The organism is Ancylobacter sp. IITR112 (assembly GCF_041415945.1).
Taxonomy (GTDB): domain Bacteria; phylum Pseudomonadota; class Alphaproteobacteria; order Rhizobiales; family Xanthobacteraceae; genus Ancylobacter.
This window is the reverse complement of record NZ_JBGCUS010000001.1, coordinates 3,698,722-3,745,000: the sequence shown is the minus strand read 5'-3', so window position 1 is coordinate 3,745,000 and position 46,279 is coordinate 3,698,722. Positions and strand designations below refer to the sequence as shown.

The 46,279-nt window shown below is 69.2% G+C and carries 37 protein-coding genes, 1 tRNA gene and 1 pseudogene (2 of these 39 running past the window's edge); 27 read left to right on the top strand and 12 right to left on the bottom strand.

Annotated features, from left to right (window positions below):
- Together AAC979_RS17795 and AAC979_RS17790 are read right to left on the bottom strand one after the other, a co-directional pair.
- Window positions 1-165, bottom strand: a protein-coding gene (locus AAC979_RS17795; RefSeq protein ID WP_371346076.1) for an IS3 family transposase; it reaches 947 nt to the left of the window's first position. Within the gene, window positions 1-165 belong to an annotated coding region that runs on past the window's edge; the region does not span the whole gene.
- A 58-nt stretch (window positions 166-223) separates the two neighbouring features.
- Complete coding sequence (locus AAC979_RS17790; protein WP_371348228.1) at window positions 224-1,456, bottom strand: transporter substrate-binding protein; 1,233 nt, start codon at window positions 1,454-1,456, stop codon at window positions 224-226.
- A 403-nt stretch (window positions 1,457-1,859) separates the two neighbouring features.
- On the opposite strand from AAC979_RS17790, the gene AAC979_RS17785 reads away from it, so the two are divergent.
- The 5 genes from AAC979_RS17785 to AAC979_RS17765 all read left to right on the top strand — a co-directional run bounded on the left by AAC979_RS17785 (window position 1,860) and on the right by AAC979_RS17765 (window position 6,220).
- Window positions 1,860-2,255, top strand: a complete 396-nt coding sequence (locus AAC979_RS17785) for a transposase (RefSeq protein ID WP_371348227.1) — start codon at window positions 1,860-1,862, stop codon at window positions 2,253-2,255.
- A 273-nt stretch (window positions 2,256-2,528) separates the two neighbouring features.
- On the top strand, window positions 2,529-3,551 hold the full coding sequence (locus tag AAC979_RS17780) for an ABC transporter substrate-binding protein (RefSeq protein ID WP_371348226.1): 1,023 nt from the start codon (window positions 2,529-2,531) through the stop codon (window positions 3,549-3,551).
- Window positions 3,548-4,375, top strand: coding sequence for an ABC transporter ATP-binding protein (locus AAC979_RS17775; RefSeq protein WP_371348225.1), 828 nt, complete (start codon window positions 3,548-3,550; stop codon window positions 4,373-4,375). The genes AAC979_RS17780 and AAC979_RS17775 overlap by 4 nt, the downstream gene beginning before the upstream one ends.
- Window positions 4,376-4,385: 10 nt before the next feature.
- Window positions 4,386-5,255: an ABC transporter permease gene (locus AAC979_RS17770; RefSeq protein ID WP_371348224.1), complete on the top strand. Its 870-nt coding sequence runs from the start codon at window positions 4,386-4,388 to the stop codon at window positions 5,253-5,255.
- A gap of 41 nt (window positions 5,256-5,296) precedes the next feature.
- Entirely contained in the window at window positions 5,297-6,220 is a 924-nt protein-coding gene (locus AAC979_RS17765) for an acetamidase/formamidase family protein (protein WP_371348223.1), read from the top strand.
- A gap of 33 nt (window positions 6,221-6,253) precedes the next feature.
- On the opposite strand, the gene AAC979_RS17760 is transcribed toward AAC979_RS17765, so the two are convergent.
- Window positions 6,254-8,608, bottom strand: a complete 2,355-nt coding sequence (locus AAC979_RS17760; protein WP_371348222.1) for an acetamidase/formamidase family protein — start codon at window positions 8,606-8,608, stop codon at window positions 6,254-6,256.
- A 307-nt stretch (window positions 8,609-8,915) separates the two neighbouring features.
- Here AAC979_RS17760 and AAC979_RS17755 point away from each other — a divergent pair, with 307 nt between their 5' ends.
- The 4 genes from AAC979_RS17755 to AAC979_RS17740 are packed head-to-tail and all read left to right on the top strand — an operon-like array spanning window position 8,916 to window position 13,481.
- Window positions 8,916-10,010 carry a TRAP transporter substrate-binding protein gene (locus AAC979_RS17755; protein ID WP_371348221.1) on the top strand — a complete coding sequence of 365 codons (1,095 nt, stop codon included), beginning with the start codon at window positions 8,916-8,918 and terminating at the stop codon, window positions 10,008-10,010.
- Window positions 10,007-10,561, top strand: a complete 555-nt coding sequence (locus AAC979_RS17750) for a TRAP transporter small permease subunit (RefSeq protein WP_371348220.1) — start codon at window positions 10,007-10,009, stop codon at window positions 10,559-10,561. Before AAC979_RS17755 ends, AAC979_RS17750 begins: the two co-directional genes overlap by 4 nt.
- Window positions 10,551-11,876 carry a TRAP transporter large permease subunit gene (locus tag AAC979_RS17745; RefSeq protein WP_371348219.1) on the top strand — a complete coding sequence of 442 codons (1,326 nt, stop codon included), beginning with the start codon at window positions 10,551-10,553 and terminating at the stop codon, window positions 11,874-11,876. Before AAC979_RS17750 ends, AAC979_RS17745 begins: the two co-directional genes overlap by 11 nt.
- Before the next feature lie 15 nt (window positions 11,877-11,891).
- Window positions 11,892-13,481 carry a gamma-glutamyltransferase family protein gene (locus AAC979_RS17740; protein ID WP_371348218.1) on the top strand — a complete coding sequence of 530 codons (1,590 nt, stop codon included), beginning with the start codon at window positions 11,892-11,894 and terminating at the stop codon, window positions 13,479-13,481.
- Between the two features lie 18 nt (window positions 13,482-13,499).
- Here AAC979_RS17740 and AAC979_RS17735 read toward each other — a convergent pair whose 3' ends face one another.
- Window positions 13,500-14,312: an ATP-binding cassette domain-containing protein gene (locus AAC979_RS17735; RefSeq protein WP_371348217.1), complete on the bottom strand. Its 813-nt coding sequence runs from the start codon at window positions 14,310-14,312 to the stop codon at window positions 13,500-13,502.
- Window positions 14,313-14,530: 218 nt separating this feature from the next.
- Here AAC979_RS17735 and AAC979_RS17730 point away from each other — a divergent pair, with 218 nt between their 5' ends.
- From AAC979_RS17730 to fhuF, 6 genes are all read left to right on the top strand, one after another.
- Complete coding sequence (locus tag AAC979_RS17730; protein WP_371348216.1) at window positions 14,531-15,025, top strand: RNA polymerase sigma factor; 495 nt, start codon at window positions 14,531-14,533, stop codon at window positions 15,023-15,025.
- Between the two features lie 68 nt (window positions 15,026-15,093).
- Window positions 15,094-16,011: a FecR domain-containing protein gene (locus AAC979_RS17725; protein ID WP_371348215.1), complete on the top strand. Its 918-nt coding sequence runs from the start codon at window positions 15,094-15,096 to the stop codon at window positions 16,009-16,011.
- Between the two features lie 174 nt (window positions 16,012-16,185).
- Window positions 16,186-18,594 carry a TonB-dependent siderophore receptor gene (locus tag AAC979_RS17720; RefSeq protein WP_371348214.1) on the top strand — a complete coding sequence of 803 codons (2,409 nt, stop codon included), beginning with the start codon at window positions 16,186-16,188 and terminating at the stop codon, window positions 18,592-18,594.
- Window positions 18,588-19,514, top strand: coding sequence for an ABC transporter substrate-binding protein (locus AAC979_RS17715; protein WP_371348213.1), 927 nt, complete (start codon window positions 18,588-18,590; stop codon window positions 19,512-19,514). The genes AAC979_RS17720 and AAC979_RS17715 overlap by 7 nt, the downstream gene beginning before the upstream one ends.
- The gene (gene fhuB, locus AAC979_RS17710) at window positions 19,507-21,507 is read left to right on the top strand and encodes a Fe(3+)-hydroxamate ABC transporter permease FhuB (protein ID WP_371348212.1); all 2,001 of its coding nucleotides are present in this window, start codon (window positions 19,507-19,509) and stop codon (window positions 21,505-21,507) included. Before AAC979_RS17715 ends, fhuB begins: the two co-directional genes overlap by 8 nt.
- Window positions 21,504-22,229 (top strand): siderophore-iron reductase FhuF, encoded by a 726-nt coding sequence (gene fhuF / locus AAC979_RS17705; protein WP_371348211.1) that lies wholly within the window; start codon window positions 21,504-21,506, stop codon window positions 22,227-22,229. Before fhuB ends, fhuF begins: the two co-directional genes overlap by 4 nt.
- Here the strand turns inward: fhuF and AAC979_RS17700 are convergent.
- On the bottom strand, window positions 22,175-23,107 hold the full coding sequence (locus AAC979_RS17700) for a glycosyltransferase (protein ID WP_371348210.1): 933 nt from the start codon (window positions 23,105-23,107) through the stop codon (window positions 22,175-22,177). The genes fhuF and AAC979_RS17700 overlap by 55 nt on opposite strands.
- A gap of 19 nt (window positions 23,108-23,126) precedes the next feature.
- Between AAC979_RS17700 and AAC979_RS17695 the strand changes: the two are divergent.
- A pseudogene (locus AAC979_RS17695) lies at window positions 23,127-23,717 on the top strand (integrase core domain-containing protein); the annotation flags it as partial.
- Between the two features lie 703 nt (window positions 23,718-24,420).
- Here AAC979_RS17695 and AAC979_RS17690 read toward each other — a convergent pair.
- Both AAC979_RS17690 and AAC979_RS17685 read right to left on the bottom strand, forming a co-directional pair.
- Window positions 24,421-24,885 carry a hypothetical protein gene (locus AAC979_RS17690; protein WP_371348209.1) on the bottom strand — a complete coding sequence of 155 codons (465 nt, stop codon included), beginning with the start codon at window positions 24,883-24,885 and terminating at the stop codon, window positions 24,421-24,423.
- 268 nt (window positions 24,886-25,153) lie between these two features.
- Window positions 25,154-25,243, bottom strand: a tRNA-Ser gene (locus AAC979_RS17685).
- Window positions 25,244-25,549: 306 nt separating this feature from the next.
- Between AAC979_RS17685 and AAC979_RS17680 the strand changes: the two genes are divergently transcribed.
- The 5 genes from AAC979_RS17680 to AAC979_RS17660 all read left to right on the top strand — a co-directional run bounded on the left by AAC979_RS17680 (window position 25,550) and on the right by AAC979_RS17660 (window position 29,096).
- Entirely contained in the window at window positions 25,550-27,517 is a 1,968-nt protein-coding gene (locus AAC979_RS17680; RefSeq protein WP_371348208.1) for an asparagine synthetase B, read from the top strand.
- A 190-nt stretch (window positions 27,518-27,707) separates the two neighbouring features.
- Window positions 27,708-27,890 carry a hypothetical protein gene (locus AAC979_RS17675; RefSeq protein ID WP_371348207.1) on the top strand — a complete coding sequence of 61 codons (183 nt, stop codon included), beginning with the start codon at window positions 27,708-27,710 and terminating at the stop codon, window positions 27,888-27,890.
- A gap of 27 nt (window positions 27,891-27,917) precedes the next feature.
- Window positions 27,918-28,091, top strand: coding sequence for a hypothetical protein (locus AAC979_RS17670; RefSeq protein ID WP_371348206.1), 174 nt, complete (start codon window positions 27,918-27,920; stop codon window positions 28,089-28,091).
- Window positions 28,092-28,582: 491 nt separating this feature from the next.
- Window positions 28,583-28,771, top strand: a complete 189-nt coding sequence (locus tag AAC979_RS17665; protein ID WP_371348205.1) for a hypothetical protein — start codon at window positions 28,583-28,585, stop codon at window positions 28,769-28,771.
- Between the two features lie 133 nt (window positions 28,772-28,904).
- On the top strand, window positions 28,905-29,096 hold the full coding sequence (locus tag AAC979_RS17660; protein WP_371348204.1) for a hypothetical protein: 192 nt from the start codon (window positions 28,905-28,907) through the stop codon (window positions 29,094-29,096).
- A gap of 47 nt (window positions 29,097-29,143) precedes the next feature.
- Here AAC979_RS17660 and AAC979_RS17655 read toward each other — a convergent pair whose 3' ends face one another.
- Complete coding sequence (locus tag AAC979_RS17655) at window positions 29,144-30,049, bottom strand: hypothetical protein (RefSeq protein ID WP_371348203.1); 906 nt, start codon at window positions 30,047-30,049, stop codon at window positions 29,144-29,146.
- Window positions 30,050-30,209: 160 nt separating this feature from the next.
- Between AAC979_RS17655 and AAC979_RS17650 the strand changes: the two genes are divergently transcribed.
- From AAC979_RS17650 to AAC979_RS17640, 3 genes are all read left to right on the top strand, one after another.
- Window positions 30,210-30,485: a PqqD family peptide modification chaperone gene (locus AAC979_RS17650; RefSeq protein WP_371348202.1), complete on the top strand. Its 276-nt coding sequence runs from the start codon at window positions 30,210-30,212 to the stop codon at window positions 30,483-30,485.
- Window positions 30,486-30,806: 321 nt separating this feature from the next.
- Window positions 30,807-31,511, top strand: a complete 705-nt coding sequence (locus AAC979_RS17645; protein ID WP_371348201.1) for a L,D-transpeptidase — start codon at window positions 30,807-30,809, stop codon at window positions 31,509-31,511.
- Window positions 31,512-31,848: 337 nt separating this feature from the next.
- On the top strand, window positions 31,849-33,903 hold the full coding sequence (locus AAC979_RS17640; RefSeq protein ID WP_371348200.1) for a glycosyltransferase family 39 protein: 2,055 nt from the start codon (window positions 31,849-31,851) through the stop codon (window positions 33,901-33,903).
- Between the two features lie 24 nt (window positions 33,904-33,927).
- On the opposite strand, the gene fghA is transcribed toward AAC979_RS17640, so the two are convergent.
- From fghA to AAC979_RS17625, 3 genes are read right to left on the bottom strand one after another with little or no spacing between them, the layout of a single operon-like run.
- A complete protein-coding gene (gene fghA / locus AAC979_RS17635; RefSeq protein WP_371348199.1) occupies window positions 33,928-34,761 on the bottom strand; it encodes an S-formylglutathione hydrolase in 834 nt (277 codons plus the stop codon).
- A gap of 10 nt (window positions 34,762-34,771) precedes the next feature.
- Complete coding sequence (locus AAC979_RS17630; RefSeq protein ID WP_371348198.1) at window positions 34,772-35,899, bottom strand: S-(hydroxymethyl)glutathione dehydrogenase/class III alcohol dehydrogenase; 1,128 nt, start codon at window positions 35,897-35,899, stop codon at window positions 34,772-34,774.
- A 27-nt stretch (window positions 35,900-35,926) separates the two neighbouring features.
- Window positions 35,927-36,208 (bottom strand): metal/formaldehyde-sensitive transcriptional repressor, encoded by a 282-nt coding sequence (locus AAC979_RS17625; protein ID WP_371348197.1) that lies wholly within the window; start codon window positions 36,206-36,208, stop codon window positions 35,927-35,929.
- A gap of 176 nt (window positions 36,209-36,384) precedes the next feature.
- Here AAC979_RS17625 and AAC979_RS17620 point away from each other — a divergent pair, with 176 nt between their 5' ends.
- The 3 genes from AAC979_RS17620 (at window position 36,385) to AAC979_RS17610 (ending at window position 45,957) form a co-directional block, all read left to right on the top strand.
- Window positions 36,385-36,852, top strand: coding sequence for a MarR family winged helix-turn-helix transcriptional regulator (locus AAC979_RS17620; RefSeq protein ID WP_371348196.1), 468 nt, complete (start codon window positions 36,385-36,387; stop codon window positions 36,850-36,852).
- A 136-nt stretch (window positions 36,853-36,988) separates the two neighbouring features.
- The gene (locus AAC979_RS17615) at window positions 36,989-37,207 is read left to right on the top strand and encodes a hypothetical protein (protein WP_371348195.1); all 219 of its coding nucleotides are present in this window, start codon (window positions 36,989-36,991) and stop codon (window positions 37,205-37,207) included.
- 38 nt (window positions 37,208-37,245) lie between these two features.
- Window positions 37,246-45,957, top strand: a complete 8,712-nt coding sequence (locus tag AAC979_RS17610; RefSeq protein ID WP_371348194.1) for an aminotransferase class III-fold pyridoxal phosphate-dependent enzyme — start codon at window positions 37,246-37,248, stop codon at window positions 45,955-45,957.
- Here AAC979_RS17610 and AAC979_RS17605 read toward each other — a convergent pair.
- Window positions 45,950-46,279 carry the 3' portion of a DoxX family protein gene (locus AAC979_RS17605; protein ID WP_371348193.1) on the bottom strand. 198 nt of this gene lie beyond the right edge of the window, so 330 of the gene's 528 nt are visible here — the last part of the coding sequence; the start codon falls outside the window, past its right edge; the stop codon is at window positions 45,950-45,952. The genes AAC979_RS17610 and AAC979_RS17605 overlap by 8 nt on opposite strands.

Genomic DNA, 46,279 nt, shown 5'->3' with positions numbered 1-46,279 from the left:
GTTGCGGGCGTCGGACACCTCCATCCCGCCGTACTTCGTGCGCCACGTGTAGAAGGTCGCGTCGCTGATCCCGTGCTTCCGGCAGAGGTCCACGACCGGGATTCCGGCCTGGTGCTCCTTCAGGATCCCGATGATCTGTTCCTCGCTGAACCGGCTCTTGCGCATCGTCCGTCTCCTCTCGACGGATCCTAGCTTCTGAGCGGGGTCATTTCAGGGGGCAACGTCACACCGGCTTCGGCGTGTCCTTGGACTGCCAGAGAATGTCGAAGCCCTGCTTGTCGTTGACCGAGCCGATGAACACGCCGCGGGCGACATAGTTGTTCTCAGCCGTCATCGAGATCTTGTAGCCCGACGGGCAGTCGAAGGTCAGGCCGGCGAAGGCCTTGGAGACTTCCGGCACGTCGAAGGAACCGGCCTTCGCCGCCGCCATCGCCCACAGATGCACGGAGTCATAGGCCGACACCATCGGGTCGATGGAAACGTCGCCGCTGAAGGGCACGTTCTTGGCCTTCACATAGGACGCCCAGTTCTTCAGGAATGCCTCATTGGCCGGTCCCTTGGCGTTCTGCAGATAGGCCCAGCAATTGAGGTGGCCGACCAGCTTGGAGGTGTCGAGCCCTTCGAGATCGGCCTCCACCATGTCGAGGCCGAGCACCGGAATATCGGTGGCGAGAATGCCCTGATTGGCGAATTCGCGCATGAAATCCGGGATCGAATTGCCGACCACGGTGAGGATCACCACCGGCTGGCCGCCGCCCTGATCGGCGAAGGCGCGGATCTGGTTCACCAGCGTCTGGAAGTTGGAGAAGCCGAAGGGGACATATTCCTCCTTCCACGCGCTCTCCTTGATGCCCTTGGACGCGAAGTAGCCCTTGAGCTGCTTGTTGATGGTGCGCGGCCATACATAGTCCGAGCCCAGCATGAAGAAGCGCTTGGCGGAGACGCCCTCATCGCCCATCAGATAATCCACCGCCGGCAGCACCGAACTGGCCGGGGGCGAATTGACATAGACGACGTTCTTGGAATTCTCGTCGCCCTCGAAATGCAGGGGGTAATAGAGCAGCCCGTTCTCCTGCTCGACCACCGGCAGAACGCTCTTGCGCGACACCGAGGTCCAGCAGCCGAACAGGGCGGAAACCTTTTCCTGCTGCAGCATCTGCTTGGCGGTCTGGGCATAGAGCGGCCAGTCGGAGGCGGGGTCGGAGACCAGCACCTCGATGGTCGAGCCGTTCACGCCGCCCTTGGCGTTGATCTCGTCGGCCGCCATCTTCACCACATAGTTCAGCCGGCCTTCCAGATTGGCCATGGTGCCGGAGGAGGAGAACAGGCAGCCGAGCTTGACCGGCCCGGCGGCGCGGGCACTGCGCAGATAGGCCGGCATGGCGAGGGGAGAAGCGAGGCCGGCGGCCGCAACGCCACTCGCCTGCAGGAACGAACGCCGCGAGAACTTGACCATGGGACGGACACCTCGATGTTCGCAAGATGCCGCGAATTCTGTGGAACCCCCGCCGGGGCGCAACTTCATATAATGGTCAGCCCTGCCCAAGGGCGCGGCACCAGCCGTGCTGGCGCGTCGTTTCTGGCAGGATTGCCACTTGCCGGCGCACGCCTCTGCCCGCCCGCCACCATGCGGGCCGGGGCGAGGACCGCCCGCGCCCTCCCGCGCCGCCAAGCAACCGGGCCCGGCTGTGACGCGGCGCAGGATTTCGGTCGCGGCGCGGGGCGAGACGCGGTACTGTGCTCATATTAAGCGCATGCTTATCTGTTGTGCGGCTGACGGCCGCCGCGCCAGATGACCGGCTTGGGGTGTGGGGACAGGTTCGACCGTTCGATCCGTCAACATTCATGAGGACGATCCGATGCGACGTTCGCAGTTCACCGAAAGCGAGATCATCCACCTGATCGCGGAGGCCGATGCCGGCGTGCCGGTGGATGAGATCTGCCGCACCGCCCAGGTCTCGCTGCGCACCTTCTACCGCTGGCGCCGCCGTTTCGGCGGGCTGAGCGCGCCGGCGGTGATGCAGATGAAGGAACTGGAGGCCGAGAACCGCCGGCTGCGGGCGCTGGTGTCAAACCTGTCGCAGCAGTTGCACGCGCCCGAGCGCGCCGGCCCGCCCGGCGAGCGGCCGCACCGGCCCGGGCGCCTCCCTTTGCCGGCGGGCGCGATGCCGCCGCACCGCGCCTCGATGCTGGCGGCGGAGCGCTGCGGCGGCGCCGTGGTCGGCCGCTTTGCCTCGGTTCGCGTCACGCGCTGAGGCGCTGCCGCTTGTTTAGGCGCGCCAAATGGCAAAACTGACAGAATGATCCGGGCGGCGCGGCGGAAATAATCATTCCGCCAACCGCGTGTGCGGAGCGCGCCCGCGAATGCTGCGACAGTATCTCCCATCCGCCCCTCGCGGTGGCGCAGCGAAAACATGCCGCCCCTCGCGGCAGATTACTGCGCTCTATTTGCGCTTGCGCCAGGCTGCACCCGGTCTTTTCCTTCCCGCCGAGGCTCATGCGGCATTCAGCACGGTGGAGAGCAACCCATGTCCCGGATCACAACCGACGGCTTCAATCGTCGCGGCTTCCTCAAGACCTCGGCGCTGATCGGCGGCGGCCTCATGGCCGCGCCCTATATCGGCGGGCGCGCCAGCGCCGCGGCGCTGAAGACGGTGAATTTCAGCGAGGCGGTGCATAATCTCGGCTACATCAATCTCTATGTCGGCATGCATTCCGGCATCTTCGAGAAGAATGGCCTCGACATGAAGGTCTCCGCCGCCGGCGGCGACACCCAGACCTTCGCCGCCGTGCTCGGCGGCTCGGCCGATTTCGCCATTGGCGACGCCACCATGGCGCAGATCTCGCGCGAGAATGGCGGCCCCGGCGTGGTGGTCGGCACGGTGGTGCAGCGGGCGCATTATTTCGGCGTGTCGAAGACCATGGAGCCCTTCACCGACCCGATGGCGCTGAAGGGCAAGAAAGTCGTCACCTCGCCCGAGCCCAACACCAATTATTCCGTCACCAAGCGCATGGTGGAAAAGGCCGGCATGAAGCTGGGCACCGATGTCATCATCGTGCCGGTCAATCCCGGCACCGAGATCGGCGCCATGCTGGCGGGCCAGGCCGACATGGCGGTGGCCTACCAGCCGAGCGTCGCCGCCGCCGAGGCGCAGGGCTCCAAGGTGGTGTTCGACTTCTCCAACTATATCGGCCCGTTCTGCAACACCGGCATCATGGTGCTCCCCTCCACCATCGCCAAGGATCCGGCCATGGTGCAGGCGCTGGTGACGGCGTTCGAGGAATCCTCGCGCAAGACTTATGCCGACCCGGATTTCGCCAAGAAGGTGGCGCGGCTGGAATTCCCCGATTTGCCGGGTGAGGTGGTCGACAAGGCGATCGACGCCGAGCTGAAATACCTCATCCCGGCGCAGTCGGTGATCACCAAGCCGGACCAGTGGGCCAATCTGATGGACATGCAGCTCTATCTCGGCAACATCAAGGGCACGGTGAGCTTCGACCAGATCATCGACAATTCCTTTGCCGAAAAGGCGATCAAGCAGCTCGGGTGAGCGCGGTGGTTCCCCCCGCCACCGCCGCAGGGGCGCGCGCGCCGGCCGGTGCCGGCGTGCCGCCCCTCGTGGTCACGCAGGTCGCCAAGAGCTTCGATGCCGGCGGGCGCGTCGTGCCCGTGATCGGCGACCTGTCGCTGACGCTGAACGAGGGCGAGATCGTCGCCATTGTCGGCCCCTCCGGCTGCGGCAAGACCACGTTGCTCAACACGCTGTGCGGGCTGATCACCCCCGATTCCGGGCGGGTGAGCTGGTTCGGGCGCGACAGTGCTGGCCAGCCCGCCGGCGTCGGCTACATGCTGCAGAAGGATTTGCTGCTGCCCTGGCGCACCGCGCTGCGCAATGTGATGCTGGGGCTGGAGATACGCGGCGTGCCGTTCTCGGAGGCCGAGGAGCGGGCCCATGTGGCGCTCGACCAGCTCGGCCTGCACGGCTTTGCCGAACACTACCCGACCACCCTGTCCGGCGGCATGCGCCAGCGGGTGGCGCTGGCCCGCACGCTGGTGAATGAGCCGGACGTGCTGCTGCTCGACGAGCCCTTCGCGGCGCTCGACTTCCAGACCAAGCTCCTGATCGAGAGCGACACCGCCCGGCTGGTGCGCGAGAGCCGGCGCTCGGTGCTGCTGATCACCCATGACATCGAGGAGGCGGTGTCCATCGCCGACCGCGTCATCGTCCTGTCCAAGCGCCCGACCCGGGTGAAGGCGGTGTACGACATCGCCCTCGGCACGGAACGCACCGACATGATCGCCGCCCGCGAGAGCGCGGGATTTGTCGATTATGTCCGGCGCATCTGGGCCGATCTCGACGTGACGCGGAATTAGGAGGAACGGCATGAACGGTTCCCCGATCCCGCCCCGCCCCATGGCCGCCGCGGCCGGCGCCTCCGACCTCGCGGCGCCGGAGGCCGCCCGGCGACTCGCCGCCCACCGGCGGGCGCGCTGGCGGTCGAGCCTGCTGGTGCTGGCGAGCCAGATCGCCCTGCTCGCCGCCTTTCTCGCCTTCTGGGAATACATGACCGCCTTCGACCGGCAGGCGGCCTTCATGTTCGGCTCGCCCTCGGCCATTGCCGGCTTTCTCCTCACCATGGCGCAGGATGGCAGCCTGTGGCGCGACACCTATGTGACCGGGCTGGAGACGCTGCTCGGCTTCCTCGTCGGCAATGTGGTGGGGACGCTGATCGGCCTGTCGCTCTGGTATTCGCGCTTCGTGTCGCGGGTGATCGAGCCCTTCGTCATCGCGCTCGGCTCGATCCCGATCATCGCGCTGGCGCCGATCATCATCATCTGGTTCGGCACCGGGCTGACCTCGAAGATCGCCATGTCGACGCTCTCGGTGGTGATCGTGGCGCTGGTCACCTCCTACAAGGGCGCCATCGGCGTCGACGAAGACCAGATCAACCTGATGCGCACGCTCGGCGCGTCAAAATTCCAGATCTTCCGCAAGCTGGTGGTGCCGGCCTCGCTCACCGATATCTTCGCCGGCTTCAAGCTTACCGTCGGCTTCGCGCTGATCGGCGCCATTGTCGGCGAGTTCATGTCCTCCTCGGAAGGGCTCGGCCACGCCATCTTCAAGGCCGGCTCGCTCTACATCATCCCGAAAGTGTTCGCCGCGCTGGTCGCCACCATCGCCCTCGCCCTTCTGCTCACCTTCATCGTCGGCAAGATCGAGAAGCGGCTGATGCCCTGGCGCCGCCTCGGCTGACACGCCCCTCCCTCGCCCGCCGCAGTGCCCAGGAAACCACCATGACCCAGCGCGTCAGCAAGTCCGGCAACATCAAATATGCTTTGTCGGCACATGATGCCTTCATCGCCTCGGTATCGCCCGGCGAGACCTTCGTGGTGGAGTGCGCGATCAATGCCAATGACGGCACCATCCGCCATCTCGGCCAGCAACTGACCGAGGCGGATGTGACGCTGCCCTTCGTCAATGGCGCCACTGGCCCGATCGAGGTCAAGGGCGCCAGGCCGGGCGACATGCTGAAGCTGGAAATTCTCGGCATGGAGCTCGACACGCTGGGCTTCACTGCGCTGTGGCCCGGCATCGGCATGTTCCCGGACTGGGTGCGGCAGAAGGAGTTCGGGCTGCGCACCCATGTCGTCGAGGTGAAGGACGGCCTCGTCCACTGGAGCGACAAGGTGAAGCTGCCGGTGCGGCCGATGATCGGCGTCGCCGGCGTTGCCCCGGTGCATGGCGCGGTGCTCACCGTGGACAACGGCACCCATGGCGGCAATCTCGACGTGCAGGAAATCACCCCCGGCAACACGGTGATGTTCCGCGTCAACCATGATGGCGCGCATCTCTTCCTCGGCGACTGCCATGCGCTGCAGGGCGATGGCGAGGCCAATGGCATGGGCGCGATCGAGATCGCCGCCACGCTGACCGTGCGGGTGACGCTGGAGACGGCACCCGCGCGGCTCGCCCATCCCCGCATCGAGACGCCGACGCATATCTGCACGCTCGGCTGCGCGCGGCCGCTGGAGGACGCGATGCGCATCGCCTTCCAGGAAATGATCTACTGGCTGGAGGATGACTACGGCATCCCGGCGCCGGAGGGCTATATGCTGCTCGGCCAGATCGCCGAGGCCCGCTGCACCCAGGTGGTGAATCCGAAATACACCTATATCTGCAAGGTCGACAAAGCGATCCTCGCCCAGTTCGCGGCGTGATCCGTCGCCGGTGCCCAGTGTCTGGCTTCGGCATCAGCGCCCGGCGAAGATCGCCTTGCTGATCCTGGCATGGACGCCCCAATTGCCGTCGGCCACCTGGGTGACGCCGAAATCCACCGCCACCGACATCAGCGAGATGGCCTCGTCCTCGTCGAGGCCGTAGCGCTCCATCAGGAATTTGCGCGCGGCGCGGAAGGCGCTGCGCAGGGCGCGGCTCAGCGAGGAGCGCTTGAACACCTCGGACTGCGCGTTGCGGCCGAGTTCGCGCAGATAATTAGTGTAGCTGAAACCATGCAGCAGCCAGGCGTCGGGCGTCTCGATCAGCGGGGCGCCGAGCCCGTTGAGAAACGGCTTGTCGGTCTCGCCGCGCTTGTGCAGCACCAGCCGGATCTCGCCGGTGAGCGAGCATTCCAGCGCCGTGCCGCTGATTTCGCCATCGCCCTGCGCCAGATGCGGATCACCGATGGACAGAAGGGCGCCGGGCACCGCCACCGGCAGATAGACGGAGGAACCTTTGCCGGCGCGCCAATTGTCGATATTGCCGCCGAAATAGCCGGGCGGCACCGAATCCACCATGTCGCTCTCGCGCGGGGCCACGGCGATGAAGCCGAAATGCGGGCGCACCGGGATGCGGGCCCCCACCAGCACGCCCTCGCGCTTCTCGATCAGCCGGTGGTCGACGGGCACGCCGGGGTAGTCGATGGTTTCGTGCACGACGCCGAACGGGTCGGTCTGCGGCGCCCAGCGGAAGGAATAGACCGCCTCGGCATAGCCGCTCTCGCCGGCGGCATCGGTGCGGTAGATGGTGATGACCTCGCGCTTGCGCGGCTCGTCCAGAATGTCGTCATGGTGAAAGCCCCAGGCCGAGGCGGCGTTGGAGCCGAAGGCGGCGCCGGCATGCGCCGGGTTGGCGCAGGGGCGCGGCTTGAGATCGAGGATTTCCACTTCCAGCACGTCGCCGGGCTCGGCGCCATGGACGAAGATCGGCCCGGTGCAGATATGCACGCCGAAGCCCTCGCCCGCGCCGCGCCCGAAAATGGAGGCGTTGACCGGCCCGGCGCCGCGCCGGTCCACGGCCTTGTAGTCGGCGGTCCAGCGGAACACGCTCTCGGCCCCGGGATCGCCGGCGATCATCCGCTCATGATCGTCATAGGCGTGCTGGGTCAGGGTCTCGATCGTCACCCGCGCGCCGGAGCGCACCCGCAGGGCGGGGGCGATGCTGCGCGAGAGATAGCCCCAATGCACCGTCTCCCGCGAGACCGGCAGATGGTGATGGCCGGGCGCGACCACCTCGCGCGGGCGCACCGGCGCCGGCACATCGGGTGCCTCGGTGGCAGCTGCGGCCGCGGGCGCCGGACGGGCGGGCCGGGCGCCCGAATGCATGGGGCGGCCTCGCGTCCACCGCGTCTCCACGGTTGCGCCGGAGGATTTGCGGTAGTCGCGCGGCGAGATGCCATAGGCGGCGCTGAACACACGGCTGAAATGCGCCTGATCGGCAAAGCCCCAGCGAAAGCCGATCTCGGCGATGGAACGGTCGGCGTGCTGCGGGTTGACCAGATCGAGCCGGCACTGTTCCAGCCGGCGGTGGCGCACATAATCGGAGAAGGAGCGGTCCTGCCCCTCGAACAGCCGCTGGATGTAGCGGGCGGACAGGCCCTCGGCGTCGGCAATGTCGTTCACCGACAAATCAGGCTCGCGCAGCCGTGCCTCGATCTGGGCGCAGACGCGGGCGAGATGGGCCGCCTGCACCTGGGTGGCGTTGTCCTCCTCCGGCCGGGCCTCGGCCAGCAGCGCCGACAGCACGAGTTCGGTGATCGCCGGCTCCGCCGCCATGACATCGCCATCCTCCATCACGGCGAAATGCGAGGCAAGCGCCCGCATCAGCGGCCGGGCGGCGGCGGCGGAGACGGTTTCGCCGAGCACCAGCGTCGGCACGGTGGCGGCGCGGCCGAAGCGGCCCACCAGCCGCTCGCGCGGCAGGCAGAGCAGCAGCAGCTCGAAATCGTTGCGGAACTGCACCGAGAAGGGGTTGGCGGGGTCGCACACCCACAGATCGCCATCGGCGAATTCGGCGGCGCGGCGGCCGGAATCGGTGAGATGCCCGCGCCCATAGGTGACGAAGCCGATGAGCACCGGCGCGTCGCTCCTCGCCGGCTCCCGGGCGTTCCGGGCGGCCCGATCCAAGGCGGTGAGTTTCTGTGCCGCCGAGCGGAGCAGGGCGAAGGTCGCCTGCGTCGGCGAACGCTTGATCGAGACCTCGCCGAAATGAAACGCCTCCGTGGCGGCAAGCTGCGCCGCCAGACCGAGCGAGGCCAGCGTCTCGCGCCATGCCGCCTCCTGCTTGGAGGCGGGAAAGGCATTAATGGAGATGGGAACGGCTCGGTTCATGGACGATCCCTCGGGCTGGCGGACGGATGACGCAGGCGGCGCCTCGGCGCCAGTGAAGCACTTTGACGAATGGCGCACAAAAACTTGTCGTGGCGATCAGGGCCGGCGCTGCACAATTCCTCGTCATCTCCGCTTAACGCGCTGTAATAAAACAGTTTTAGCCAGGAGGAAGACCCGCGGCGCCATTGTGCCCCCGACAGGTTTGCCTCTTTAGGGGCATTGCTCCGGCCGCGTCGCGGCGGCTTAAGTGGCGCCGATCAATCACGGGGCGCCGCGCCTGGCGCCATCGGGACAAAGGGGAACAGCAATGGATCGTCGTGGATTCCTGGGCGCCGGTCTGGCGGGTACGGCCGCCGTCGCCACCCTCGCCGCGCCGCATGTCGCGCGCGCCCAGCAGAGCTTCAACTGGAAGATGACCAACGCCTATGGGCCCGGCGCGCCCTTCTATGTCGCCGGCCCGGGCAGCCCGACCTATTTCTGCGATCTCGTCGGCAAGATGTCGGGCGGGCGGCTCACCATCCAGCACTTCGCCGCCGGCGAGCTGATCCCGGCGCTGGAAGGCTTCGACGCCGTCTCCGCCGGCACGGTCGAGATGAACGCCGCCAATTCCTATTTCTGGGCCGGCAAGGTGCCGGCGGCGCAGTTCTTCACCTGCGTGCCGTTCGGGCTCAACTTCCAGGGCCAGAATGCCTGGATCTACCATGGCGGCGGCCTCAAGCTGTGGGAAGAGCTCTATGAGCCCTTCAACCTCGTGCCGATGCCGCTCGGCAATACCGGCGTGCAGATGTCCGGCTGGTTCCGCAAGCCGATCGAGAAGGTCGAGGATTTCAAGGGCCTGAAGATGCGCATCCCGGGCCTGGCCGGTAAGGTCTATGCGCAGCTTGGCGTCGATGTGAAGCTGCTGCCGGGCGGCGAGATTTTCCCGGCACTGGAGCGCGGCGTGATCGACGCGGCCGAGTTCGTCGGCCCCTATCAGGATCGCCGCCTCGGCCTGCAGAAGGCGGCCAAATATTACTACACCACCGGCTGGCACGAGCCGAACAACGTCACCGAACTGATCGTCAACAAGACCGCCTGGGAAAGCCTGCCGGACGACCTCAAGGAAATCGTTCGTGCCGCCGCCATGGCCTGCAACGTGCTCAGCCACACCTGGTGCGAGGCGACCAATGGCGAGGCGATGACCGACCTGGTGAAGAACCAGGGCGTGATCGCCGCGCCCTACCCGACCGCGGTGGTCGACAAGCTGCGCGAGGTGACCGCCACAACGCTGCAGCAGCTCGCCGATTCCGATCCCAAGATCAAGAAGGTCTACGACTCCTTCAGCAAGTTCGCGGCCGAGCACAGCCAGTGGGCCGGCCTGTCGGAGGCGGTGTACCAGACGCAGATCCGCAGGGGCTCATGAACGCCGCGCTGGAAAAGATCGCCCGCGGCCTCGACGCCATCGTCGAGGCCTGCGGCTGGCTGGCGGCGTGGACGGGCCTCGCGCTCGTCCTCGTCATGGCCGGCAATGTGCTGATGCGCTACGCCTTCAATACCGGCTCGGTGGCGATGCAGGAGCTGGAATGGCACCTGATGTCGCCGCTGACCCTGCTGTGCATCGCCTACACCATCAAGCATGAGGGCCATGTGCGGGTGGACATACTGTTCGCCCGCCTGCCGCCGCGCGTGCAGCAGGCGATCGACCTGTTCTCGGCGCTGGCGGTGGTGGCGCTCTCGGTCATCATCATCGTGCTGTCCTGGCGCTATGTGGCGCAGTCCTATCGCATCGGCGAGGGCTCGCCCGACCCCGGCGGGCTGCCCTATCGCTTCATCCTCAAGGCGATGATCCCGGCGGGCTTCGCGCTGCTGCTGCTGCAGAGCCTTTCCGCCACGGCGCGCGCGCTCGCCGCTCTTCTCTCCCCGATCGCGCCGCCGTCGGCGCCGTCGGACCCGGTGCCTGTCCATGCCCTATAATGAAATCCTGGCGATCGCCTGCATCGCCTCCTTCTTCGTCATGCTGTTCGTCGGGGTGCCGGTGGCGCTCACCCTGGCGATCAGCGGCTTCTTTTTCGGCTGGCTCGGCTTCGGCACCACGCTGTTCAGCCTGCTGCCGGCGCGCATCTATGGCGTCACCGCGAACTACACGCTGATCGCCATCCCGCTCTTCGTCTTCATGGGCGTGATGCTGGAGAAATCCCGGCTCGCCGACGAGCTGATGGAGGTGATCGGCCATCTCTCCGGCAGCCTGCGCGGCGGCATGGGGCTCGGCATCGTGCTGGTCGGCATGCTGATGGGCGCGACAACCGGCATTGTCGGTGCCACCATCGTCACGCTCGGCCTGCTCACTTTGCCGACCCTGCTGCGGCGCGGCTATGACAAGAGCCTGTCCTGCGGCGCGATCTGCGCCTCCGGCACGCTGGGCCAGCTCATCCCGCCCTCGACCATCCTCATCCTGCTGGCCGATATTCTCGGCGAGTCGGTCGGCACGCTGTTCGCCGCCGCGCTGATGCCGGGCCTGCTGCTCACCGGCGTGTTCTGCGTCTATATGATCGTCGTCGGCATCATCTGGCCGGAGAAGGTGCCGGCCATCCCGCTCGAGGAGCGCCGCGCCATGCCGCGCCGGGAGCTGTGGCTGAAGGCGCTGAAGGTGGGCCTGCCGCCGATTGGCCTGGTGCTGGCCGTGCTCGGCTCGATCATCGGCGGCATCGCCGCGCCGACGGAAGCGGCCAGCATGGGCGCGCTCGGCTCCATCATTGTCGCGGCGTTTGCCGGGCGCTTCACGCTGAAGACACTGGTGGACACGGTCCAGTCCACCGCCCGTATCACGGCGATGATGTTCTTCGTGCTGATCTGCTCGCAGGTCTTCGCCCTCACCTTCCGCGGCCTCGGCGGCGAGCGGCTGGTGCATGACGCCTTCGCGCTGGTTCCCGGCGGCACGGACGGCGTCCTGATCTTCATGCTGCTGATCATCTTCGTGCTCGGTTTCTTCATCGAGTGGATCGAGATCAGCTATATCGTCGTGCCGATGTTCCTGCCGCTGATGCAGAACGCCGGGGTGGACCTTGTCTGGGCGGCGGCGCTGATCGCCACCGTGCTGCAGACCTCCTTCCTCACCCCTCCCTTCGGCTGGGCGCTGTTCTACCTGCGCGGCGTCGCCCCGCCGGAGGTGCGCACCGCCGATATCTATCGCGGCGTCCTGCCCTTCATCGCCCTGCAACTGATGGCGGTCGCCCTGGTCTTCACCTTCCCCGCGGTGGCCACCTGGCTGCCCAAGGCGATCGGCTGGTAGCCGGAGGCGCGTGACATGCTGAATACGGTTCGTGCCCGCCGGGGCATGGTGACCTCGCCGCATCATCTGGCGAGCGAGGCGGGGCTGCGGGTGCTGCGCGAGGGCGGCAATGCGGTCGAGGCGACGCTGGCCATGGCCGCGACGCTGGCGGTGGTCTATCCGCATATGACAGCGATCGGCGGCGACGGCTTCTGGCTGATCGGCGCCCCCGGCGAAACCCCTGTCGGCATCGACGCCTGCGGCCGCGCCGCCGGCGCGGCGACGCCGGAACTCTACGCCAGGGCGGGTCTTGCGGCGATTCCGCAGCGCGGGCCGCTGGCGGCCAACACCGCCGCTGGCACCGTCGCCGGCTGGGGCCAGGCGCTGGCGCTGAGCGCTGAGCGCGGCGGCACCCTACCGCTGGGGCGCCTGCTGGAAGACGCGGTCTGGCACGCGCGCAACGGCTTCCCCGTCACCGCAAGCCAGAGCGAGCTGACCACGCAGAAGCTGCCCGAACTCGGTCCTGTCGCCGGCTTCGCCGACAGCTTCCTCGTGGGCGGCGCCGCGCCGGCCACGGGCGCGACGATGAGGCTGCCGGCGCTGGGCGACACGCTGGAACGGATCGGACGGGAGGGCGCGGAGAGCTTCTATCGCGGACGGCTCGCCCGCGACATCGCGCATGATCTCGCCGCGGCCGGTTCGCCGGTCTCGCTGGACGACCTCGCCGCCTGCCGTACCCGGCGGGTGACGCCGCTGCATGTCGATCTGCCCGGGCTGCGGCTGTTCAACTTCCCGCCGCCGACGCAGGGGCTGGCGTCGCTGCTCATACTCGGCATCTTTAGCCGGCTCGGTATCGCACAGCCGGAAGGCTTTGCCCATCTGCACGGGCTGATCGAGGCGACCAAACAGGCGTTTCTGGTGCGCGACCGCGTCGTCGGCGATCCCGATGCGATGGACGAGGACCCGCGCGACCTGCTCGCCGACGCGGTTCTCGACCGTCTCGCCGCGCGCATCGACCCCGCCCGCGCCCTTGCCTGGCCGGCCCCGCCCTCGGCGGGCGACACGGTGTGGCTCGGTGCCATTGACGGCGAGGGGCTGGCCGCCAGCTTCATCCAGAGCATTTATTTCGAGTTCGGCTCCGGCGTGGTGCTGCCGCAGACCGGCATTGTCTGGCAGAATCGCGGCTCCAGCTTCGCGCTCGCCGGCAGCGGGCCGCGCGTGCTCGCCCCCGGCCGCAAGCCGTTCCACACGCTCAATCCGGCGATGGCGAGCTTCAATGATGGCCGCCACATGGTCTATGGCACGATGGGCGGGGAGGGGCAGCCGCAGACGCAGGCCGCGCTGTTCTCGCGCTATGCCATGTTCGGCGAGGAACTGCAGGCGGCGATCACCGCGCCGCGCTGGCTGCTCGGGCGCACCTGGGGCGCCGAGACCGTCACGCTCAAGCTGGAGGATCGCTTCGCGCCGGAACTCGTGGGCGCCCTGCGCGCCGCTGGGCACGATGTCGAGATCGTGCCGGCCTTCGACGCGATGATGGGCCATGCCGGCGCCATTGTCCGCCGGGCGGACGGCACGCTCGAAGGGGCGGGGGACCCGCGCAGCGACGGCGCCGCCATGGGGTTCTGACGGTGCGGCGCCGGCCGGTCAGGCCGGCGTGGCGATCAGCCCGCCGCCGGCGCGGTTCAGCACCTCCATGCGCAGGCCGTAGATCGTCTGCAACTGCGAGGGCGTGACGATGTCGTCCGGCGCCCCGCGCGCCACCAGCCTTCCGCCGCTGAGGGCGAGGATCTCGTCGCAGAAGCGCGCCGCCATGTTGATGTCGTGCAGCACCGCGATGACGCTCAGCGCCTTGGCGTGCGAGAGGTCGCGCACCAGCGCCAGCACCTCAAGCTGATGGGCGATGTCCAGCGCCGAGGTCGGCTCGTCCAGCAGCAGGCATTCGGCGTCCTGCGCGACCAGCATGGCGAGCCAGGCGCGCTGGCGCTCGCCGCCCGACAGCGTGTCGACCAGCCGGTCGGCGAAGGGGCCGATGCCGGTCAGTTCGATCGCCTCCTCCACCTTGGCGCGGTCGGTCTCGGTGAAGCGGCCGAGCGCGCCATGCCAGGGATAGCGCCCGAGCGCCACCAGTTCGCGCACCAGCAGCCCGCCGGTGGGCGGCGTCGCCTGCGGCAGATAGGCCAGCTTGCGGGCGAAGCTGCGATCCTTCCACGCGCCGAGCGGGCGCCCGTCGAAGCGCACCTCTCCGGCTCCGGCCGGATGCTGGCGCGCCAGGATCTTCAAAAGCGTCGACTTGCCCGAGCCATTATGCCCGATCAGGCCGATCAGGCTTCCCTTCGGCAGCGTCAGGGTGAGCGGTTCGAGCAGCACCCGTCCGGGGACGGCGAAGCTGACGCGGTCGAGAGCGAACAGCGGCGCGGCGTCCGCAGCGGCGGCGGGGTGGGTGGGTCTCGGGTTCAAGCGGTATCCTCACCTGACGGCGGGAGTCGATCCGGCTCCCGGCTCTCCGCTTACGCCATTCCGCGGCGCGCGGTCAATTCAAGTATAGGCGGGCGGATCGGAACGATCTTATATTATAATAAGTCAAAACTATGGATGTTGAATCAAGTCAACAGCATGAATAGGGTGCGAGTCGACTCCACTCCACTCTCCTGTCTTGCGCTCCGGTTCGTGACGAGATGACTGCCCACCTTCTGGACGTGACACGGCTCTACGTCGCCGAGCAGGGGCGCCTGCGCGCCTATGTGCGCCGCATCCTGCGCAATCGGGCGAGCGCGGAGGATGTGGTGCAGCAGGCCTTCGTCAACCTCTTGGGCCGGCGCCCGGAGGCCGAGGCGCCGAGCCCGGCCTATGTCATGCAGGCGGTGCGGCATCTGGCGCTCAACCAGTTGCGCGACACGCGCCGGCGCGCCCAGATCGAGCTTTCCGGCGCGCCGCTGGACGAGATCGCCGATCTCGCTCCCTCGCCGGAAATGGCGGCGGTGCATCGCAGCGAGCTGCTGTGCCTGCTGACCGCCCTGGCCGCGCTGCCGCCGCGCCGGCGCGAGGCCTTCGTGCTCTGCCGCATCGAGGGGTTGTCCTATGACGAGGCGGCTGCGCGGATGGAGGTGTCGCGCAACACGGTGATCTCCCACATCGTCGCGGCGATGGCGGAACTCAGCCGGCGCCTGTAGGCTCCGCTCCCCGATCCGGAGGGCCGGGGCCGCGCTCCCGTCCCCCCAAACGCGCATGAGCCTTCTCCGTGACCGAACCCGTCGACACCGACGCCCTTGAATGGTTCGTGCGCCTGCGCGATGCGCAGAGCGGCGCCGATGAGCGTCGCGCCTTCGACGCCTGGCTCGCCGCCGATCCCGCGCATGGAGCCGCCTTCGCGCGGGCGGAAGCCCTGTGGCGGCGCTTCGATGCGGTCGAGCCGGAGTTCCGCCGCCTGCGCCGGGCCGGCCGGCTCGGCCGACGCGACGTGCTGCTCGGCGGGCTGGCGGCGCTCGCCGCGGCGCCGGCGGGCTATGTACTGGTCAACCGCCATATCCTGTTCGCCAGCGTGCGGACCGCCGCCGGCGAACGGCGCAGCGTCACGCTGGAGGATGGAAGCCGGGTGGAACTGGGCAGCGCCTCGGCGCTGACAATGGATTTCACCGCCGGCCTGCGCCGCGTCGTGCTGGTCGCCGGGGAGGCGTTCTTCGAGGTCGCCCCGGACCCGGCGCGGCCCTTCATCGTCGAGGCCGGGCCCGGGCGAACCCGCGCGCTGGGTACCGCCTTCGACGTGAAGCTCGGCGATTCCACCGTCGCGGTGGCGGTCGTGGAACATGCCGTCGCCGTGTCGGTGGCGAACACCCCGCCGCTGACGCTGGAGGCGGGCTGGCAGGTGAGCTACGGCCCCGGCGGCCTGACCGCGCCGGTCGAGGTGGACATGGCCCTTGTCCAGGCCTGGCGGCGCGATCGCCTGGTGTTCGAGGATGTCCCGCTCGCCGAGGTGCTGCGCGAACTGCAGCGCTACCGGCGCGGGCGCATCATCCTCATGGACCAGACTGTCGGCACCATGCCGGTGACGGCCGTGTTCGAGACCACCAATGTCGACGGCGCCCTTGCCACCATTGCGGCGACGCTTCCGGTGCGGGTGGTCGATGGCCGTCTCATTGCCCTCGTCTATGGCCGCTAGCTGAAATTTTTTTCCCCGCGCGCTCATTGGTTCGTCCCTCCCGGGTGTCTGAGCTTGTGAAGGCTGCACGACGCGCCCTTCGCAAGCGAACACAAAAGGGCAGGGTCCATGCAGCCAGGCGATATCGGGGACGGAACGGGCAGGGCATCGCGGCGCGGCGCGCCGGATCGGCGATTGCCTTTCCCGGCGCTGGCGCTGGCGCTCCTGATTACGAGCGCGCTGGTCACGCCGGCCCTGCTGAGCGCCCCGGCCCACGCCCAGGGCGCGCCCGCCGCCACCCGGGTGCGCCTCGATCTTCCCGCCCAGCCGCTGTCGCGCGCGCTGATCGCCTTTTCCAACGCCACCGGCCTGCAGCTTCTGTTCGATGCCGGGCTGGCGCGCGGGCGCACCGCGCCGGCGATCGCCGGCACCCTCACCTATGCCGAGGCGCTGGACCGGCTGCTGGCGGGCTCGGGGCTCACCTACCGGATCAGCGGCAACACGCTGACCATCGCCGCACCTTCCGCCGGCGGGGCCGGGGCTGCCGCCGACGGTTCGATCGAGCTCGGCATCATCGAGGTGGCGGGCGAGCAGAACCCGTTCGGTCCGGTCGACGGCTATCTCGCCACCACCACTTCCTCCGGCACCGGCATCGCCACGCCGATCATCGAGACGCCGCAGTCGATCAGCGTGGTGACGGCGGACCAGATCGCCGACCAGAACGCCACCTCGCTGACCGACACGCTGCTCTACACGCCCGGCGTGGTCGCCCAGTCCGGCTCCTTCAGCCGCATGGCCGACGATGTGATGATGCGCGGCTTCAACGTCGCCGACGGGTCGAGCGGCATGCTGCGCGACGGCATGCAGTTCCAGTCCAACGTCTATGGCGGCGGCCAGGAGCCCTACGGGCTGGAGCGCGTCGAGGTGCTGCGTGGGCCGGCCTCCATCCTTTACGGCCAGATGTCGCCCGGCGGCGTGATCAACGCCATTTCCAAGCGGCCGACCGAGGAGACGCTGCGCGAGGTCAATCTCGAAGGCGGCACTTATCAATACAAGCAGATCTCGGCCGATTTCGGCGGCAAGCTCACCGAGGACGGCACGCTGACCTACCGGCTCACCGGCCTTTACCGCGACGGCGAGAACTGGGTGAACAACACGCCGGACGACAAGGCCTACATCGCCCCGGCGATCACCTGGAGCCCGACCGACGACACCACCCTGACCCTGCTCGCGAGCTATCAGAGCGTCGATACCGCTTTCGCCACCCCGCTGCAGTTCGAGGATGTCAGTGCCGGCAACATCCCGCGCAGCGAATTTCTCGGCATTGACGGCTTCGACAGCTACAGCAGCGACAGTTCCACCGTCGCCGCCCTGTTCGAGCACCATTTCGACAATGGCCTGACCTTCCGCAGCAATGCCCGCTACTACGAGGCCAATGTCGACTGGAGCTACATGACCGGCAATCTCGCGCCGCTGTCGCAGACCGGCGGGCTGCTGGCCCGGATCGCCCAGACCCGCTACGACGCCTCCTATGGCGTGACCTCGGCCAATTCGCTGGAAGCCAAGTTCGATGCGCTGGGCGCCGAGCACACCGCGCTGATCGGCTTCGACTATTATCTGCGCTCCTACGATTCCCACCGCTATCGCGGCGGTTCCTACAGCTTCCTCGATCTCGACACCGGCGTCTCCTATGGCGGCCCGAACGTCAATTTCGCCATCGACCGCGGCTCCGACACGCTGGCCAACCAGTACGGCCTGTTCGTGCAGGACCAGATCAAGTTCGGCGAGCACTGGGTGCTGCTGCTCGGCGGGCGGCAGGACTGGACCAACAGCACCACCACCGCCTACCAGACCGGCAAGGTCACCGACCAGGAAGACAGCGCTTTCACCGGCCGCGCCGGCCTCGTCTATCTCTTCGACAACGGCCTCGCGCCCTATGCCAGCGTGAGCCAGTCTTTCCAGCCGCAGGTGGGGCTGAACTACGCCACCGGCGCGCCGCTCGATCCGAGCAAGGGCCTGCAATATGAGGCGGGCCTGCGCTATGAGCCGGTGGGGCAGAACCTGCTGTTCACCGCCGCCGTCTACGACATTACCCAGACCAATGTCGTGACCTATGACGCGCTGGGCTATTCCTACCAGCAGGGCGAGGTGCGCTCGCGCGGCTTCGAATTCGAGGCGCGCGGCCAGATCGGGCGGCTGGAGCTGATCGCCGCCTACAGCTACACCGATGCCAAGGTGACGGAGAGCGCCTATGCCGAGGATATCGGCCAGCAGGTGGCGCTTGTGCCGCGCAATGCCGCCTCGCTCTGGCTGACCTACACGCTGGACGAGATCGGCCTGCGCGGGGTGAAGATCGGCGCCGGCGTGCGCTATATCGGCACCACCAACCTCTATGACAGCCTCTACGAGGTGCCGGCCTATACGCTGGTCGACGCCATGGCCAGCGTCGATCTCGGCGTCTACAATCCGAAGCTGCAGGGCGCGACGCTGAAGATCAATGCCCGCAACGTTCTCAACGAGCAATATTATACCTGCGTCTCCATCGACGGCTGCCGCTATGGCGAGCCGGCGACGGTGATCGGCACGCTGAGCTATAAATGGTGAGGCACGCCGCGGGCACCGGTGCGGTGGCGCGGGCGGGGATCGACCGGCGCCGGCTTCTGGCCGGCGCCTGCGCCGTTCCCCTGCTGCTCGCCGCGCGGCACGCCGCCGCCAGCGACGCCTCGCGCCTCGTCAGCATGGACCTGCTGATTACCGAACTGCTGCTCACCCTCGCCATCGTGCCGCTGGCGACGCCCAATGTGGCGCTGTACCGCCGGCTGGTGGCCGAGCCGGTGCTGCCGGAGGCGGTGCGCGATCTCGGCCCGCTCGCCGAGCCCAATCTCGACTATCTGCGCTATCTCGCCCCCGAACGCATCCTGCTGGCGGACTGGCAGGGCGCGGGGCTGGAGGTGCTGGCGCGGATCGCCCCGCTCACCGCGCTGCCGGTGCTGCCGGGCAAGCAGCCGGCGGTGGCGCATGGCGAGGCGCTGCTGCGCCGGCTCGCCGCGCTGGTGGCCGAGCCGGCGCGGGCCGAACCGCCCATTGCCCGCTGCGCGGCGGCGCTGGAGGCGGGCGCGGCGGCGCTGCGCGGCTTTGCCCGGCCGGTCTATGTCTGCCGCTTCAACCGCGACGGGCGCAATCTCTCCCTGTTCGGCGGGCGCGGCATGATCGGCGACACGCTGGCGCGGCTCGGCCTCGCCAATGCCTATGAGGGCCGGGTCAACGGCTTCGGCGTCACCAGCGCCCCGGTGCTGCGGCTCGCGGAGCGGCCGGAGGCGGTGATCGTGCATTTCGACCGCGGCGTCGAGACCGAGGCGGCGCTCGCCCGGCTGGCGCAGAGCCCGGTGTGGAACGCGCTGCCGGCGGTGCGGCAGGGGCGGCTCGTCGGGCTGCCCGTGGTCTATCCCAATGGCGGGCCGTGTTCGGTGACGCGCTTCGCCCGCGCTCTGGCCGACCGCCTGCCGGCGCTGGGCGATGGCTGAGGCGGCGCGCCCGGCCACCGCCGGACCGGTGCCGCGCGCCACCGCCCGCCGGCCGGGCCTGAGGCTGGCGGCGGCGCTGCTCGCGCTCGGCGCGGCGCTGGCGGCGGTGAATCTCGCCGGGAGCGGCGTCACCATCGGCGCGCTCCGGCTCTTCCCGCCTGCGGACAATGACCTTGCCGCGCTGCGGGTGGTCTATGGGCTCCTGCCGCGCGTGGCGGCGGCGCTGTGCGCAGGCTGGCTGCTCGGCGTCAGCGCGGTGCTGCTGCGCCAGAGCCTGCGCAACCCGCTGGCGGAGGCCGGTACGCTCGGGGTGTTCGCCGCCGCGCGCGCCAGCGTCGCCGCCACGCTGGTCTGGGCGCCGGGCCTTGCCGCCGGCTTCTTCCTGCCGGCGCTGCTCGGCGCCGGGCTGGCGGCCGGGCTGGTGCTGCTCCTGTCGCTGCGCTCGCGCTTCGAGCCGCTGCGGGTGATCCTCAACGGGCTGGTGCTGTCGCTGTGCCTCGACGCCTTCAGCGGCCTGATGATCCTCGTGCATTTCGAGGAGATCGGCGAATTGCTGATCTGGCAGTCCGGCGCGCTGGTGCAGGACAATTGGTCCGGCGTCCGGCTGCTGGCGCTCGCGGCGGTGGCGACGGGGGCGGGCGTCGCCCTCCTGCGGCGCCCGCTCGGCCTGCTCGAACTCGGCGACGACGCGATGCGCGGGCTCGGCCTGCCGCCGGCGCGGCTGCGGCTCATCGCCTTCGTCCTCGCTCTGGTGCCAGCGGCGCTGGTCTGCGCCGAACTCGGCATTCTCGGCTTTGTCGGCCTCGCCGGGGCGGCGCTGGCCGATCTCTCCGGCGCCCGGCGGGCGGGCGCGGCGCTGATCGCCGCGCCGCTGATTTCCGCCGGGCTGCTGCTGGTGACCGACCAGACGGCACTGCTGCTCTCGGGCGCCATCGACATTCCGGCCGGCGTGGTGACGGCGCTGCTCGGGGCGCCGCTGCTGATCGTGCTGCTGCGCCGCCTGCCGCCGGCCCCGCCGCGCCCGGCCGCCGCCCCGACGACGACGCGGCGCCGGGCCGGGCCGGTCCTGGCGCTGGCCGGCCTCGCCTTGGCGCTGGCGATCCTCGCCGGCCTGTCGGTAGGGCGGCTGCCGGAAGGCTGGTTTCTCGCCACCGGGTCCGACTGGGCCGAGCTTCTGCCCTGGCGCTGGCCGCGCCTGGCGGCGGCCGGCGCGGCGGGGGGCATGCTGGCCTTTGCCGGCTGCCTGATGCAGCGGCTGACCGGCAATGCGCTGGCGAGCCCGGAACTGACCGGCGTGTCCTCCGGCGCGGCCTTGCTGCTGATTCCGGCGGTGCTGCTGCTGCCGCCCATGGGGCGCAGCGAAGCGATGGCGCTCGCCAGCCTCGGTGCGCTCGCCATGCTGGGGCTGAGCCTGCGGCTGGCGCGGCGCTCCGGCTTCGCGCCGGAGACGCTGCTGCTGACCGGCGTGGCGGTGAGCGCCTTTGCCGGTTCGGTGCTGTCGGTCGCCCTGGTGCTCGGCGATCCCCGGCTGGCGGCGCTGCTGGGCTGGCTGTCCGGCTCGACCTATGCGGTGCGCCCGGCCGATGCGGTGCTGGCGCTCGCTATGCTCGCCGCCGGTGTCGCCCTCCTGCCCTTTCTGCGGCGCTGGCTCGCTTTGCTGCCGCTTGGCGGCGCGGCGGCGCGGTCGCTGGGCGTCGGTGTGGCGCGGGCGCGGCTGGCGCTCGTCGTGCTGACTGCCGTGCTGACGGCGACGGCGACGTTGATCGTCGGCCCGGTCAGCTTTGTCGGCCTGCTGGCGCCGCATCTCGCCCGCCGCGCCGGCCTCGCCACGCCGCTGGCCGAGATCGGCGGGGCGGTGCTGATCGGCGCCTTTCTCCTGGTGCTGGCCGATCTTCTCGCCCGCACCATCGCCTTTCCCTGGGACGCGCCGGCCGGGCTGGTGGTGACGGTGATCGGCGCGCTGGGTTATGGCGTGATCATGAGGCGGCGATGATCGAGCCGTTGGCACCACTGTTCCGGGGCGCGCTGGAAGAGATCGGCGACGCGCTGTTCGTCGATGACGGCCGCGCGGGGCCGGAGCCGCTCGGCGCGCTGCTGGCCGGGGAGCGGCTTGCCGGCGTGCTCGCCCGTTTCGCCGCGCGCTATGACGAGCCGGAGGCGCGGGCGGTCGCCTCGCAATGGTCGAAGCTCTATTTCTCCCGCCTGCTGGTGCCGGCGACGGCGGCGGCGATCGCCGCCGACTGGCGCCTGCCACTGGCGCCGGAGCGGATGCGGGTGACGCTGGACGCCGAGGGCGGCGTCGCCGCCTTCGCCCTGCCGGAGCCGGGGGGCGCGGTTCGGGCCGGCGACGCCGAGACGCGCTTCGGCTTTCTGGTCGAGGCGCATCTGCCCGCGGCGATCGACAGTCTCGCGCGCGCCAGCGGGCTGACGCGGCGGGTGCTATGGAGCAATGCCGGCAATCTTTTCGAGCGGGTCGTCAGCCATTGCGCCGGCCTCTTGGGCGAGGCGCATCCCGGCGTGCGGCACGGGCGCGAGCTGCTGGCGCGGCGGCGGCTCGCCTCCGGCGCGGCCAACCCGCTCGCCGAGCCGGTGCGCTACCTCGCCGACGGCACCCGCCAGCGCCGCGTCTGCTGCCTGCGCTATCTCGTGCCCGCGCTTGCCTATTGCGGCACCTGCCCGCTCGACCGGCCGCCCGCCGTCAGAAGCGGTAATTGAGGCCGATCCGACTGCCTGGAGAGAGGCCGCGGACCATCCGGAAGTGCTCCGCGGGACACGCCGATACACGGTCTCGCCGACAGGCTCACAAAGGCCGTGGCGTGGTAGGAGAGCGACTGAAGCATCCGGTCCTCGACATGACCGAGATGGCGTATGCGCCCCGGCGGCGGATGCGCCAGCTCGGCGAGCCCCGGCAGGGTCTCGCGGCCATGGCCGGTGAGCAGCAGGCGGAGGTTGGGCAGGCGGGCGGCCAGAGCCTCGAACACGCGAAACAGCCCGGCAAAGTTCTTGTGAGGGTGGGCATGCATCGAGGCCAGGAGAAACGGTTCCGACCCGGCCTCCGGCGGGCGCGGTCCCGGAGGCTCCACACTGATGGGATTGTAGATCACCGCCTGATTGCGCGGCGCGCCGTAGCGTTCCAGATAATGTCGCCGCGTCGTCTGGCTGACAAAGACGAGGCAGTCGGAGTGCGCGCCGGCTTCCGCGAAGGCACCGGAGAGCCAGTCGCGGCGCTGGGGCGGGAAATACTGGGCCAGGAAGGCGAATTGCAGGTCGTGGATCAGGCTGATGACCGGCGAGGTGCCGCCCCGCAGCCGGCCCGGCACGGGCGACTGGAAATTGGGGAAGAACAGGATCGCGTCCGGAAGCTGGCGGGCGAGTGCCTGCGCCACATGCCGCTCGCGGTCGAGATAAGCGAGGTCGGGTGCGTCCAGCCCCAGGTGCCGCGCGAGCGCCCGCGCGGACAGCACGCGCGGGCTGAACTGCCGCGCAAGCAGCCCGAAGACCTGCTCCGATACCCGCGCAACGCCGCCCATGGTCGGGTAGTCCTGCACGATATCCATAAACAGAATGGGTCGCTTGACGTCGGAAGCCGTCAACACCGATGTCCTCCCGGCACGCACCCTGCGGCCCCTAGGCCTGCAGTTGCGGAACAAGACGCCGAAGCGTCGGGTGAAGGCAAAGTTGCGGGAGGATCGGGCGCCTGCCACCCGGCCGAACGATGTCTGGGCGATGGACTTTGTCCATGACCAGCTTGCCACCGGCCGCAAGATCCGCGTGCTGACGGTCGTCGACACCTTCTCGCGCTTCTCACCGGTGGTCGATCCGCGTTTCAGCTATCGGGCCGAGCACGTGGTCGCGAGCCTGGAAAAGGTCTGCGCCAAGGTGGGCTATCCACGGACGATCCGGGTCGACCAGGGCTCGGAGTTCATCTCCCGTGACCTCGATCTGTGGGCCTATGCAAAGGGGGTGACGCTGGATTTCTCCCGGCTCGGCAAGCCCACCGACAATGCCTTCATCGAGGCATTCAACGGCCGCTTCCGCAGCGAGTGCCTGAACACGCACTGGTTCCTGACGCTTGCAGACGCGGCCGAAAAGATGGAGGCTTGGCTCAGATATTACAACGAGGATCGGCCGCACGGGGCCATCGGCCACAAACCCCCGATCTCGCTGCAGAACCCCGGCGGCGCACCCAGCCCACCGCCGTGAAGAAGGCCGGAAACTCCAGCTTCCGGCGGTCCAGAAAATGGTCTCGGATCATCAACCCTCGGACTCTCTCCTAAGCCGGAGGAGAAAAGGGTCTCAGGTCAGCTAAATACGAGGCCCTTATTCAACCCCGATTAACAGCCCCCCTGACGATGCCGCACTGAAGCACTCGACGACCCATCGTCGACCCCTCTGACTAGTGACGCGCCCGAAGGAACTTGTTCAAACGATGCTGAACAAGAGGAATGGAGGCCATCATAAATAACATAAGAAAAAGAAGAACTAAATCGTCAACCACGCCTCCATTCTCGCCGGACATTTTTCTTATATATCTATTAGCCAATAATATCGATACATAAAGCGAAAAAATTAAAATTAGTGCAATAAAAATCATTATATAAAATACGGCATATGGCGGTGACCCCGCATGGACACGGAGACCCGGTAGCATGAATATAATTAATAAGTAAACGATAAAGAGGGACAAAAAGCATAATGAAATCGCAGTGGCAGGAAAAACCTTGCGATCGGAAATCTTATTTAAATCATTAAATATTAACAAAATACATACCCATGCATAAATGCCACCGGTTATGAATAATATTAAAATCATTGCGATTATGCTTCGCGGATATACATTATTAATCGACATGTCATCAGGCCTAAGTGTGCGTTTTATCGAACCACGTGTTTAATTTATCTAACGCTACTTCAAATCAGATGCGCTGCCGTTTGCGCCATTCCAGCCAAGAATATCCCGGATTTCTGGCCACGGGATCGTGCCTCCGATATCAGCGTAAAAACCGATCGTCAATCTATAACCAAATCCACTTGTAAGAGATACTTCAGGGGAAAACTCCAGCTTCCCTGGCGTTTTCCCCGCCCGTAAAAATCCATCTTTACCGTATTCGCTCACGTTAAGACTTGATTGATCATTAAATATAGAAATATTTACAGGTCCAATCTGCGCGCCCAAACGCGCAATAGTCGTATCCAAATCTATACTTCTGACATCACAATATGAACACTCGCCGGGATATACGCCGCTGGGGCCGATTGGAATGTCGGCGGATGAATTGTAACTCACGCCTGATCCTACAAGGCCAGCGCGGACGTTCCAAAACGCTTGTCCCGACTTCTTGCCAATGCCAATCGACAGTCCGATAAGCACGAAATCTCCATCAAGGGACCACAACCCTAGTGGGTCGGTGCAATTCCTTCCTCGTCCTTCTGAAGCAGATCGTCTCCGCTTCGCCGTAAAGGGCCGGGCCGCAGCGCACGACCGGGCCCCCCAGGGCCGGGAGACCAATGCCCCAGTGAGAGGGCGCTCAACGCTCGCTCAGGGCACCCAGCGATTCAAAAATGTGGGGTAAAGTGAGGGGCGTCCAACAAGCCCGGTGATAAAAACGATTTGAAATCAGCCGCTTAGGGCAATCAAATGGCGGAGAGGGTGGGATTCGAACCCACGGTACGCTTGCACGCACAACGGTTTTCGAGACCGTCCCGATCGACCACTCCGGCACCTCTCCTGCGCGGGCGCGGGGTCAGGCGCGCCAAGGAGTGGGGCTCAATAGCCGAGGCCCGGCCGCCGCACAAGTCCCCCGGCCGCTTCTCGCGCAATTCGTCCCGCGCCTTCACCCCGGCTCCGCCATCGGCCGCGCCGCCGGCGCTCCGTCCCATGGCGATACCCGCACCGATCGGCTCCCGCATCACCACGTTCTCCGCCAGCGGGGCCGGACGGAGCCGGGGTTCCCCGAGCTCGGCCCGCCCTTTGCGCGCGGCCGTGCCGGTGATACGGGTCATCGCACCGATTATCCTTCCACCGAGGACACGGCATGACGGCGATTGCCGGACTGTGGCGATTCGACGGCTCCGGCGGCGCGCGTCCGGTGGCGGAGCGCATGAGCACCGCGCTCGCCGCCTATGGGCCGGATCGCAGCGGCCTGCAGGAGGCGCGCGAGCAGGGCCTCGCCCTGGTGTGGCGGCAGATGCGCGTCACCGCCGAGGACAGTGTCGACCGCCAGCCGCTCATCGGCGCCGGTGGCGCGCTCTGGCTGGTGGCCGATGCCCGCATCGACAATGGCGACGAACTCGCGGACGCGCTCGGCCTGCCGGGTGAGGGGCCGGACCGCCCAACCGATGCCGGGCTGATCATGGCCGCCTATCAGCGCTGGGGCGAGGGCTGCGCCGATCGGCTGGTGGGCGACTTCGCCTTCGCCCTGTGGGACCGGCAGGCCGGACGCCTGTTTCTGGCGCGGGATTTCATCGGCAGCCGCCCGCTCTATTTCGCCCATGGCCCCGGCTTCTTCGCCTTCGCCTCGATGCCGAAGGGGCTGTTCGCCGTGCCCGGCCTCTCCGACGCGCTCGACGAGGCGGAAATCGGCGCCTATCTGGCGCTGCTGCCGGCGCATGGCACGCGCACCCTCTATCGCGATATCTCCCGCCTGCCCCCCGGCCACAGCCTGACCGTCCGCGGCGAGGCGCGGCGCCTTGAGCGCTACTGGCGACCCGAGGCGGCCCCCGCCGCGCCGGCGGGCGATTATCGCGAGCAGGTGGGGGAACTGCGCCGCCTCTATTCCCGGGCGGTTCGCGACCGTCTGCGCGTGCCGGCGGGCATGGGGGTGGGCAGCCATCTCAGCGCCGGCTTCGACAGCGCCTCCGTCACCGCACTGGCGGCGGACGAGCTGGCGAGGCAGGGCCGGGGCCTCACCGCCTTCACCGCCGCGCCGCGCGAGGGCTTCGCCCCGCCCGCCTATCAGGGGCGGGCGACCGACGAATCCCCCGTCGCCGCCGCGCTGGCAGCGCGCTTTGCCAATATCGACCACCTGGTCATCCGCACCGGCCCGGTCGATCCTCTGCAGCGGGTGGAGCAGTACCTGCCGGCGCAGGACCAGCCGGTGCTGAACCCGTGCAACCATGTCTGGATCAGCGCGATCGAGGCGGAGGCGGCGCGCCGGCGCATCCGCGTGCTGCTCACCGGCGCCATGGGCAACATGACCGCGTCCTATGATGGCCGGCCGCATCTGGCGCAACTGTTCCGGCGCGGGCGCTGGCTGCGGCTGGCGCGCGTGGCCATCGGCATGTGGCGGGACGGCACCAATCTCAAAGGTCCGTTCCGCGCGGCGCTCGGGCCGTATCTGCCCCGTTTCATTCTTGAATGGCAGGGCGCCGTTCCCGTGGCCTCGACCGATCCCTTCATCCACACCGCGCTGGCCGCTGATTTCCGCCACGCCATCGACCTCGACGCCATCGCCCGGGAGCGGGGCTGGGATCTGAGCTACCGCCCCTGGGCCGATGGCAAGGCGATGCGGATCGCCGTGCTGAACCGCGTCGACCAGGGCGCCGTGCATCATGCCAGCCTGGCGCGCCACGGGATCGACACTCGCGATCCGACCGCCGACCGGCGGCTGGTGGATTTCTGCCTCGCGCTGCCGGAACAGCACTTCATCCATGAGGGGCGGACCTCCTCGCTGCTGCGCGATGCCATGGCCGGGCTGATGCCGGCCGCGCATCTGGCGCAGCGGCGGCGCGGCTATCAGGCGGCGGACTGGTATGAGGGCGTCGTGGCCTCGCGCGACACGCTGCTGGCCGAGATCACCCGGCTGGAATCCTCGCCACTGGCCTCCCGCGCGCTCGACCTGCCGCGCCTGCGGGCGCTCGCCGCCGCCCTGCCGGACCCGTCCACCCCGCCGGACCAGCTCAACATGCTGACCCGCGCCAATGAGCAGAGCCACCGGCTCGCCCTGCTGCGCGGGCTCTCGGTCGGGCGATTCATCCGCAGGGTCGAGGGAGGCAATGGCTAGTGGCTTGAATGGTATTTACGTAGGGTTATGCGCCGGATCTGCCAAGCAACTCTGGTTGAGACGACCAGCATCTCGCGCGTAGGGTGAAACAACGCCTGGCGTCAGCAGCGCCAATATTGTCCTTTGTCGGCATCCAGTGTCAGTTTATAATAAATCAATTGAGCACTGTGACTGTGGACGGAGAACGACAATGGATATGACGACAGGGCGGGATGCGGTCTCTTCCCTTGGGGCCGATGCCGCGGACCCGGCCGGCTTCGAGGCGGCTGCGCCGGCGATCCGTCAGCCCTGGACGGCGCCTTCGGCCCGCCCCGTCGCGCTGGACGACATCACGCGCTGGTGCGGACGGGTCAACGGACGCTGGCATATTTAGCTGACCGCCCCCGGCGGGCGGCGATGGATGACCACGCCGCATCGCGGTGGATGTCGCTGCCGGCCTGTGGTGTTTAATGCCACCCCGCCGGACCCGCTCAACAGGCTGACCCGCGCCAATGAGCAGAGGCTCCGGCTCGCCCTGCTGCGCGGGCTCTCGGTCGGGCGGTTCATCCGCCGGGTCGAGGGAGGCAATGGCTAGCGGCTTGAATGGTATTTAAGTCGGGCCATGTGCCGGATCTGCCCGGCAACCTTGGTTGAGAAAACCAGTGTCTCGCGCGTAGGGCGAAACAACGTCTGGCGGTAGCGACGCCAATATTGTCCTTTGCCGGCATCGAGTGTCAGCTTATAACAAAATCAACGATCACAGGGCCTGTAGGTATTTAAGTAGTGCTCTGGGGTGCTTTAGTGTGGAACGCTCAGGCTGCAGCGAGGCGACGGAAGGGTGATGATGGAACGGAACGCGCAGTCGTGCTCCCGGCTGGACCCGAAGCGTGCCGCCGGCACGGAACCGCTGACCCTTCGCCGCCCGTGGAGGGGGCCGACGGTCCGGTTGGTGCCGCTGGATGCCGTCACCGAGGTCGCCGGCACTGATAACGAGGATACCGCAGCTTTTAGCTGAGCGCCCTCGGCGGTGGCGGGGACCGTGGCAGAAAGAAGCCGGCCTGCTGCCGGGTGAACGAGGAGGAAGCCATGAGCGTGATGAAGCAACAGGATGAGAAGGGTCCGCTGGCGACGATGCAGGCCGTTGTCGCGGGCGATGGCCAACCCCTTCGTTCCGGGCGCCAGCCCTGGAAGGTTCCAGAGGTGGCCGATGTCGGCGTGGCCACGCTGACGAGCGTCGTAAGTAATATGGGGCCCGACATCTCGGAACTTAGCTGAGCGTCCTCTGCGGAAGCGGGCGGTCGCGGCCGCACGCGCGGCATTGCGGTGGATATCGGTGCCGTCCTGTGGTACGTCAAAACCGCTGCGCGGGAGAAGCCCGCCTGACGGCCACACGGCAAGGGATGGTGCGATGAGCGTGATGTCAGAGGAGGACAAGAGGCCTTCGCTGATGGCCGCGCAGGCCGTTGTCGCGAGCGTCGGTCCGGCTCGCCGGGCGGTCCGTCAACTCTGGACGGCGCCTTCGGTGCTGCCGGTCGCGGTGGATGAGATCACCCGGCTCGGCACTGAAGTTGTTGTGGATGGGGCCGTCGTCCAATCCTGAGCGCCGCGTTCCGCGGCCAGCATGTCGTGGTGCCCTGACCATCGGCTTCAGACGCTCTCCCTCACCAGCCCCTCGATCGCCGCGCAGATATCCGGCAGCGCCGCCATGTCGGCCGTGCGCAGCAGGCTGACGACCGGCACCCGCCGCGCCATCTCCACGGACCAGGCGAAGGCGCTGCGGCCGCGGTCGATGCGCCGCGCCGCCTCGATCCGGTAGAGAAAATGCTGCAGGACAGCGGCTGCCTCAGGCGGCGCCAGCCGCTGCAGGCGGAAATCCGCCGCGTCGCGGTCGAGCCCGATCACCAACACCAGCCCCAGCGGCGCCGGCGCGTCCTGGAAGGCGGCCGGCAGCGGCACATGGAACTTGTCCACCCCCGCCTTCACCCGCCGCTCGTCCGGCGTCGCGTCGCCGCTGACCTGCGCCGAGGCCGACCAAAGCCGCACCGCCGGCGCGCCCGGCGCCACCTGGCCGGTTCCCGGCTCGACCACGGCGAGATCGTCGGTCAGCAAGCCATGGCCGCGCGCGATCATCGCCCGCGCCAGGGTCGACTTGCCCGCCCCGCTATGGCCGGCCAGCGCCACCGCCACCGGCCCAACCTTGACCACCGAAGCATGCAGCGGCGCCAGCCCGCGCTGGTGCAGCAGAAGCCCCAGCGGCGGGCCGAACAGCCAGGTGTGCAGCTCAAAATCCGGCAGGGGAGCGGATAGATCGGCCAACAGCGTGTGCCCGCCCATGGCGGCGAAGCGCTGGCCGGGCGCCGGCTCGAACAGCGCGCTGCCATCGGCAAAGAGGCTGAGCCCCTGCGCGCTGGCGACCGGCGCCGCGGCGGGCGCGTGCCAGGGCGTGAAGCGGATATGGATATCGGCCGGCCGCTCCGTCTCCGGCTCGGGCACGAGCAGGGGGAAGGCGCGCGGCGCGGCGATGGTGAGGCCATGCAGGCGGTAGCGGTGCAATGCGCGCTCCGGGCATCGGAGGGGAAGGCTGGCAGGCGGAAAGACCTCGTGCCGGGTCTATAGCCGGCATGGCTCGCCTTCGGAAGCGGGCTATGCGAAAAGGTGCCTCCGTTCGCGCCCGGTCGGCGCCGCGTGGTGTTCATTGTCGAGGCAAGCCTGCATGCTGACACTCCAGTCCCGCATCCGCCGTTCTCCGGATTGCCTGGCCGCGGAACTGGAGGGCGAAGTGGTGATGATGAATGTCGAGAACGGCGCCTATTATCAGCTCGACGCGACCGGCACCGATATCTGGAACCGGCTGGAGGCGCCAGTCGAGATCGGCGCGCTCTGCGCCGAACTGGCCCAGCTCTATGATGGGCCGCTCGCCGATATCCAGCGCGATGTGCTGGCCTTCCTGTCCGAACTCGCGGAGCGCAAGCTGGTGCTGGCGGCTTGAGGCCGGCCCTGCCTCACCGTCGACCCGCCGGTTGGCCGATTCCTCGCGTCGCCCGGCGTTCCGGTCGTTGATGGCAGGGTGATGACGGCACCGGCCGCGCCGGACGCGGGGCAGGGCTGCGCTTGCCAGCGGGGCGCGAGCGGCGTTATCTCCTCCGGCCGAAAGACGCGCCGGCCGTGCGGCCGGGCCCTGCTTCGCGAGCCCTGGGTCATCTCACTGTTTCACGGAAGCACTGAAATGATCTAATTCTTTGTTTTATCGCGTTTTCTTCACGCGAACCGGGATCCACTTCGCTCGAAAACGCTCTATGGGATGCCAGAGATGATCAGCAACGGTCGCCATGCCGGTGCCGGCACGGCCGGTGAGAGTGCCCGCAGGCGGGCGGACGGGCTGAGCCGCCGCAGCTTCCTCGCCGGCTCGGCCCTCAGCCTCGGGGCGTTCGGGCTGGCGGGCTGCGCCAGTCCCGACACGATGAGCCTCGCCGAGGCGGCCAAGGTCTATGGCCCGGTGCCGGAAGAGAAATTTCCGATCCCCGCGGTCGATGTCAGCAAGGTCAACCCGAAATATTTCCGCCGCACCGTCCGCTACGAGACGGACGAGGCGCCGGGCACCATCATCGTCGACCCGAAGAACTATTATGTCTACCGCATCGGGGAAGACGGCATGGCGACCCGCTACGGCGCCAATGTCGGCCGCGAGGGCTTCCTGTGGAGCGGTGACGCCTATGTCGGGCGCAAGAGCGAATGGGCGACCTGGACGCCGCCGAAGGAAATGATCAAGCGCCAGCCGGAAGCCGCCAAATATGCCCGCGGCATGCCGGGCGGCCTCGACAATCCGCTCGGCGCGCGCACGCTGCATCTCTACCAGAACGGCGTCTACACGCTGTACACGATCTATGCGACCAGCGATCCCGAATCCATCGGCTCGGGCGTCACCAGCGGCTGCGTCGGGCTGTTGAGCCAGGACATGATCCAGCTCTACAACGAGACTCCGGTGAAGACCAAAGTCGTCGTCCTCCCCGCCTGAACGGCGGCGCCACAGGGCGCGCCTGCCTCCCTGCGCTTCTTCCGGCCAGGGCCGGCCCGCCGGCCCCCGTCCCCGCCGTCAGGACCGGCCTCAGCGGCCGGTTCCGGTCGTCGCCCGCCGCCAGAACCGGGCAATGGCCGCGTCGCCCGACTTTTCCATCGGAAACGGAAGAATCGTCAGCGATCTGTCAGCGCTTCTGCCCGAATTTTGCCGTGAGGGCGGTATGTTGGTATCGCCCGCTGCGGGCGGTGCCCAGTACCGCCCGGCAAGAACGGGTGAGCCAATGGATGGACGTGCGGAGCGCCCGATTTGGGACGGTGGAGCGCCATGGCCCGGCGTGGCGGACCCGCCGCCGGCAACGCGGCGTCGGACCTCCATCTTTCTGCGGCGCCTGCGGGCCGAGCTTGCCCGCGCCTTTCCCGCGCGCCGCGCGCTCCCGCTCATCGCCGCCGCCTGCCTGAGCGGGGCGCTCGACCTTGTGGCCTTTCTACTGCTGCTCGGCCTCGGCGTCGGGGTGATGGGGGCGCAACTGGTGAGCTTCGGCCTCGCCGCGCTCTGTCTTCACGGGCTGGCGTTGCGCTGGGCCGGGCGTGACGGCGCGGCGCCGCTTCCGCCAAAGGTCGATCTCGCGGCGCGGCTCGCCATTGTGGTGGTGCTGGCGCTTGCCCTGCGCACGGGCGTGCTGGCGAGCGCCGCCGCGCTGCTCGATCTTCCCGCGCCTCTCGCCTTCCTTCCCGCCCTTGGCGCAACGGCGATGGTCAGCACCCTTGGCGCGGTGTTCTTCGTCGTTCCCGCCACGCTTGCGCCGCTCTCGCGGGCGGCGCGCTGGCGGCTCGCCGCGCTGGCCGTGGTGGCCTATAGCGTGCTGTTGCGGCTGATGTTCCTGGGCGTCACCGAACTGATGCCGCAGGAAGCCTATTACTGGAACTATGCCCAGCATCTCGACATCGGCTATCTCGACCATCCGCCCATGGTGGCGTGGCTGATCTTTGCCGGCACCGAACTGCTCGGCAGCAACGAGTTCGGCGTGCGCCTCGCCGCCTGGCTGTGCTGGGGCGTCACCGCCTTCTTCAGCTTCCAGCTCGCCGGGCGCATGTTCGGCCGGTCGGCGGCGTTCATCACCGCGCTACTGGTGGCGACGCTGCCCTTCTATTTCGGCACCGGCCTCGTCATGACGCCGGACGCCCCGCTGACCGCCTGCTGGGCCGGAACGCTGTATTTCCTCGAGCGCGCCTTGCGGGGCGGCAAGGCCGGGGCGTGGGGGGGCGTCGGTCTCTGTTTCGGCCTGGGGCTGCTGTCGAAATACACCATCGCCCTGCTCGGCCCGGCGGCTCTCCTGTTCATGCTGCTGGACCCGCGCGCGCGCGGCTGGTTCAAGCGGCCGGAGCCTTATCTCGCGGCGGTTGTGGCGGTGCTGGTGTTCTCGCCCGTCATCCTCTGGAACCTCGAGCACGATCTCGCCTCCTTCGCCTTCCAGAGCACGCGCCGTGTCAGCGGCAGCTTCCGCTTCTCGTTGCCGGAACTGCTGCTCGGCGGCGCCGGGCTGCTGACCCCGACGGTGCTGGTCGCCGCGCTTGCCGTGCTCTGGCTGCGCGAGCGGGGCGTGGGCGGGCCCGCGCCCACCGCCGGCGAAGGCGGCGGACGGCAGGAGGAGCGGCGCCGCTGGCTGTTCATCGGGCTGTTCACGCTGGTGCCGCTGTCCGTCTTCGTCGGCTTCAGCCTGTTTCACATGGCGCGGCTGAACTGGACCGGCCCGCTCTGGCTGGCGGTGTTGCCGGCGGTGGCGGCCGGCCTGCTGGCGGCGCCTGACCGCCTCGGTCCGCGTCAGCGCCATCTGCAGCGTGCCGTCGCGCCCACGCTGGCCATTGCTCTCGCGCTTTACGGCGCCGGGCTCATTTTTCTCGTCGCCGGCCTGCCGGGGCCGCATGTGGTGGCACCCTTTCCCGCCGTGCCGGTGGCCTGGCAGGATTTCGGCGCCCAGGCGGCGAGCCTCGCCGAGGAGGTGAGGGCGACCACCGGGGATGAGCCCGTGCTGATCGGGCTGGATGCCTATAACATCGCCAGCCAGCTCGCCTTCTACGCCGCCGGCGCCGGGGCGAGGCCCGCCATGTCCGTGGGGCGCGGCGTGCTCGGCCAGCCCGCCCTCATGTATGGCTATTGGTACCCGCCCGACGCCTATGGCGGGCGGCAGGCGGTGCTGTTCGCCTTCTCGCGGCGTCGGATCGAGAGCCCCTTGCTGCGCTTCTCCTTCGCCGAACTCGGCGAGGTGAAACAGCGTGAGGTGAAAAGCAACGGCCGGGTCGTGGGGAGTTTCTACTACCGCGTCGGGCGTCTGGCGGCGAAGCCCGCCCTGGACCCTGCCGCCTTCGCCGCTTCGATGGCGCCGGACTGACGCGCCCGGCGCCACCGCTTCCCGTCAGCGCAGGCGGGCGGCATGCCAGGCGATGTGATCGGCCATGAAGGTCGAGATGAAGAAATAGGAATGATCATAGCCCTCGCGCAGGTTGAGCGAGAGGGGAATGCCGGCGCTCGCGCAGGCCTGTGCCAGCAATTGCGGCCGCAGCCCTGTGTCGAGGAAGGGGTCGGCGCCGCCCTGATCGACCAGGAATTCCGGGAAGCGCTTTCCGTCCTCGATCAGCGCGACGGCGTCATAGGCGCGCCAGTCCCGCTCATCCGCGCCGAGATACTTCTCTAGCGCCGGCCGCGACCAGTCCGCCGTGCTTGGCTGGGTGATCGGGGCGAAAGCAGAGCAGCTCCTGAACCGGTCCGGGTGCTTGAGCGCCAGGGTGAGCGCGCCGTGCCCGCCCATGGAATGGCCGAAGATGCCTTGGCGGCTCATATCCGCCGGGAACTGCGCGGCGACCAGTGCCGAGAGTTCGTCGACGAGGTAGGAATACATCCGGTAATGGGTGGCATAGGGCGTCTGCGTAGCGTCGAGATAGAAGCCGGCGCCTGAACCGAACTGCCAGTTGTCGGGCTCGTCCGGCACATCGGCGCCGCGCGGGCTGGTGTCCGGCGCCACGATGATGACGCCGTGGGCGCTCGCCGCCGCGCGGTACTCGCCTTTCTCCATCACATTGGCATGGGTGCAGGTAAGGCCGGAGAGATACCACAGCACCGGAACGGGGCCGTCCGCCGCCTGCGGCGGGACGAAGACGGCGAAGGTCATCGGCGTGCCGGTGACCGTGGAATCGTGGCGGTAGACGCCCTGAACGCCGCCATGCGACTTCGCTTTCGAGACGGTTTCCATTCTGCGCTCCTCAGTAGATCACGACGGAACGGATCGACTTGCCCTCATGCATCAGGTCGAAGGCGGTGTTGATCTCGTCGAGCGGCATGGTGTGGGTGATCAGGTCGTCAATGTTGATCTTCCCCTCCATGTACCAGTCGACGATCTTCGGCACGTCGGTGCGGCCGCGCGCGCCGCCAAAGGCGGAACCGCGCCAGTTGCGGCCGGTGACGAGCTGGAACGGACGGGTGGCGATTTCCGCCCCGGCCGGCGCCACGCCGATGACGATGGAGGTGCCCCAGCCGCGATGGCAGGCTTCCAGCGCCTGGCGCATCACGTTCACATTGCCGGTGCAGTCGAAGGTGAAGTCGGCGCCGCCATCGGTGAGGTCCTGGATCGCCTGCACCACCTTGTCGCTGCCGACGTCCATCGGGTTGATGAAGTCGGTCATGCCGAACTTCTTCGCCATCTCGACCTTGGCCGGGTTGATGTCGACGCCGATGATCTTGTCGGCGCCGACCATGCGGGCGCCCTGGATCACGTTGAGGCCGATGCCGCCGAGACCGAAGACCACGACATTGGCGCCGGGCCAGACCTTAGCCGTGTAGACCACCGCGCCGATGCCGGTGGTGACGCCGCAGCCGATGTAGCAGATCTTGTCGAAGGGGGCGTCCTCGCGCACCTTGGCCAGCGCGATCTCCGGCAGCACGGTGAAGTTGGAGAAGGTCGAGCAGCCCATATAGTGGAAGATCTCGCCGCTCTGGGCGCCCACCCGCTCGCAGGAAAAGCGTGTGGTGCGGTCGGGCATCAGCCCCTGGCCCTGGGTAGCGCGGATCGAGGTGCACAGGTTCGAGCGCTGGGACAGGCAGGTTTTGCACTGCCGGCATTCCGGCGTGTAGAGCGGAATGACGTGATCGCCCACCTTCAGCGAGGTCACGCCGGCGCCGACCTCGCGCACGATGCCAGCGCCCTCATGGCCGAGAATGGCGGGGAACTTGCCCTCCGAATCCAGCCCGTCCAGCGTGTAGGCGTCGGTATGGCACACGCCGGTGGCCATGATTTCGACCAGCACCTCGCCGGGCTTGGGCCCGCCGATCTCGATGGTCTCAATGGTCAGCGGCTTCTTGGCTTCCCAGGCGACGGCGGCACGCGATTTCATGGACTTCTCCCTCCGGAATCTGGTGCGCTATTTCAGATAGGTGCGCAAAATCTTCATGATGGCGTCGAGTTCGTCGGCGGCGGGACGCGCGCCGGCGGCCGCCACGGCGTGGCCGATGCTCTCGCGCAGATGGATGTCGAGCACCTCGGCCATCAGCCCGCCGGCGGCGCCGCGCAGCGCGGCGATCTGCTGCAGCAGCACGCCGCATTCGGCCTCCGCCTCGATCGCCCGTTCCAGCGCCTCGGCTTGGCCCTTGATACGGCGCAGCCGTGTCAGGGCGCGCTTCTTGTCGTCGGGTGAATGGGGCATCGCGACACCCTGCGGGCCGGCGGCGCCGGCGGATCGCGTCGTTGAATATACTGGAGGGAGTATCCACGCAAGAGAGAGCGGCACGTGGATGCCGACGCACGGCCCATGCGGCTTAATATTATCGCGATATATTTTTCGCGGCGCCTGCGCTATAATCGGCGGATAGGAGTACCTTTATGACCGAAGCCGCCAACCCGCCCCTGCCGCTGGACGACCACCTCTGCTACACCATCTATTCCGTCGGCATGGCCATACAGCGCCTCTACAAGCCGCTGCTCGACGAACTCGGGCTGACCTACCCGCAATATCTCGTGCTGAATGTGCTGTGGCGCGAGGAGGGGCTGACCGTGGGCGGCATCGCCGAACGACTGGCGCTCGAATCGAGCACGCTCACCCCGCTGCTCAAGCGGCTCGAGGCCGCCGGCCTGCTGCGCCGCACGCGCAATCCCGACAATGAGCGCCAGGTCGTGATCGCCCTCAGCGAGGCGGGGCGGGCGCTCAGGGGCAGGGCGGGCTGCCTGGGCGCGGAACTGACGCAGGCTTCGGGACGCAGCCCGGCGCAGCTCGGCGCTCTGAACCGCGACCTGCGGCAGTTGCGCGAGGCGCTCTACACCCGGCTCGGCGACTGGACCCCACCCGCCTGAAGGCGGCGCAGGGCCTGGTTGAGGGGCCGCCAGGACGCGCATTTGAGGTCGCGCAGATCATCGTCTCCGCCGTCGCCCCGTGCTACGAGGCGAGGACGAAACACTCTGGCTGGCAGAAGCTGCAGGTGCCCTCGCTATGAGCCCGATCCGTCCCGCCGGTACCGTCGCGGCCCGGCTCGCCGCGCTGGCCGGCAGCAGCGAGATCCGCTGGTCCATTGCCTTGCTCGACGGCGCCGGCGCGGGGCTCTGGCGGATGCCGGAGCTTCGGCTGTCGGGCATCCCGGCCGTGCCGTGCCGCAGGCCCTGCGCAAGCCTCCCCCTCGACAACAGCGCCGCCGCCCGGCGGCGGCGGTGACCGGGAAAAGCTGTTGGCGATGATCGAGGGAGGCGGCGGTGACCACCAGTGACGAACGGCGCGCCAGATTTCTCGCGCGGCTCAGCCGGCTTCACCCGGAGCAGATTACCGATCTGGTGCTAGCGCTGGAAGGGCGGCTCGTCGCGCTGCGGGCGGAGACGGCGCGGGCGCGCCAGCCAGTCGCCATCATCGGCCTGGCCACCCGCTTCGCCGATGCGGACAGCGCGCAGGCCTATGGAAGGCTGCTGTTCGAGGGGCGCGACGCGGTTCGCCCCGCCCCCGCCGACCGGCCGGAGCGCGCCGGCCTGCCGCCCGGCGGCTATGTCGAGGGGGTGGAGCGCTTCGATCCCGGCTTTTTCGGCCTGCGGCCGACCGAGGCCGAGGCGATGGACCCGCAGCACCGCCTCGCGCTGATGCTGGCCTGGCAGGCACTGGAAGATGCCGGCTATGCCGAGGCGGGCCGGCGCCCGCGCGCCACCGGCGTGTTTCTCGGCCTCGGCGCCAATGAGTATGAAGCGCGCTTTCAGGCGCGCGGCGCGCTTTCCCCTGCCGCCATTCTCGGCAATGCCGGCTCCATCGCCGCCGGGCGCATCGCCCATTGGCTCAATGTCACCGGGCCGGCGCTGGTGCTCGACACCGCCTGCTCGTCGTCGCTGGTCGCCGTGCATGCCGCCTGCAAGGCGCTGCGCGACGCGGAATGCGACCTCGCTTTGGCCGGCGGGGTGAACCTCACCCTCGACGCCGATGTCACCGCCGCGCTTGCCGCCGCCGGCATGCTCGGGTCCGGCCATGCCTGCCGCACCTTCGATGCCGACGCCGATGGCTATGTGCGCGGCGAGGGCGGCGGGCTGGTGGTGCTGAAGCGGCTTGCCGACGCGCTGCGCGACGGCGACACCATCCGCGCCGTCATTGCCGGCTCCGCCGTCAACCATGACGGCGATTCCGGCGCGCTGACCGCCACCGATGGCGCGGCGCAGCGGGCGGTGATCGCGCGCGCCCTGGCCGATGCGGGGGTGTCGCCGGCCGAGATTCAGGCGGTGGAATGCCACGGCACCGGCACGCCGCTCGGCGATCCGATCGAGGTGCAGGCGCTCGCCACCGCCTATGGCGACGGGAGGGCGGCGCCGCTGCTCCTCGGGTCGGCGAAGACCAATATTGGCCATCTCGAGGCCGCCGCCGGTATTGCCGGCCTCGTCAAGATGGTGCTGGCGCTGGAAGCGGGCCGGTTGCCGGCCACGCTGCACCAGCAGCGGCCCAATCCGCGCATCGCCTGGGACGAACTGCCCGTGCGGGTGGTGACCGAAGCGCAGGACTGGCCGGCCGGCGCGCGGCGCCGGGCCGGGGTGAGCAGCTTCGGCTTTTCCGGCACCAACGCGCATCTGATTGTGGAGGAGGCACCGCCCGCGCCGCAGGAGGCTGACGATGTGCCGCTCCCGCTCGTACTGGCCTTCTCCGCGCCGGATGCCGAGGCGCTGCGCCGCATCGCCGCCGGTCTGGCCGACCAGCTTGCCGCCGATCCGCATTTCTCGCTCGCCGGCATGGCGACGGCACTCGCCACCGGGCGCGGGCGTTTCGCCCACCGGGCCGCCTGTCTGGCCCGCACATATGAAGAGGCACTGGCCGGGCTGCGCGCCATTGCCGAGGGCGAGGCGCCGCAGGCGGGTGCTGTCGGGCAGGCGCTGCCCGAAAAGCCGAAGATCGCCTTTCTGTTTGCCGGCGAGGGCAGTGCGTGGCCCGGCATGGCGGCCGACCTCTCTGAGGCCGACCCGGTGTTCCGCGCCCGGGTGGAGTCGGCGGCGGCGCGGCTCGGCCCCGATCTCGCTGCGCGGATGTTCGACCGCGGCGGCGCGCCGCTGACCGAGACCGCCGAGGAGCAGCCGGCGCTGTTCGTGCTGGAAGTGGCGCTGGCCGAGCGGCTGGCCGCCTGCGGCGTCACGCCCGATATCGTCGCCGGCCACGGCCTCGGCGAGTGGTCGGCCGCCTGCATCGCCGGCGTGCTTCCCGTCGAGGTAGCGCTCGGCCTTGTCGCGGCGCGGGGCGCGCTGATGGGCGCGCTGCCCGCCGGCGGCGAGATGGTGGCGGTGTTCGCCGCGCCGGAGCGTGTCGCGCGGGTGCTGGAAAGCGTCGGAGCGCCGCTCGACATCGCCGCGCTCAACGCGCCGGACGAGGTGGTGGTGGCGGGCGAGAGCGCGGCCATCGCGGCCCTGCTCGCCGCGCTGGATGCGGCCGGCCTTCGCAGCCAGCGCATCCCCACCCGCCACGCTTTCCATTCCCGCCTCATGGAGCCGGCACTCGGCCCGTTCGAACAGCGGGTGGGCGAGGCCGCGCTTTCGCCGCCGCGCCTGCCTCTCGTCTCCGGCGTCACCGGAGACCTTTCCGCCGATTTCACCGATCCCGCCTATTGGGTCCGGCAGATGCGCGAGACCGTGCGCTTCGGCGCCGGGCTCGACACGCTGGCGGGCGAAGGCGTGCAGGTGGTGGTGGAAATCGGCCCCGCCGCCGCGCTGGTCGGCCTCGCCCAGAGTGCCGCCGGCTTCGCGGGCCGCGACACCCGCTTCGTCCCGACCCTGCACCGCAACCGCCCGGCGGGCGAGACGCTGGCGCTGGCTCTGTGTCGCCTGTTCGTCGCCGGGGTTGAGGTGGCGTGGCCGGCGTGCGGCGCGCGCCGCGCGCATCTGCCGCCCTATCCCTTCGCGCAGGAGCGCCACTGGGTCGAGGCTCCCCCCCGGCGCATGGCGGCGGTCTCCGCTGTGCCGTCCGCGCCGACGGTGCCCGCTCCGCTCTCCGCGCAAGCGCCTGCCACTCCCGCCGCCCCGCTTTCCGCCATCCCGCCCATGGCCGCCCTCACGGCGGCAACGGAGGCTCGCGTGTCCAGCCCTGTTCTCCCCCTCGCAAGCGCGGCTCCGGCCCCCACTGAGCCTGCCGCGCCGCTGAGCCCCGAGGCCGCCGGCTTCATCGCCGATTTCGCCGCGCGCTACGGGGCGGCGCATGGCGCCTCCCGCCGCCAGCGCGAAGCCTTCGGGCCGGTGCTGGCGGACAGCCGGGCGGCGGCGGGCCTGCCGGCGGAAGCCGCATCGCTGCTCGCGCCGATCATCGGCGTGAAGGGGCAGGGCAGCCATGTCGTCGATGCCGACGGCAATGACTATGTCGACCTCTCCATGGGCGCCGGCGTGCAACTGTTCGGCCACAACCCGCCCCTGGTGGTGGAGGCCATCCAGCGGCAGATCGCCGAGCAGGGGCTTTTTCTCGGCCCGCAGCCGGAACAGGCCGCCGAGGCCGCCGCGCTGATCGCCCGGCTCACCGGCAATGAGCGGGTGCTGTTCTGCACCACCGGCACCGAGGCGGTGATGACCGCGCTGCGCCTCGCCCGCCACGCCACCGGCCGCCCGCTGGTGGCGATGTTCGCCGGCTCCTATCACGGCCATTTCGACGGCACGCTGGCCCGTTCCGGTCCTGACGGAGAGAGCCTGCCGCTCGCCAGCGGCACCCCGCCGGGCATGGTCGCCGATGTCGTGGTGCTCGATTACGCCGACCCGGAAGGCAGCCAGATCGCGCTGGAGGCGCTGGGCGACCGCCTGGCGGCGGTCATTGTCGAGCCGGTGCAGAGCTGGCGCCCGAGCCTGCAGCCGCGCGACTTCCTGCACTGGCTGCGCGACTTCACCAACCGGGTCGGCGCCGCGCTGATCTTCGACGAGGTGCTGCTCGGCTTCCGTGTCGCCGCCGGCGGCGCTCAGGCCTGGGCCGGCGTGCGGGCCGATCTCGTCATCTATGGCAAGATCATCGGCGGCGGTCTGCCGATCGGTGTCGTCGCCGGCCGGAGCGCCTTGCTCGATGGCATTGACGGCGGCGTCTGGCCGCTGGAGGGCGCCGGCGGGCCGAAGGCCGAGCGGACGTTCTTCGCCGGCACCTTCGACAAGAACCCGCTCACCATGGCGGCAGCAACCGCCATGCTCACCCATCTCGACGCCGCCGGGCCCGGACTTCAGGAGGGGTTGAACGCCAACACGGAAGCGCTGTGCCATCGCCTCAACGCCATGCTGGAGGAAGATGGCAGCCCGCTGCGAGTGGAGCACTTCTCCTCCCTGCTGCGCTTCGCCGGCGCGAGCGACCTGTTCTACAGCCAGTTGATGTCGCGCGGGGTCTATGTGTGCGAGGGGCGCACCTGCTTCCTCTCCACCGCCCATAGCGAGGAAGATCTCGACAAGGTGGCGCAGGCGGTGCGCGACAGCGCCCGCGCCCTCGCCGCCGTGGGGCTTATGGGCGGCGCGGCGCTGCCGCCGCCCGCCCGGCCCCACAGCTTCGCCACCGCGCCCGTGCAGCAGGCGCTGTGGGCGCTCGCCGCCGCCAGCCCGGAAAGCGCGGCGGGCCATAACCAGTCGCTCGCCCTGCGCCTGCCCGGCCGGCTCGACGTCGCTGCGCTGACAGCGGCGCTGGCCGATCTCGTCGCGCGTCATGACAGCCTGCGCATGCGCTTCGAGGACGACGGCGGCACGGCGGTGATCGAGCCGCAGGCCGTGGTGGCGCTGGAGGAGGCCGATCTTCTTGACGACGTGGCCCTGGACACTTGGGTGAGGCAGGCGGCGGCACGGCCGTTTGATCTCGCCCGCGCCGGCCAGCTCCGCGTCGGCCTGCTGCACTGCGGCGGGGAGAGCGCGCTGGCATTGATCCAGCCGGATGTCGTCACCGATGGCTGGTCGCTGCGGGTGCTGGCCAATGAGCTTGGCCAGCTCTATTCCGCCCGCCTTGCCGGTACGCCCGCGGCGCTGCCCGCACCCGCTCCCTATGAGCGCTTCGCCGACTTCGCCCGCGAGGCGGCGGCGGACCCGGAGGCGACTGCGCAGTGGCAGGCCCTCGTCGCTAACCCGCCGGCGCCGCTGGCGCTGCCCACCGATCGGCCGCGTCCGCCGCAGCAGACCCACGCCGGCGCCCGCGTGCGGGTGCTGCTGCCGCCCGCCTTCGCCGCCGACCTCGCGGCGCGGGCGCAGGCGCGCGACGGCTCGCTGTTCACCCTGTGCCTTGCCACCTATGGCCGGCTGCTTGCCGAGCTTTCCGGGCAGGACGAGCTGATGGTCGCGATCTCCGTCGCCGGCCAGCCGCTGGTGGGCGAGCCGGGGCTGACGGGCTGCTGCGTCTCCACCGTGCCCGTACGTCTCGCCGGCCTCGGCGGCGACGCGCTCGGCGCCACCCGCGCGGCGATGGCGCAGGCGATGGCCTATCCCGCCTATCCCTTCTCCGCCATCGTTGGGGCGAGCGGCGTGGGGGGCGATCCCTCCCACCCGCCGCTGGCGAGCGTGTCGTTCACTCTGGACCGGATCGAGCCGCTGGCGGCTTTTGCCGGGCAGGTGCCGGTGCCGGTGGCCAATGGTCATGGAAGCGTCCGCCGGGACCTGGACTGGAATCTCGAACTCAGGGAAGACGGCCTCCTCATCGAGGCTCATTTCAACACCGACCTGTTCGATGCCGCCCGCGCCGAAGGCTGGGTCGCACGCTACAGGGCGCTGCTGGATGCCGTCGGCATGGCCTCGCCCGAGATGCCGGCAGCGGAAGAGCCCCTGATCACCAGCCTCGCCGACCATGTCGCGCACTGGGCGCAACACAGCCCCGCCGCGCCGGCCGTGGTCGATCGTGCAGGCACGCTGAGCTGGGCGGAACTGGCACGGGCCAGCGGCGAGCTTGCCGCGCGGCTGGCGGCGCAGGGCGTCGGGCGCGGCGACAGGGTCGCCTTCTGCCTCGCGCGCGGCGCCGGCCCGCTGGTGGCGATGGTGGCGGCGAGCCATCTCGGCGCGGCCTTCGTGCCGCTCGATCCCGATTTCCCCGCCGCCTATCGCGCCACGCTGCTCGCCGCCTGCGAGGCAAGTGTGCTGGTGGCCGATGCCAGCACGGCGGGCGAGCCGGTCACCGTGCCGGTGCTCGGATGGAGCCGTCATGCGGGGGAGGAGGCGGTGCCGCCCCGCGCCCGCCTTGCCGGCCCGGACCTCGCCTATATCCTGTTCACCTCCGGTTCCACCGGGCGGCCCAAGGGGGTGATGGTGTCCTGCGGCGGGCTCGATGCCTATGCGCAGGCGCTGCTGCAGCGGCTTGCCCTGCCGGGTCCGCGGGTCTTCGCCATCGCCACCTCCTTCGCCGCCGATCTCGGTTATACCAGCGTCATCGGCGCGCTCGCCTCGGGTGGCACGCTGAATGTGCTGGACGCGGCGACCGCGCGCGATCCTGGTGCCTTCATCGACTGGATGGCGCGCCATCCCGCCGATGTGCTGAAGATCGTCCCCACCCATCTCGCGGCGCTGATGGCGCATCCCGAGGCAGCGGCGCTGCTGCCGCGGCTGGCGCTGATCTGCGGCGGCGACGTGCTCACCTTCGGCCTCGTGCAGAGGCTGAAGGGGCTGCGGCCGGAGCTGCGCGTGTTCAACCATTATGGCCCGGCCGAGACAACCATCGGCTGCACCATGGTGGAAGTGACGGCGGCAATGGCCGCCGGCGCGGCGGCGCAGGCCGCCGACCGCGTGCCGGTCGGCACGCCGCTCGGGTCGGCCGAGGTCGATATTGTCGATGAGCACGGCGCGGCGCTGCCGGCGGGCGAGACCGGCGAAATCCGCGTCAGCGGGCCGGGTGTGGCGCTCGGCTATGTCGGGCGGCGCGAGACGGAGAATGCGGCGGAGGGCGAGACCGCGCCGGAGGGCGGGCCCGCCTCCGGCTTCATTCGCCTGGCCGATGGCGGGCGCGCCTATCTCACCGGCGATCTCGGCACGCGGGAAGCGGACGGGCTTGTCCGCTTTCTCGGCCGCAAGGATGACATGGTGAAAGTGCGCGGCCATCGGGTCGATCCCAATGGCGTCGCCGCGCAACTGCGCGCCTGCCCCGGCGTGCGCGACGGCGCCGTGCTGGCGCTGCACGAGGCGGACGGCACGGTGCGCCTCGCCGGCGCGGCGGTGGCCCCCGGCGAGGACCCGGCGCGGCTCGATGCACTGTTGCGCGAGAGGCTGCCGGCGGCGCAGCGCCTCTCCCGCCTCATCCTCGTCGACGCGCTGCCGCTCACTGCCAATGGCAAGCTGGACCGGGCCGCGCTGCGGGCGTTGCTGGCCGCGCCCGGGTCGGACGCCGCCGCCCTGCCGGAGGTGGCCACTACGGGCGACGCGCTCGCCACGGTGCTGGCGCTGTGGCGTGAGCTTTTCGCCGGTCGCGGCGCTGCGACCCCGCCGGGTCCGGACGACGATTTCTTCGCGCTCGGCGGCGATTCGCTCATGGCCATTCAACTGGCCGGCAAGGCCCGGGCGGCGGGGTGGCTGCTCGCCCCGGCGCAGATTCTCACCGCGCCGACGCCGCGCGCGCTCGCCGCGCTGATGAAGCCGGTCGCTTCCGGCGCCAAAGCGGCGCACGGGCCGGTGGCCGGGCCGGTGCCGCTGACGCCGATCCAGCACTGGTTCATGGACATCTCCATGCCCGAGCGCCGGCACTGGGCGCTCACCGCCGTGTTCGATCTCCCGCCCGGCACCGAGGCCGAGGCGGTGGAATCGGCGTTGGCGGCGGCGGTGCGGCGCCATGACGGGCTGCGCGTGCGCCTGCAGGAAGGATCGCCACCGGCGCAGCTCGCCGAGGAGGTCGCCGACCTGCCGGCGCTGCTGCGCGAACAGGTCGCAGTGGGCCAGGACGTGTCGCCCACCGAGGACCGCATGGCCGACCGGCTGATAGCCATGATCGACCCGCAGGCCGGGCGCCTCATCGCCGCCGGCATGATCGAGGCCGGCGCCGCGCTGCGCCTCGTGGTGGCGGTGCATCACCTCGTCTTCGACAGGGTGTCCTGGGCGATCCTTGCCGATGATCTCGCCAAGGCGCTGTCCGACCCGCCGCTGCCGGTGCCGGCGCCGCCCACCTCCTGGACCTGGTGGTGCCGGCATCAGGCCGGAGCCGGCGCCGCCTTCGAGGCGGATCGGCCATTCTGGCAGTCGGTGGCGCTCGCCCCCACCTCCGTGCCGCTCGATCATCCCGCCGCGCCCGATATCGAGGGCGAGGCGCGCCACCGCGACCTGCGGCTGGAGGCGGCTTTGGCCCAGCCGCTGCTCGCCGATCTCGCCGCGCGCTTCGGCCATCAGCCGCAGGAAAGCGCGCTTGCGCTCATTGCCCGGCCGCTCGTCACTTGGACCGGCGGGGCGCTGCAGCTTGAGCTGGAAGACCATGGTCGGGAAATACCCGGCCGCGCGTTGCCCGCACGCGAGCCGGGCGAGGCGACGATCGATCTGTCGCGCACCATTGGCTGGTTCACCACCCGCTATCCCGTCGCGCTTCCGGCCGAGTCCTCCGACCTGCCGGCGTGGCTGCTGGCGGTGAAGGAGCGGGCGCGGGCGGCGGCCGGGCGCGCCATGGGCTATGGCCTGCTGCGCAGCGCCGCCGTGCCGCTTACCGGCGCGCGGCCACAGGTGTCGTTCAATTTCCTCGGCGATATCAGCCGCTTCGGCCATGCCGGCCTGGCGCTGGTGCGGCTCGGCGCCGGGCGGGAACGGGCGGCGCAGGCCGCCCGTCCGCACCGCCTCGCTTTCCAGTGCTGGCGGGAGGGCGGCGCCCTCGTCATCCGCTGCGAATTCGGCGCCGGGCATGACGCGGCGACGATCGAGCGTCTGCTCGACGCTATCCGCGCCGAGGCGGAAGCCTGCCGCGCCGTGGCGGCGCAGTCGCAGCGGCGCTATTCGCCGAGCGACTTCGCCGGGCTCGCCCTCGGCCGGGACGATCCCGACACGCTGACGGCGTTCACCTGAACCGTGGCCGCCTCAGCCCGTCCAGCCCCAGCGAGCCGCCGCCGAACACCACCAGCGCGAAGGCCATGGCGGCCCAGGGCAGGTGGAAATTGGCCCAGCCCTCGGGAACGGTGAGCTGGATGACGGCGGTCATGAGCAGCAGGCCGAGCGCGGCGAAGCGGGTGAACAGGCCCGCGACCAGCAGCAGCGGCAGGACGATCTCGCCCGTTCCGGCCGCTGCCGCCATCAGGGTCGGGAACGGGTAGGGATAGGTGCCGCCAAACAGATGCAGCCGGAACTCCTCCTCGAACAGGAAGTGCGCGCCGGCCGAAAGAGTGAGGAA

Excerpts from the sequence above, each read along its gene's own strand:
- AAC979_RS17790 (WP_371348228.1), bottom strand. The coding sequence starts at position 1,456 with ATGGTCAAGTTCTCGCGGCGTTCGTTCCTGCAGGCGAGTGGCGTTGCG.
- AAC979_RS17785 (WP_371348227.1), top strand. The coding sequence starts at position 1,860 with ATGCGACGTTCGCAGTTCACCGAAAGCGAGATCATCCACCTGATCGCG.
- AAC979_RS17780 (WP_371348226.1), top strand. The coding sequence starts at position 2,529 with ATGTCCCGGATCACAACCGACGGCTTCAATCGTCGCGGCTTCCTCAAG.
- AAC979_RS17770 (WP_371348224.1), top strand. The coding sequence starts at position 4,386 with ATGAACGGTTCCCCGATCCCGCCCCGCCCCATGGCCGCCGCGGCCGGC.
- AAC979_RS17765 (WP_371348223.1), top strand. The coding sequence starts at position 5,297 with ATGACCCAGCGCGTCAGCAAGTCCGGCAACATCAAATATGCTTTGTCG.
- AAC979_RS17760 (WP_371348222.1), bottom strand. The coding sequence starts at position 8,608 with ATGAACCGAGCCGTTCCCATCTCCATTAATGCCTTTCCCGCCTCCAAG.
- AAC979_RS17755 (WP_371348221.1), top strand. The coding sequence starts at position 8,916 with ATGGATCGTCGTGGATTCCTGGGCGCCGGTCTGGCGGGTACGGCCGCC.
- AAC979_RS17750 (WP_371348220.1), top strand. The coding sequence starts at position 10,007 with ATGAACGCCGCGCTGGAAAAGATCGCCCGCGGCCTCGACGCCATCGTC.
- AAC979_RS17745 (WP_371348219.1), top strand. The coding sequence starts at position 10,551 with ATGCCCTATAATGAAATCCTGGCGATCGCCTGCATCGCCTCCTTCTTC.
- AAC979_RS17740 (WP_371348218.1), top strand. The coding sequence starts at position 11,892 with ATGCTGAATACGGTTCGTGCCCGCCGGGGCATGGTGACCTCGCCGCAT.
- AAC979_RS17730 (WP_371348216.1), top strand. The coding sequence starts at position 14,531 with ATGACTGCCCACCTTCTGGACGTGACACGGCTCTACGTCGCCGAGCAG.
- AAC979_RS17715 (WP_371348213.1), top strand. The coding sequence starts at position 18,588 with ATGGTGAGGCACGCCGCGGGCACCGGTGCGGTGGCGCGGGCGGGGATC.
- fhuB (WP_371348212.1), top strand. The coding sequence starts at position 19,507 with ATGGCTGAGGCGGCGCGCCCGGCCACCGCCGGACCGGTGCCGCGCGCC.
- fhuF (WP_371348211.1), top strand. The coding sequence starts at position 21,504 with ATGATCGAGCCGTTGGCACCACTGTTCCGGGGCGCGCTGGAAGAGATC.
- AAC979_RS17680 (WP_371348208.1), top strand. The coding sequence starts at position 25,550 with ATGACGGCGATTGCCGGACTGTGGCGATTCGACGGCTCCGGCGGCGCG.
- AAC979_RS17675 (WP_371348207.1), top strand. The coding sequence starts at position 27,708 with ATGGATATGACGACAGGGCGGGATGCGGTCTCTTCCCTTGGGGCCGAT.
- AAC979_RS17670 (WP_371348206.1), top strand. The coding sequence starts at position 27,918 with ATGACCACGCCGCATCGCGGTGGATGTCGCTGCCGGCCTGTGGTGTTT.
- AAC979_RS17665 (WP_371348205.1), top strand. The coding sequence starts at position 28,583 with ATGAGCGTGATGAAGCAACAGGATGAGAAGGGTCCGCTGGCGACGATG.
- AAC979_RS17660 (WP_371348204.1), top strand. The coding sequence starts at position 28,905 with ATGAGCGTGATGTCAGAGGAGGACAAGAGGCCTTCGCTGATGGCCGCG.
- AAC979_RS17650 (WP_371348202.1), top strand. The coding sequence starts at position 30,210 with ATGCTGACACTCCAGTCCCGCATCCGCCGTTCTCCGGATTGCCTGGCC.
- AAC979_RS17645 (WP_371348201.1), top strand. The coding sequence starts at position 30,807 with ATGATCAGCAACGGTCGCCATGCCGGTGCCGGCACGGCCGGTGAGAGT.
- fghA (WP_371348199.1), bottom strand. The coding sequence starts at position 34,761 with ATGGAAACCGTCTCGAAAGCGAAGTCGCATGGCGGCGTTCAGGGCGTC.
- AAC979_RS17630 (WP_371348198.1), bottom strand. The coding sequence starts at position 35,899 with ATGAAATCGCGTGCCGCCGTCGCCTGGGAAGCCAAGAAGCCGCTGACC.
- AAC979_RS17625 (WP_371348197.1), bottom strand. The coding sequence starts at position 36,208 with ATGCCCCATTCACCCGACGACAAGAAGCGCGCCCTGACACGGCTGCGC.
- AAC979_RS17620 (WP_371348196.1), top strand. The coding sequence starts at position 36,385 with ATGACCGAAGCCGCCAACCCGCCCCTGCCGCTGGACGACCACCTCTGC.
- AAC979_RS17615 (WP_371348195.1), top strand. The coding sequence starts at position 36,989 with ATGAGCCCGATCCGTCCCGCCGGTACCGTCGCGGCCCGGCTCGCCGCG.